The following is a 57,131-nucleotide window of genomic DNA, read 5'->3' as shown; positions in this document are numbered from 1 at the left end:
CAATGGGGCTGGACAGCTCCGGAACCTCATCCAGAAAGAACTGCAGGGGCACCTGGAAGATGGTATCGATTTCGCCAGGCTCGGCTTGCAGCTGTGCCTCCGGGCGAACGATGCCCACAAAAGGCGTTACCTTCATACCATACCGGGAAGCCAGCGGAGACAACTGCCCCAATACATCCACGTAATCCGGCGACAATCCCACCTCTTCCTGACTTTCACGCAAGGCTGTCATCAGCAGGTTTTTATCGCCCGGATCCCGCTTTCCACCCGGGAAGGCCACCTCACCGGCATGGGTCGGCATGGAATTGGAACGCACCGTCAGGATGACCCGGGGCTCCGGCACATCGACCAACGGCATCAGAACGGCGGCCTCGGGCAACGCCAGGGGCAATTCTGTGCGTCTGTAATCAGGCAAACGCTGCCTGAGCTGCTCAAGCACACCCTTCTCCAATTCTGAAATTCAAACGGTAGTTTGAACAGCCCGGCCCCCCTGGGCAAGCCTTGTTATCGCTCACACCCGCCGGCCATTCACCCAACCTCATACTGAGACCCGACACACCAACCACGCTGACCGCTTGAGCCATCACATAAACGCTCGACACAACGCCCTGTCAGCTCCCGGGCTCGCTAGCTTCTGGCAGCCGAGATAGTTAGTCTATTGACCATTATCGACTGTCCCCCTGCTCTCCCAAAAACCGGCACCTGACGGAATGAGAGTAAGGCACACCAAATCATTTGCGGATATGACTGATATCCGCCGCAGCGAGTTTTCCATGAAATTCTGCAGCCATTGCGGCAATCCCAACCTGCAATTCAGTATTCCGGAAGGAGATAATCGCCCCCGTTACTGGTGCCAGGATTGCGAGACGATCCATTACCAGAATCCCAAGATCGTGGTGGGCGCCGTGCCAATATGGGAAGGAAAAGTGCTGCTCTGCAAGCGCGCCATCGAACCGCGCAAAGGCTATTGGACGCTACCCGCAGGCTACATGGAAAACGGCGAAACCCTGCAGGAAGGGGCCGCCAGAGAGACATGGGAAGAAGCCTGCGCCACAGTGGCCATCGGCGACCTGTATACGGTTTTCAACCTGCCCCACATTAATCAGGTATACGTCTTCTTTCTGGGGGACGTGGAAGACGGCAAATACGGCGTCGGCGAAGAGAGCAGTGACGCAGGCCTGTTTGCTCTGGATGACATCCCCTGGGATGAGCTGGCCTTCCCCACCATCGGGCGCACGCTGCGATTTTATATTGATGACCTTGCCCGCAACGATTTTCCCGTGCGCACCCAGGACATCCAGCCGCTCAAGCGTCGCCCGAAAGACGAATAAGCGAAGCCCGGCAGCGACTCTCAGTGCGTACCCGGCAGCGGCTCCAGCTTCCACAAATCGATGGCAGGTTCTTCATAGGGGTGCGACAGACGTAACGCACTGATCACCGCTTGCAGGCACGCGCCCAGGCAAAGCGTCTCCACCCGGTACTCTTCCACCACTTCCACCTGGTCATGCTGACCGAGAAAGGGCTGGCTCCCTGACAGGGGCCGGAACTGCCCTTGGCCCAGCGTCTGAAAGCTGCAATGATCATAATCGCCCAGTTGCCCGGCGCCGGCCTCGAAAATAGCCGTTTTCACCTGTTCCACATGGCTCACGGGCACGTAAAAGCACAACTTGTAATGTTGATCACTGGCTTCTGTCATTCTTGCCTCCCGGTGCGTTGAACGTTACGACGCTACCCCGGTATCCGACGGTAGCGCAGACGCGAATTCCGGTTTCAACGCATACTCACCATGGGCCGAAATCCAGATCCCTTCTGCCGAAACCGTTTGCTCACCGTTCACCCAGACACTGCCTTCACAGCGTAATTTGCGGCGCTCCAGCGAAACCAGCCGGGCTTCGAAATCCACCGGCGTGTTCAACGGCGTGGCCGCCAGATAGCGGATATTCAAAGTGCCAGTCATACCGATCTGGCGGACATAATCCTGCGTCTTGGCCATCAGCATATCCAATGCCAGGGCCAGCACGCCACCGTGCACCCGCCCGGGCGGCCCCTGAAACACCGAGCCAAACGTGGCCCGGCCACGAATACGGTCACCATCGATCCACAATTCCAGTGGCGGCGAAAGAGGCGAGGCTTTACCGGTAAGAATTTCAAAGTCCACCAGGTCGGTCACGTCATCACCACTGCCCTGCCCGGCCAGCAGTCGCTGCAAAATCTCGCTGTAATCGCGCTGCCCTTCCTGCTGCAATGCCTGACGCAACTGCTGCACCTGGGCGATATAGTCCTGCAATTTATCCTGCGACGCATCCAGCCTCAGCACCTGTTCGGTAAGGCCAGCCAACTCTTTGCCCAGCTGACGATGCAACTGTGCCCGGGTTGAAGGTTCCGGCGTTTCCGCCACACGAATATCGCGAAAATGGTAGGTGGTTTCCGTCATCGATTACCCCAGACTCTTGGGTGTCAGCCAGACACCTTCTGCGCTGACGGTCTGGGTGTCCCCGTGCCAGATGCCGCCCTCTACAAAAATTTTCCGCCCTTCCTGGCCGGTAATATGCGCCCGACATTCAATCGGCGCTTCTATCGGTGTCGCGGCCAAATAACGAATATTCAGCGTACCGGTGACGCCCAAACGAAACGCGGCATGCAGCGCACGGGAGAGCCCCGCATCCAGCAGCCAGGCGATCACCCCGCCGTGCACCCGTCCCGGCGGCCCCTGATACTGAAGCCCCAGGCTGACTTCTCCACGGATACCATCCTGATCTTCATGCAGCCACTGCACCTGAGGAGCGATCGGGTTGGACGGGCCGCCCACCGGGTCGTAGTCCATCATGTGATAGATATCGTCCGCGGTGGCCTTGCCGGTAAACAGTTTTCGATTCGCTTCACGGGTATCACGACGTTCCGGTATGCCCACTGTCTCCACCATGGCTTCCAGTTGCGCTGCCCAACCGGCGAGGGTTGCTTCATCCGCTTCTGCACGAATCAACCGCTCGGCCAGTAATTGCATGGCCGCACTGATACGGCGGCGCTGTGCAAAATCACTGGGCACAGGCTCGGTTTTATAGGCCTTTTGCAACTCAAAAGGCCCGAAGGTTTTTTCAGACACAGATCACCAATGAATAATTAATAACGAAAGGATTCAAACAATCGTTTGATTTTGAGGGGAGAGACTCTGTAGCTCAAGCTCATAAAAGGACATAAAAAAGGCGGAAATGGCCACCCCATTTCCGCCTTTATGTTTCGTTATTAATTATGAGTTATTCATTATTAATTGCTGTTCACCCCACCCACTTGCGGGCGTTGGCAAACATCCGCAACCAGGGGCCATTCTCGTGGCCACGCCAGTCGTCCGGAATCCAGCTGTTCTGCAACACCCGGAACACCCGCTCCGGGTGCGGCATCATGATGGTGACACGCCCGTCAGTGGTGGTGAACCCGGTGACGCCCTGTGGAGAACCATTGGGGTTGGCCGGGTATTGTTCGGCCGGGTTACCCAGGCCGTCCACATAACGCAGGCTTACCAGGCGCTGCTCGATATTGCGGTTCAGGGCGTCATCCGCCAGCTCCACTCGGCCTTCCCCGTGAGCCACGGCAATCGGGATGCGCGTGCCAGCCATGTCTTTCAACAAGATGGACGGGGAATCCTGCACTTCCACCAGGGAAGTACGCGCCTCAAACTGCTCAGACAGGTTACGCACAAAACGCGGCCAGTGTTCCGCACCGGGAATCAGGTCTTTCAAATGCGACAGCATCTGGCAGCCGTTACAGACCCCCAGCGCAAAGGTGTCTTCACGGAAGAAGAAACGGTTAAACGCTTCGCGCATTGCGTCGTTATAGAGCACGGTCTTGGCCCAGCCACCGCCGGCACCCAGCACGTCCCCGTAGGAGAAACCGCCACAGGCAACCAGCCCCTTGAAGTCATCCAGCTTCACACGGCCTTCGAGCAAATCACTCATGTGCACATCAACGGCGGAGAAGCCGACGCGATCAAACGCCGCCGCCATTTCTGTCTGACCATTAACGCCCTGCTCGCGCAGGATGGCCATTTGCGGTTTGCTGCCAGTATTGATGAACGGCGCTGCCGGATTTTCCGTCATATCAAAGGTCAAACGCACATTCAGGCCCGGGCCATTGCTGTGCGGAATCGCATCGAATTCCTGACGGGCACAATCCGGGTTATCCCGCAGGGACTGCACCTGATAACTGGTTTCCGCCCAGATACGCTGCAATTCACGGCGCGGGGTTTCCAGCAGAATACCGCCCCCCAAACGCAGGCGAATCACATCGTCACCATCCGGTTGCCCCAAACGGTGAACGCACTGCCCGAGACCCGCTTCGGCATAACGAGCAACCACTTCTTCCGCCTGGGATTTTTCCACCTGCAACACCGCGCCCAGCTCTTCGGTAAACAACGCCGCGATGGCTTCCGGGGTATCGCCGGCCAAGTGATCCAGGGAAATATCCAGCCCCGTACGGGCAGCAAAGGCCATTTCCACCAGGCTGGTGAACAGACCGCCGTCGGAGCGGTCGTGGTACGCCAACAGTTTGCGTTCGGCCAGCAACTGCTGGGTCACCTCGAAGAAAGCGATCAGGTCTTTGGCATCGTCCAGGTCCGGTGCGATATCACCGACCTTGCCGTACACCTGCGCCAGGGCGGAGCCGGCCATGCGGTTCTGACCACGGCCCAGGTCCAGCAGCAGCAGTTCGCTGTCCACACCGGTTTTCAGCTCCGGGGTCACCGTCAGGTCGATGTCGGTCACCGTAGAGAAGGCAGAAATCACCAGCGACATGGGGGCGGTGACGCTTTTATCGATACCCTTGTCGTTCCAGACCGTACGCATGGACAACGAATCCTTGCCCACCGGAATGGCGATACCCAGCTTCGGACACAGGTCCATGCCCACCGCTTTCACCGCATCGAACAGAGCCTGGTCTTCACCCGGGTGACCCGCCGCAGCCATCCAGTTGGCCGACATGCTGATCTGGCCCAGATCACCCAGATGGGCGCCGGCAATATTGGTGATTGATTCAGCCACCGCCATCCGCCCGGACGCCGCTGCGTCCACCAGTGCCACCGGGGTACGCTCCCCCATGGCCATGGCTTCGCCGGTGGTTTTGTTTTCTGCGTTGGGGTTAAAGCCGGTAGCGGTCACCGCGCAATCGGCCACCGGCACCTGCCAGGGGCCAACCATCTGGTCCCGGTGCACCAGCCCGGTAATGGAGCGGTCACCAATGGTAATCAGGAAGCTCTTGGAGGCCACGGACGGCAGGCGCATCACCCGCTCACCGGCTTCTTTCAGGTCGATACCCTCGGTGGTGAACGCCTGACGCACAAAATCTTCGCGCTCGAAGCTGCGCAGCATTTTCGGCGGTTTGCCGAACAGCAGATCCATGGGCAGATCCACCGGCGCCTTGCCGAAATGCTCATCGCTCACGGTCAGGTGCTCGGCATCGGTGGCTTCGCCCAGTACGGCGTAGGGGGTGCGCTCACGCTGACAAATGGCGTCGAAGTCCGGCACATCGTCTGGCATCACGGCCAGCACATAACGTTCCTGGGCTTCATTACACCAGATTTCCACCGGGCTCATGCCGGGCTCGGAACTGGGCACTTTGCGCAGCTCCAGCTGGGCGCCCATATCATGATCGTGGACCAGCTCCGGCAAGGCGTTGGACAAACCGCCGGCGCCCACATCGTGAATCGATACGATCGGGTTATCGTCCCCGCGGGCCCAGCAGCGATCGATCACTTCCTGCACCCGACGTTCAATCTCCGGGTTCTCACGCTGCACTGAAGCAAAATCCAGCGCTTCCGCAGACTGGCCGGAGGCCATGGAACTGGCCGCCCCGCCGCCCAGCCCGATCAGCATGGCCGGGCCACCCAGCACAATAATCTTGGCGCCGGCGGGAATCGGGTTCTTCTCCACATGGCCATCACGGATGTTGCCCAGACCACCGGCAATCATGATCGGCTTGTGGTAACCGCGCATCTCGTCACCGTTCACACCCGGTGCGTTAATTTCCAGGGTACGGAAGTAACCGCACAGGTTGGGGCGACCAAATTCGTTATTGAAGGCGGCAGCGCCAATCGGCCCTTCGATCATGATATCCAGCGCGGAGGCGATACGCCCGGGTTTACCATAGGGCTGCTCCCAAGGCTGGCCAAAACCAGGGATGTTCAGATTGGATACGGAAAAACCGTTCAGCCCGGCCTTGGGCTTGGAACCACGCCCGGTGGCACCTTCGTCACGGATTTCACCACCGGAACCGGTGGCGGCCCCCGGATGCGGTGCAATCGCCGTGGGGTGGTTATGGGTTTCCACCTTCATCAGCATATGCACCGGTTCGTTCACGAACTGATACTGCTGACTGCCCGGCGCGGGGAAAAAGCGATCGGCCACCGGACCCGCCACTACCGACGAGTTATCGCTGTAAGCGCTTAGCACCCCTTCCGGCGCATGCTTGTAGGTATTGCGGATCATCCCGAACAGGCTCAGATCCTGCGCTTCGCCATCGATGGTCCAGTCCGCGTTGAAAATCTTGTGGCGGCAGTGCTCGGAGTTGGCCTGGGCAAACATCATCAGTTCCGCATCGGACGGGTTACGCCCCAACGCAATGAACTGTTCCACCAGGTATTCAATTTCATCCGCCGCCAACGCCAGGCCCAGCTCACCATTGGCCGCTTCCAGCGCCCCACGGCCACCGCCGAGAATATCCACGGTGGTCAGTTCACGGGGCTGGTGATGGGTAAACAAGGCCTCGGCATCATCCAGCTCCGGCAGCACCACCTCGACCATCCGGTCGTGCAGGGCGCTGGCCAGAGCGTCGCGATCACCGCCTCCGTCCAGGCGATATTCAATCCCGCGCTCAATCCGCTCCACCTGGGTGAGGCCGGCGTTATGACAAATATCCGTCGCCTTGGATGACCAAGGCGAAATGGTGCCCGGGCGCGGCACCACTACGAAACGCTGCCCCTCAACCCGGGCTTCTTCAACACTGGGGCCATACTCGAGCAGGCCTTCCAGCACCTGTTGCTGCGAGGCGTTCAGCGGCGCAGACAGCTCCACAAAATGCACATAGCGCGCCGACAGGGCCGATACGCCGTTCAGGGACTCAAGCAGTTTTTCCTTACGAAATGCGGACAGGGCCGGGCTTCCGGAGAGGATCAGCATAGTGCGCCTTATATGATTACCAATGGGGATTGAGGGGTGCCAGATGTTCAGGGCATTTATTCAGGTTGGCAATGATACGGGATTTGCTCGCCGCTCGCAGCCTCTCAAGCCGCCCAATTACACCGCAATCTACCCGCCTGCCCGCCCTCTCTCACCCTGGCATCAGGCCGTAGCAAATCACCTACGACTGACGCCTGATACGCAAATTAATGCTCTTTTCCTGACTTTTAAAAATTGTGCAAAAAAGGAGCAATTGTTCGACAAAGCTTTACAGAACAGCCATTTGCCGATGATAGAGTTGCGCCGCAATTACGTGATATAGATCACAAGTAAGGCATCATCGTGAAGGCATAGGGCCTTCCACCGGTCGGCGGTAAGCAGTATCGACCTGTCTGGACAACCTGACAGAGGTACCACCAAGGATGACGGTTTTCTTTCGACACAGTAAGCATTTGCTCGCCTCACTGGCGCTGTTCAGCGTATTGGGGCTAATGCTCGCTATGCGTCCCACCCCCTCCGCCATGGAGCGTGTTATCGCCCGTGGAGAGCTGGTGGTGCTAACCCGTCCATCCAACACCACCTACTATGAAGACCAGCATGGCTTCACCGGCATGGAGTACGAGCTGGCCAAGGGCTTTGCCGACAGCCTGGGCGTGGAACTGCGTATCCTGGAATCTGACGACCTGTCCTACATTCGCTACGCAATCCGCAAGGGCACCGCAGACATTGCCGCCGCCGGCCTGGTCGCCACTGCAGAGCGCAGCGAAAGCCTGCGCTTCAGCACTCGCTACCAGAATATCGATACCCTGCTGGTACGCCGCCTGAGCAGCCCGCGAATTACCGACCTGAGCGAGCTGGACGACCAGAAAGTAGCCGTAAGCGCCGGCTCCAGTCACGCCGAGCTGCTGGTCAAGGCACAACTGGACAACCCCGAACTGACCTTCCAGGAAGTGGAAAACGCCACGCCGGAGCAGCTGCTGGCGCTGGTGGAAGACGGCCAGGTCGACTACACCCTGATCAACTCCAACAGCTACGCCCTGCAACGTGCGCTCTGGCCTGACCTGATTGCCGATTACACCGTCGCCACCGACATGCCGCTGGCCTGGGCCTTTAATCCGAAAGATGACAAAAGCCTGTATATGGAAGCGCAGCGCTACCTGACCCAGGCCAAGGCGGACGGCACCACGGCCAAGCTGGAAGACCGTTTCTACGGGCATGTGGAACAGTTCAACCTGTACGCGGCACGCAGCTTCATGCGCCACCTGGACGACCGCCTGCCGCTGTATGAAGGGCTGTTCAAGGAAGCCGAAGACAACAGCGGCTTTGACTGGCGCCTGCTGGCTGCCCTGGCCTACCAGGAGTCCCTGTGGGATCCCCAGGCCATCTCCCCCACCGGGGTCAAGGGCCTGATGATGCTCACCAACGATACCGCACGCCAGATGGGCATCAGTGACCGCACCGATCCGTCACAGAGCATCAGTGCTGGCGCCGCCTACCTGCGCCGCACCCATGCGCGGATTCCCGACCGCATTCCCGAACCCAGCCGCACCTGGATGGCCCTGGCCGCCTACAACGTGGGCTTTGGTCATCTGGAAGATGCCCGCGTGCTGACCCAGCGTCAGGGCGGCGATCCGGACAGCTGGCAGGACGTGAAACAGCGCCTGCCGCTGCTGGCCAAATCCGCCTACGCGGACCAGCTTCGCTACGGCAATGCCCGGGGCGGCCAGGCGGTGGTGTACGTGCGCCATATCCGTCGCTATTACGACCTGCTGGTGTGGGCGGAAAATTCCCGCCGCCGCGATGGCACGCTCATCGCGCTGAATTAACAGAGCAGCAACGTAGTCCGAGTCACGCAACCCTGCCGCGTGCTGCACTTCGAAACTCGCTGCTCGCCACTCGCCACTTTGTCGTCGCAGAGTGAGCCATCTCAGAGTCATATCAGAACAAACCTGGCTGACTCACCTGCTGCCCCAACGCCAACGATGCAAGCCACGGCAAACGTTCCGCCAGCATCTCGTGCCATAGCGCAGCCAGAGCCAGCGCATCACCATTATCCGGCATGTGAATAAACACATAGGGCTGCTTGCCCGCTTCGATCCAGCACACCACCCGTTCAACCCAGGGCGCGAGAAAGAGCCGGTTGGCCTGCAAATCCGGGTGGCCCACGTACCGAATCACCGGCGCCACTTCACCCGGCAACACATGTACCGGCAGCCGAGGCTTCTTGCGCTGGGCATCCCGTGTTGCCGGGTCCTCAGCAGAGGCAGCAAACAATGCCCGACTGTCAAAACAGACCCGGGCAAGCTGACGCTCCCGCAAACCACCGTTAAGTGCCTTTTCCGCTTCGCCCTTGGCGAAAAAGTCCCGGTGTCGCACCTCCACCGTACAATCCAGCGATGCCGGCAACGCCTCCAGAAATCGCCACAGATCCGCCAGGCTCGATGGACCAAAGGCCGCAGGCAACTGCAGCAGGAATGGGCCCAGCACATCGTTCAGCGGAGCCAGTCTGTCCACAAACGCCCGTACCGGCTCCTTGCCGCCCCGTAACAAATCATCATGGGTAATCTGTCGGGGAAATTTGAACAGGAACCGAAACCCCGCCGGTACCTGGGCGCGCCATTGCTCACACTGACGGGCTGAGGGCGTAGCATAAAAAGACGTATTGCCCTCGACCGCATTGAACACCTGGCTATAACGCTCCAAAGGGCTGTTGCCAGCAGGCAGACGTCCATCCCAGGCAGGATGCTGCCACTGCGGGCACCCCAGAAAATAAGGCCGCTTCATGCCACACCTGGGTAGAAATGGTGCTCCCGGAGAATCCTGCGCACCTGTTCTACACGGGCATTACTGAGCTGGCGATAGTCAGGGTAAGGGGTTAACAGCAAGCGTCTTTGCGGGTCCACAGCAATCTCCGCAGCGCCGTGCAATGGCCGGGCGCAGTGCCGCAAGCCGGTAAAGCGCAACAGGTTTTCCTTGCCGCCGATCCAGTGCCAGCAAGGCCCCTGAGCCAACACCGGCGCAAAACACAGCGCCGTCTCCTGAAACAGCACTTGATCCCGGTAGCGCCGCCAATCCTCCGCCACCGGGCACGCCACCTTGGCCAGCAGATTCAGGATCTTTCGCCAGTGATTGGAGTTGGCCGCCACCAACGCGCCCACATCCGGGACCATCCCCATGGGCTGGTGAGGCAGATACAGCATCAGTCCTGGCCGGGCAGCACCCAGGTAATCCGCTTCAGGCATTACAACGTTCTCCTGCTTGAGGAGCTCGCATTCTACAGGGGCGATCTGGAGGAGCGAAAACGAAAAAGGGCCTGCCGCACCGCTGCGACAAGCCCTTTTCGTTTGTATCTGGTAGGCACGAGTGGATTCGAACCACCGACCCCCACCATGTCAAGGTGGTGCTCTAACCAACTGAGCTACGTGCCTAAAGAGGGTGGCAATTCTATGCAGCTTGATCCGTCAGGGCAAGACCCTCGTTGCAGATTGATGGTCATCCCTCAAATGCCATTACCCCAACGCCGCTTTACTTGCGGCGGCGCGAGCCCCAGGCGGTTTCAATCTGACGTGCGCGGGTGATGGACTCTTCCACCAGATCCGACTGGTGCTCGGCAAACTCGCGGATAATTTCCAGGGCCGAACGCACATCACGGCGGAAAATGGTTTCCACCAGCGCCTTGAAGAACGACAGGCACTCCTTGATTTCATCCGGCTCCAGATGCAGGGCCATAAAGTAAGCCCGCTGCATGGCCGGCTGCATATTGATCAGCACATCTTCCACGAAGACATTGCGGGCGAACGGATAGACATGTTCCAGAAAGCGAAAGCTGAGGGTAAAGAAAGCGTCGTGGTCGCGCTCCTCCGCCGCCACTTGCAACCCGTGAACCAGCTCAATGAACGAATCCAGGTCTTCTTCGCGCACCACCTTAATGGCCTTGCGAATCACCAGCCCCAGCAACACCTGCATGACTTCATACAGGCTGCGCACATGGGCTTCGGACATTTCTTTCACCACCGCACCCCGGCGCGGCAAAATGTCGATCAGCTGGCGGCGCTGTAAAATCAGTAGCGCCTCACGCACAGATCCCCGGCTGACATCCAGTTCCCCTGCAACACGCAGCTCCTGAATGCGATCACCGGCCAACATGTCGCCATGGATGATTTGCTGAGCGAGATGCTGGGCAATTTGCTCAGAGAGGCTTTCCTTCGCTTTGAAGCTCACCGAACCCCCGGTACTTGTTGAACAATCCAATTAGGCTTGTCCGACTATAGTACACAAGAAAGCCACCACCAAGTGCTGGATTTGCCAACCATCCCCCGCCAGTATCAAATGCATCAGTGCCATACTGACCAAGCCACAGCACGGATTCACCCACAATAAGAACTGTGACCACACCCAATACCGGGCGGAGCTGCATGAACAAGGAATTGATCACCCAGTTACCCAGAGTCGAGCAACTGTTCGACCAATACGCAGAGCGTTTTGGCAAACAACAGACGGCATACCGCAACCATGTTTATCGGCTGGTAAACCTGGTCATGGCGCAACGTCCCGTCAATGACGAAGAGCTCGGCAAGCTGCAAGTCGCCGCCTTTTTCCATGATGCCGGCATCTGGCTGGCTGGCACCTTTGACTATTTACAACCCTCCGCCCGGCTCGCTGAACACTACCTTCAGGAAGAAGGCCTGGAAGATTGGAGCCAGGATGTGCGCACCATGATCATGAACCACCACAAAGTCAGCCGCTTCAGCCGCAACCATCTGGACCTCACCGAAGTGTTCCGCCGGGCTGACTGGGTTGATGTGAGCCTGGGGCTACTGCGTTTCGGCATTCCCATGGCGCGGATCCGCTTGATCAAACGGGGCTTCCCCAATGCGGGCTTTCATCCGCTACTGCTGAAGCTCAGCGGCCAGCAACTGCTCAGCCAGCCCTGGCGTCCCTTGCCCATGCTCAAACGATAAAACAGCCCCCGCCGGAACCCTAGGGCGCCGCAAAAAAGTTACTCACAACTTCTGTGGATAACTCTGTGCATAGACTGTCAGGAACTGCCGCCACCGCCTGTCGTGCCTGCCATGTCATTAGAATGATGAAAAAATGGCCACAATATTAAACCGTTTAAAATCAGCAACTTACAAATACGCACTGCAAATCAATAGCTTAGCCTCCAACGTTCACGCATCGGGTGAAATCAGCGTGTTCGCTGTGCAAAACTGTTGCCCGCCAACAGGGCATAAGGGGAAAAAGCAAGAGAAAGGCGTGGCTGATTAACGAAAAATCGGGCTTACAGTTTTACCCGGCGCGGCAGGCAAGCGAAGTGATCAGAACGAGAAAAGCCGCTCAATAAGCGGCTTTTCCATAAAACGGTGATTTCGGGCTCAGCAGCAATCAGCGGCGCAGACTGAAACTCACCCCCAGCACGACCACCGGTTCGATATCCAGATCATGCCGATCCCGCTCTTCCTCGCTATCGCAAGCCCTGACGCCACGGTACTCGCCGCACTCCAGCGCTTCCAGCACGCCCACCGCCGCGCTCACGGTCCAGCGCGAGTACGGTTTCACCCACTGGTGGCCCAGTTCAACGCCAGCGCCCAGCCGCTCATAGTGGCGCTCGCCGCCCAGATCGCCCGCCATCAGGCCCGTGTAGAAGCCCTTCTCTGACATGAGTCCGCGTTCCATCTTGCGGCGCCAGCCCGCTACCCAGCGGAACTCTTCCGTATCCAGGCCACTGGAATCCACATAATAGGCAGGCATGCCGTAGAAACTGTTCTTTTCGGTAGCCCATTCGAGGTTAAGCCCGACCAGACCATTGAGATAGCCGATACCGATCAGGGCATCGTCCGCCGCCGCCGACAGAGGCAGCAACGCAAGGAAGGAAAGCAGCCAGCGACGCATGGCAAACTCCAGTTTATTGTTGTTATATCGGGCAAGCCCCGGCAATAAGAGCCTGTATTTTTCACAACCCCCTGGCCGATTACAAGCGCCAGGGCGTCACCCGTAGCCGGCGCAAACGCCGGCCGGGGAAAATTCAGCGTGGATCAGAGCGGGATTTTATCGATACTGTCCGCGGTCCCATCAATGGCCCCGTCGACCTTTTCCAGCGCTTCATCAGCGGCATTACCCGCCACCGGAATAATCGACAGCACCGCCCCGACCACGGAACCGGCCGCCCCCACTAAGCGCATGGGCGTAGTCGCCAGCTTGGTGAGGAAACAGCCACTGAGAACCGCGGCCAACAGGCCAATAACGGCCAGACGCATTACGGATTTCATACCTTCTCCTTTTTTTCTACTTATTATTGGGAGCCTGCCGGCACCGGTCGGCCCGGCAGGCTCGTGTCGTTGATCAGTACTCGAACGTCATCCCCAGACGCTTGCCCACTTCTTCGTAGGCTTCTACCACGCCGCCCAACCCCTGGCGGAAACGGTCCTTGTCCAGTTTTTCGCGGGTGTTCTTGTCCCACAGGCGACAACCGTCCGGGCTGAATTCATCGCCCAGCAGCACTTCACCATTAAACACGCCAAATTCCAGCTTGTAATCCACCAGCAGCATTTCACCGTCCAGAAACAGCTGCTTGAGCACATCGTTCACCTGGAAGGTAAGCACTTTCATCTGCGCCACCTGTTCATCGGTGGCCCAGCCAAAGCTCTGAATATGGAAATCATTGACCATGGGATCCCCCAGGTCATCATCCTTGAGGAAGAATTCAAAGGTAGGCGGGTTCAGCTCCAGCCCTTCTTCCACCCCCAGACGACGACAAATGGAGCCGGCGGCGATGTTACGCACCACACACTCTACCGGGATCATGTCCATCTTCTTGACCAGGGATTCCGTGGCGGACAGGGTTTTCTCGAAGTGGCAGGGAATGCCCGCCGCCTTCAGCTTTTCCATGATGGCTGCGTTGAACTGATTGTTCACCGCTCCCTTGCGTGCCAACGCCTCCTTTTTCTTGCCGTCGAAGGCGGAGGTGTCGTCACGAAACAGCATGATCAGCTTGTCCGCGTCATCGGTGGTGTACACAGACTTGGCTTTGCCGGCATACAACTCGTCGCGTTTTTCCATGGAAAGGCCTATTACTCAGGTCAGTATTAATGTACTTGCAGCCAGTCAAACCCTTCCGTCTGGCTGGCAACGCCAATTCGCTCACGCCCCTGGGTAATCACCCGTTCGACCGCATCCAGTGCGTGCCGGGACGTGTTGTTCTGTTCGCTCAGGTGCGAAAGCACCAGATGTTGCAGGCGGTCCACATTGGCCTGGCGCAGCAACGCCGCCGCCTGATCATTGCTCAGATGCCCCAACATACCACCCACGCGCCGTTTCAACGATGATGGATACGGCCCCGACGCCAGCAACTGCGGGTCGTGATTGCATTCCAGTACCAGCGCATCACATTCCCGGTAAGCATCCACCACGTGGGGAGTAATTGCCCCCAGGTCCGTCAGCACCCCCACGGTGCGCTGCTGCCAGGAAAAACGGTACTGACAAGGTTCGCGGGCATCGTGGGGCACCAGCACCGGCAGAATTTCCATGGCGCCCAGGCTAAACGCCCGGCCGGGGCGAACTTCCTGCCAGTCGGCACCTTTCAGCGTCGCGCGCTTGTCGTGCACGGCACTGGCGGTGCCAAAGGAGCTATACACCGGACAGCCCACCTTGCGGGCCAGCGCCCCGGCGCTGCGAATATGATCACCATGTTCATGGGTAACCAGAATCGCACTGAGCTGATCCGTTGCCAGCCCCAGCCTCCCCAGCCGCGCCTCGGTTTCTTTCACCGTGAAGCCGCAATCAATCAGGACCAGGGTATCGTCAGCCAACACCAGCGTGGCATTACCTTTACTGCCACTGCCCAGTGACGCCAGCTGCATTAATCGAGCTCGTCGTAAATTCGCTCGAGAATGGCCAGCCCCGGGGTTTTCTCCACCAGCGCGGTGCCTTTCTCGTTAAGCACTGCCACCTGGATACCGTTGGTGGTGTGGCTCAGTTTCAGCTGTGCTTCACGGGCCCCGAGTTCATAACGGTTGGGCACCTTGAGATAGAAGATACCCACTTCGCGATCGCGGTCACTCACCTTCAAGTCGGTCTGCTTCAGGGCATCCCCCACGTATTCCCACGCCCAGGCATAGCGGGTGGACATCATGATAATCGGGTAGCCGTTACCATCACGGCCCAGCAACGCCTTGGCGGACTCCCCCTCCGGCGCAGGTTCGTCGTTCTCTTTGTCCGGGGCATTACCCAACACCACCAGTTGCGGCGGGCGAGGTGGCTGAAAACGGTCTTCATCCTCACGGGGGGCGGTCAGCCGTTCATCCTGGCGAGGCACCGCATACAGCGGCTGCTCACCAATAAAAACGCCACCTTCCGGCACCTTGATCGGATCGGTCACCGCTGCTTTGCGATATTCCAGACTGCTATCCGGCAACCAGCTACAGCTGGCAACCATCAGGGCGAGCATAAGTGGTGCAAGCAACGCCGCTTTCTTCATTTAACCTCCAGCAGGCCGCACTGGCGCATGGTTTCACGCAACCGCGGCTGGGCCGCTTCTGACAGCGATACCAGCGGCAGCCGGATACCTGCGTCAATCAGCCCCATTTCAAACAGTGCCCATTTTACCGGGATCGGATTCGCTTCAATAAACAGATCACGGTGCAGGGGTTCAAGTTCCGCATTCAGCGCACGGGCTTTATCTGCATCCCCGGCCAGGGCCGCCTCACACATGGCAGCCATTTTCGCCGGAGCCACGTTGGCAGTCACAGAAATATCGCCATGGCCGCCAGCCAGGATAAAGTCCAGGGCAGTGGCGTCGTCACCGGAGTAAAGCATGAAGTCATCACCGCAACGCTCACGGATTTCGCGGGCACGCTCCAGATTCCCGGTGGCTTCCTTGATGCCCACAATGTTAGGCACCTTGCTCAAGCGCTCCACGGTCTCCGGCAACAGGTCGCAGGACGTCCGGCCGGGCACGTTATACAGGATTTGTGGGATATCCACGGCACGGGCTACCGCCAGAAAATGCTGATACAGGCCTTCCTGGGGGGGCTTGTTGTAGTAAGGGGTCACCAGCAGACAAGCATCCGCACCATCCCGTTTCGCGTCGCGGGTCAGGCGAATGGCCTCTTCGGTATTGTTGGCGCCGGTACCGGCAATCACCGGAATGCGCCCCTTGGCCAGTGCCACCACTTCACGGATCACACTGTCATGCTCTTCAAAGCCCAGCGTGGCGGATTCACCCGTGGTGCCCACAGCCACGATGGCGTGGGTGCCCTGCTCTACATGCCAGTTAACCAGCGAGCGCAAACGCTCCCAGTCCACGGACCCATCTGCACGCATGGGGGTCACCAAGGCCACTATGCTGCCGCGAATCATGCCTGTCTCCTGTTGTGCGCAAACGCTGTGCGCCAATTAACCGCGACGCTTCCTGCCAGCAGGCGCTATCGTCGACTGAAGGGCGCTATGGTAAACCTCGCCCCCAAGGCGGACAAGACGCGAGTCCCCCGTTTCCCCCTGCAAAAGCAAGAGGAAGCGAAAAACGGCAACGCCTTGAGGGCCCAGGGTTAAGACCACCCACACCGGCAAGTGTTCAGTACTGGATGAACTGGGTAGACTGATTGGCCACACACGCCCCTGCAGAGGGCGAATGCAGCCCGGCATGCCGATGTCTATTCCCCGGTATTGCAGGGCCATAAACAAATGGCCACCACTGATGGAGAGCAGCCATGGACCAGTTGATTGTCATTTCTGCCCTGGGCACGGACCGGCCCGGCATAGTGCAGGCCCTGTCCAAGGCCGTGCTGGAATACGATGGCAGCATCATGGATTCGCGCATGACGGTGCTGGGCGGCGAATTTGCCGTGCTGATGCTGGTCGCCGGCAGCGCAACCACCCTGGACAACCTGGAAGCCGGGCAGCAGCAACTATCCGAACAACTGGACCTGCTGATCACGCTCAAGCGCACCCGCGCCCCGGATGCTCGCCCTGCCGCCCTGCCCTATGAGGTAGAGGTCGTCGCCATGGACAACCCCGGCATCGTCCATGAAATCGCCAATTTCTTTTCCGCGCGCAATATCAATATTGATGATTTACATACCGGCACCTACGCTGCGCCCCACACCGGTACCCGCATGTTCAGCCTGCAGCTGGTCCTGAGCATGAGCGCGGAGCACTCCGTGGCCCAGTTACGCGATGCGTTCCTGGATTTCTGTGAAGCGCGCAACCTGGACGCCACCATGACACCGAAGCGTTAAAATCCGCAGCACGCTTCACGCAGCAAGCAAAAGACATCAACCAAAACAAGGGAAACAGACGCAGACATGGCACACCCCAAGATTGGCAATCTGGCCCCCAACTTCAAACTGCCGGATCAGGACGGCAACCTGATTGAATTGCGATCCTTCAGGGACAAGAACCCGGTGGTGATTTTTTTCTACCCCAAGGCCCTCACCCCAGGCTGTACCACCCAGGCCTGCGGCATTCGCGATACCAAGGCCGAGCTGGAAACGCGCGGCGTGGTTGTGTTCGGCATCAGCCCGGATGCGGTTGCTCGCCTGCCCAAGTTTATCGACAAGCATGACCTGAACTTCACCTTGCTATCCGACGAAGATCACGCCACCGCCGAGAAATACGGATGCTGGGGCATGAAAAAGTTCATGGGCAAGGAATTCATGGGGCTCATCCGCACCACGTTTATCGTCGGCAAGGATGGCAAGTTGCTGAAGGTGATGGACAAATTCAAGACCAAGTCCCATCACGAGGATCTGCTGGCAGAACTGGATGCGCTGGGGATTACACCTAACGCCTGATGCCCAACGCCTGGCGCCATGCAGTGACGCAAGCGTGGTGTTTTTCGTCTTCCGGCGTCAGGCGTCAGGCGTTTATCAGGCCTCTGGCTGCGCCTCCAGCTTCCCGGGAGAATAATCCGCCTGCCGGGGCCAGGCGTTGATCACCGCCTTGATCAGCGTGGCCAGCGGGATGGCGAAGAACACTCCCCACAGCCCCCACAGCCCACCGAACAGCAGAATCGCGGTAATAATCGCCACCGGGTGCAGGTTCACCGCCTCGGAAAACAGCAGCGGCACCAGAATATTGCCGTCAATGAACTGGATAATGCCGTACACGATCATCACCAGGGCGAAATCGCCGCCCCAGCCAAACTGCACATAGGCCACCGCGGCCACCGGCAAGGTCACCACAGTGGCACCAATATACGGCACCACCACCGACAACCCCACCAGCACCGCCAACAGCACCGCGTAATTCATGTCCAGCAGCACAAAGGCAATAAAGGTCGCCCCGCCCACCAACAGAATCTCAATGGCTTTGCCCCGCACATAGTTGGCAATCTGGCCATCCATTTCCTGCCATACATGGGAGAGGATCCGCCGCTTGCGGGGCAGAAAACCCAGCATCCAGTTCACCAGGGTTTCCCGGTCCTTCAGGAAGAAGAACACCAGCAACGGCACCAGCACCAGGAACACCATGATTTCCACCAGGTTCGGGATCGACGCCAGCGACAGGGTCAGCACCCCTTGCCCGGCTTCCGCCACTTCCCGCTGAATCACCGCAACAATGGAATTCACCTGTTCCATGGAAATGATTTCCGGGTAATGCGCCGGCAACCCCCGCAACCAGATTTCCCCGTTCTTGAGCACATGGGGCAACTGGTCCTGAACCAGCAGCACCAGCTGCCGCCAGACCATGGGCAACAACACGACCAACGTGGCAATCAACAGCCCCATAAACAGCGTGAACACCAGCCCCACCGCCAGCATGCGTTTCACACCCCGGCGCTCCAGCGCCCCCACCAGCCCCTGCATCAGGTAAGCGACCACCATGGCCGTGAACACCGGAGCCAGCATGCCGCCGAAGAACGCGATGGTCAGACCAATGACCAATAGCAGGACAACCAGATACACCGCTTCTTCATCCGAGAAGTAGTTATCGGCCCAGTTTCTCAATATGCGTAGCATCAAGGCTCCTGTGTGCCGCAGCGGATAACAAAACAGTAGCGGCCTTTGCTTTCCTGCATGCGAACTAGCTCATGACAGGATTGTCTCAGATAGGCAGGGATATCACTGGCTGAGCCGGTGTCCGTGGCGATCACTTCCAGTACTTGCCCGGCGCGGAGTTGCCGTAACGCCTGCCGGGTTTTCAATAACGGCAGTGGGCATTGTAACGTGGAGGCATCCACATGGAGATCAACCATTTGTTCGGATACAGGGTTTTCAGTCATTGTAATCGCTTCATTCATCGCCGCCCTGACGGCATTATAGTCACAAGCCGGGCATTGAATCAGTGCCCGCATAGTGATACCCGGAATTTCATGACCCGTTACTCGTCGCTGGACGGAGCCACAACTTGTTGACGCTGTTTTTACGTACTTTTTTGCTGTTCGGCTGCTGCTGGCTGGCCAGCCCGTCCGCCGCCGATGACAACCTGCCGGTACTCGGGGACCCCACTGCCGCACTGATGTCTGCCGATCAGGAATACCGCCTGGGTCGGGCCTGGCTGCGCGGCCTGCGCGGACAGACCTCCATCATGTCCGATCCCATGGTGCAGGAGTACGTGGAAAGCCTGGTCTATCGCCTGGCGTCCTACAGCGACCTGAAAGAGCCGAACCTGGATATCGTGGTCATCAACAGCCGCCAGATTAACGCCTTCGCGGTGCCCGGCGGCGTCATCGGGCTCAACGCCGGCCTATTTCTGAATGCGGACAGCGAAGACGAAGTGGCCGGGGTGGTTGCCCACGAAATTGCCCACGTGAGCCAGCGGCACTTTGCCCGCCGCTATCTGGATTCGAAAAAAATGAACACCGCCGTGCTGGCCGCCATGCTGGCCAGCCTGGCCGTGGCCATTGCCGGTGACGGGGAAGCGGGCATGGCCGGCATTGCCGCCACCCAGGCTGGTGCCATTCAGGCCCAACTGGCCTACTCGCGCCAGAATGAACGGGAAGCCGACCGCGTGGGCATGCAGACCCTGGCGGCCTCCGGCATGGACCCGGGCGCCATGCCACGTTTTTTCGAACGCATGCACGATAGCCAGCGTTTCTCCGGCGATCCACCGGAGTTCCTGCTCACTCACCCGGTGACCGAAAGCCGTATTGCCGACAGCCGGGCACGGGCTCGCACCCTGCCCCCGGCACGGCTGTCGGTATCCACCGGCTTTCTGCTGGCCCAGGCGCGGCTCAAGGCAGGCTTCATCACCTCTGATGATCAGGCCATTGAATACTTCAAACGCTACAGCAACGAGCGCAGTGCCCTGGGTCTGAAAGCGGCGCGCTATGGCCTGGCCCTGAGCTACCTGCGAGCCAACCATTACGATCAGGCCCGGGAGTTGATGCAGGGACTGGCCGACCAGTATCCCGACGAACTCTGGTTCCGTCTGGGACTGGCAGAGGTGGCGCTGGATGAAGGTAACTACCCACTCACCATTCAGGAAACCGAGTGGGTACAACGCATTTCTCCGGACAACTACGCGGCGTCCATCCTGCAGAGCAAGGCTTATCTGCGCAGCAAGCAGCCGGAAAAGGCCCTGCCGCTACTCAAACCGCTTGTCCATGAGCACGCCAATGATCCGCACATCTGGGACCTGGCCGCGGATGCCTACGGCAACAGTGGCGATACCGTGCGCGCCCTGCATGCCCGCGCCGAAAGCCAGTTTCTGCGCGGCAACGACCCCAAGGCCCAGCAACAAATGCGTTATGCCCTGCGCGATGCAGAAAATGACTTTGCCCTGTACAGCAAACTAAACGGGCGTTTACGGGAAATGAAGCGGTTATCCGAAGAGGAATTTTGATTAAGAGCGGGAATGAAGCGCTGGAATGAAGAACAAGGCACGAGAATCCGCCGGGCTTTCGCCTGTCGCCACTCGCACCCCGTAACCGCCTGACCCAGCAACCTGTTACGCAGATCACCTGGTCAGGCCCGGGTTATTCTACCCTTTCAGGGATTGACCGAAATCAAGCATGCGGTTTAGCGGCACCATGGCTTTCTCTGCCAGGTCCTCGTCCACAAAAATCTCTTGGCCCATGCCGTTTTCATCTTCCAGCACCGCCAGCATGTTCTGCAGGCCATTCATGGCCATCCACGGGCAGTGGGCGCAACTGCGGCAGGTGGCGCCAGACCCTGCAGTCGGCGCTTCAAGGAAGGTTTTTCCCGGCGCCAATTGCTGCATCTTGTAGAAAATGCCTTTGTCTGTAGCAACAATAAAGGCGTCGTTATCCATTTCGCAGGCGGCCTTGATCAGCTGCGACGTGGAACCCACCACATCCGCCATGGCCACCACTGACGCGGGAGATTCCGGGTGCACCAGAATGGCCGCATCCGGGTACGCCGCTTTCAAGTCGTGCAAGCCTTTGGCCTTGAACTCTTCGTGCACGATGCACGCGCCGTCCCAGCACAGCACGTCGGCGCCAGACTTGTCGCGCACATAGCCACCCAGGTGCTTGTCCGGCGCCCACAGGATTTTTTCACCGTTGCTGTCCAGGTGTTCGATCAGCTCCACAGCAATGGAGGAGGTGACAACCCAGTCAGCGCGGGCTTTCACTGCAGCAGACGTATTGGCGTAAACCACCACCGTACGGTCCGGGTGCTGGTCACAGAAGGCGGAGAATTCGTCTTCCGGGCAACCGATATCCAGCGAACAGGTGGCTTCCAGTGTCGGCATGAAAACACGCTTTTCCGGGCTGAGGATCTTGGCGGTCTCTCCCATGAACTTGACCCCGGCCACAATCAGCGTGGACGCGGGATGGTCTTTACCGAAACGGGCCATTTCCAGGGAGTCGGAAACACAGCCACCGGTCTCTTCCGCCAGCGACTGGATCTCGGGATCTGTGTAGTAGTGCGCCACCAGCACCGCATCGCGCTGACGCAACAGCGCCTTGATCCGGTCACGATAGGATGCACGCTGCTCATCGCTGAGCGTGTCGTCCGGCTCCACCTTGGCCAAGTGTGCCTGGACCCGTGCCTGTGCCTCTGCAGTCATTGCCTTACCGCCCGGGGTTTCCCCCTGATATCAACAACTTGGAAAGTTAATACGAAAAATAAGGCGGGCATAATACCACAACATCAAAGAACCGCTGAATCGCGGTCAATGACTCGCCCTGCAATGACTAAAATGGGCGCGTAGACGGTGCTTTTCAAGCCTTCCTTCAAGCCTGCGGGGAAGGCTTGCAGGAAGGCCGGTAGGCGGGACCGGCGGCCACCAGGTGTACCGTACTGATCGCCCGCTCCAGGAACGCCCCCTCGCAATAGCACAAATAGTACTCCCACATACGCACGAACCGCTCATCAAACCCCAGTTCCCGAATGCGGGACAGCGCACCATGAAAACGTTGCCGCCAGTGATTCAGGGTCAGGGCGTAATCGTGACCGATGTCATGCAACTCGGTGGCCACCAGGCGGGTATGGCGGGTCAGGTTATCGCACATCACCGACACGCTGGGCAGAAAGCCGCCTGGGAAGATATAACGCTTGATGAAATCCACCTGCTTGAGCGCGTAGTCAAAACGCTGATCCGGCACGGTGATCGCCTGAATCAGCAACAGCCCTTCCGGCTTCAAACGTTTGCCGAGCACATCAAAGTATCCCGGCAGAAATTCTGCCCCCACCGCTTCAATCATTTCCACCGACACCACACGATCGTATTGGCCGGTGAGTTCACGGTAATCCTTTTCCAGAATGGTGATGCAGTCATCCAACCCGGCATCGGCCACCTGTTGGCGGGCATAGCGGGCCTGCTCACGGGAGATGGTTGTGGTGGTAACGGTGACGCCATAATGCTGTGCCGCATGCAGGGCCAACCCACCCCAGCCGGTGCCAATTTCCAGCAGGGTCATTCCCGGCTGCAATTGCAGGCGCTGACAGATCAGCTCCAGCTTGTGCACAGACGCTTCTTCCAGAGACGCATCCGGGCGGGGAAACACCGCACTGGAATACATCATGGTGCGATCAAGAAACAGGCTGAAAAAGTCGTTACCCAGATCATAGTGGGCAGAAATATTCCGGCGGGAACCTTGCAGCGAATTACGGTTGTAGCGATGCAGCATTTTCAGCGCCGGCTTGGACAGGGCGGCAAAGCCGCCTTCCAGGGCTTGCATTGCATCCACATTGGCCGCGAAATAGCGAATCACCTTGATCAGGTCCGGGCTGGACCAGCCTTGCTCCATAAACGCTTCCGCCGCCCCCAGCGCTCCACCGCTCATCATCATGCTGTAGGTGCGCCAGTCGGCCAGCACGATGTGCCCCAGGTCGTTAGCCTCATTAGCCTGAGCATTATTGCCCCGCACCGCGGAGCCAAGCATGACCGTATTGCCATCCGGCTCATCGATACGCAGGCCACCCTGGGGCAGTTTCTCAAGCTGATTCAACACCAGCGCGCGCGCCACCGATTGCGGCCAACTCAGTGTGCCGGCCTGGTCACCTTTATTGTCAGAGGCTTTATCGCCAGACAGCATGTGTCTCACTCCCTGTTTCCTTGATCTCAGTCATCGCGCTTGCCAGCGGGGTGGCCATGGAAGACCGCCCCCTTGCGCCACAGTTTGAAGGCCTGCCAGTAAATGCGTTTCAGCGTGGCCAACCCCTGTGCACCAAACCGGAAAATGCCCTTGCCCATCATCGCCGGTTCTGACGCAAATAATTGCAATTTCACCCCGGCCTTGAAGACGGGAACCTGGTTATCCCGGTCCTCTAACCCTATTCGCAGATCGGGTAAGGCAACGTGAAGATCCCAGTGGTATTGCAGCAACATGGGCAGGAACGGCGAGACATGAAAGGCTTTGGGGTGATCGACCACCAGGGCGTCGTTATCACCACGAGAAAAGGTGAGCGGGTAAAAGTGGCGTTCCCGCCAGGGCGTATTCTGCACCTCGGCAATCATGCTGTCGGGCTGGCTTTGCCCTTCAGGAAAATGCAGGTACAGCACCAGAGGATTGAACAGGGAACCAAACGTACGCCACTGCCCCAGCATAAAGGTGCGCCCCCGGGACCAGTCCAACCCCAGAGCGACGGCTTTTTCCCGCACTTTTTCCGCCAGCGGAATGCAACGGCCATCCAGGTAATCCCGGTCACGAAACGTCACCGGGCGCCATGCCCGGCCCCAGGCCCAGTGTCGCCCCAGCAGCTCATCAATTTTTTCCAGATCGCACCAGACCATCCACAGCGGGTAGTCAAAGCGATGCGTAAAGGGTTGCAAGCGCTGATGCCAGACCCGCCCCTGGGCAATGGCACTGGACATTACCGCCTGCTCTGCCGAGGCACGCATTACGCAGCGCTCCCCGGCTGCGCTGCGCCAGCAATGCCTTCCACCACGTTCAACGCAGACACCACGCCATCTTCATGAAAGCCATTGCGGCACCAGGCACCGGCAAACCAGGTACCCTGTTTGCCGTTTTCTTTCAGCAATTGCTCCCGGGCCGCCACGGTGTGCGGAGTGAACAGCGGGTGCGCAAAACGGTAGCGTGCCAGGATCTTTTCTTCATCAATAAGATCGGTGGCATTGAGCGTCACACAGAACGTTTCCGGGGCACTGATGCCCTGCAGGATATTCATGTTGTAGGTCACCTGGACCCGCTCCTGATCCTGTTCAAACAGCAGAGCATTCCAGCTGGACCAGACCCGCTCGCGACGGGGCAAAAGCCGGGTGTCGGTGTGCAAGACCACCTCGTTATCCTGATAACCCAATTGCGACAAGGCATCTTTTTCTCGCGCATCCGGATCATCCAGCAATGCCAAAGCCTGGTTGCTGTGACAAGCCAGCACCACCTGGTCAAAGTGCTGCTCTTTGCCCTGTGCGGTGACGTGCACCCCGTGATGATCTCGACGTATCCCCTGCACCGGTGTGGCGACATGGAACGCGGCATCACAACCGTCCACCAGCGGCTGCACATATTGATTGGAGCCGCCCGGCACCACAAACCACTGCGGGCGATCATTCAGCGACAGCAGGCCATGGTTCTGGAAAAACTGAATAAAGAACCGGGCAGGAAACACCTCCATCTGCTCCAGCGAGCAGGACCAGATAGCGCCGCCCATGGCCAGAATATAATCCCGGGAAAAGCGCTCACCGTAACCGCGCTCGCGCAAATATTTCCCCAGCGGGATGTCTCCCTCTGCGCTATTGAGCAAGGCCGGCGCCTGCTTGTTGAATCGCAAGATGTCACCAATAAAGCGCCAGTGTGATGGACTGAAAAGATTGCGTTTCTGGGCAAACATCCCCCCCAGCCCATCGCCACAATATTCCAGCCCGTTCTTCTGGTCACTCACCGCAAAACCCATGGGCGTCGGCTGCCCCTGTATGCCCAGCTCATCCAGCAGGCGCAGATAGTTCGGGTAGGTGCGGTCATTGAAGACGATAAATCCCACATCAATCGCGTACTCCCCGTGGGGCCGGGAAACCGGCACCGTACAGGTATGGCCGCCCAGATAGTCATTGGCTTCAAACACCTCAACCTGATGGCCCGCTTTGGACAGGTACCAGGCGGCGGTCAGCCCACTGATCCCGGCTCCGACGATGGCGATACGCTGACTCATGCTTTTCCCTTTCCGGTGTTATCCATGTTGTCATCCATAGCCGAGCCCATGGATTGCTCCTGATCAAACTGTGTCTTTGCTGCCTTGAACGCGGTGGTCACCCGCTCACGCACCCCCGCATGGGGCACGATGGGCGGCGGATAATCCGGCGCCAGTAACGGTTGCTTCCAGGGCTCATGGATTTGCTTGCTATCCAAGCCTCGCAATTCAGGTACCCAGCGGGCAATGAAACGGCCCTCGCTATCAAAGCGCTGCCCCTGACGCACCGGGTTGAAGACCCGAAAATAGGGCACCGCATCCGTGCCCGCCGATGCGCTCCACTGCCAGCCACCATTGTTGGCGGCAAAATCCCCATCCATCAGGTGGGCCATAAAGAAGGCTTCTCCACGACGCCAGTCCAGCCAAAGATGCTTGCTGAGAAACATGGCTGTCACCATACGCAGCCGGTTATGCATCCAGCCGGTGGCAACCAGCTGACGCATGGCCGCATCCACCAGCGGGTAACCGGTACGCCCTTCGCACCAGGCGGCGAAGCGTTCGTCATCCTGGTCCCATTGCAACAGATCGGTCTCAGGACGAAATGCCTGCCCGCGGCTGACACGGGGAAACTGGGCCATGATCTGCCGATAGAAATCCCGCCAGGCCAATTCGCCGATCCAGCACGTGGCGCCGTCACGGCTCCCCGCATCCGCCATGGCCTGGCTTGCCGCACGGTAGCAGCTGGCCACGGACAAGGCCCCTGCGGATAACGCTGCCGACAAACCACTGGTGCCTGCAATATCGGGAAAATCCCGCTGGCGGCGATAACCCGCCAATGCCTGTTCCACAAACTGGTCGAGCTGTTGCCAGGCGGCTTCTTCGCCGGGCAACCACTGCTGCGTTAAGGCCTCAGGGACGCTCAAGGCTTTCAGGGCCTTGTCCACCACCGCAGCCCCGACAAAGTTACCGCGGTGATCAGATTCTGGCGGAGCCGGCGTCACCGCCGGGTGATGGTCCGCCATCCAGACATCCCAGCGTTTCTTGTAGGCACCAAACACCGTATAGGGCGTGCCTTTTCCGGTACGCAATGCAGCCGGCGGCACCAATACCCCGTCGTCGAATCCCTGCAGGGAAACGCCTTGCCCGCGCAACCGTTCCGCCACCGCCTTGTCGCGCTGTTTTTCGTTCAGGGGATACTCACGGTTGCAGTACAGGTGTGTCACGCCGTGCTCTTGGGCAAACTGCGCCAGCACCTCCGGCACGGCGGCAAAGGTATCCGCCTCCAGCACATGCAGATCAATCCCCCGGCGAGCCAGCGCCTCCCCCAGCTCACGGACACTTTCCAGCACATACCAGCGCCGTAACGGCGCCACTTGATGGCGGTCCCATTGCCCCTGGCACAGACAGTACACCGCCAGAGCACGTGGCCCGGACACGGCTTCCCCTGAGGATTCCGACAGGGCAGCCTGCAAGGGCGAATGCGCGGCCACACGCAGGTCATTGCGATACCAGACCAGGTTCATGTCGTGCTCCAGGAGTGTTGTAGCCGATCCAGTTCGCTCAGCAGCGCCTGCCGGCGGCCGGTGAGCAGTGATACCTCTGCCGGCAATGGCAGCTGAGAAACATCCATTCCCCAGCACGCTTCGGCAAGGCCGCGGGCGGACGCGACGCCCATTTGCTGGTGCTCTGCCGCCGTCGGCCAACGATCCAGCACCCACAGCACGCCTCCACCCCGCTCGGCCAGCCCTTCGAACACGCTGCGCAGCTCGCCGGCAGACAGGTTTGACCCCAAACACCAGAGCGGACGGTTCAATACCATCGCCAACTCCAGAGCCGGCAAGGCGCCGCCCACCGGCACCAGCAGCCAGCCCGCTTGCCGGCGGCGTGGCGCCAGCGACAACGCCCGCGACGACCACTTGGCCACCAGCACGCTATCCAGCACGGTCAACAGCCCGCCCAGCGACGGGGTGGCCGCCAGTTGCGCCCGCAACGGATCACAAAACTGCTCCAGCACCAGTGCATGGCTGTAATCGTTCAACAACCCGTTGAGCAATTGCTCCAGACGGCGGGTATTAAGCGATTCCAGCGCTGCCATGGCCGCAGTGGCAGCCTCCTGCCAGGGGCCATCGCTCGACTCATAGCGAGCACTGGCCGCCGTGTCCGGCTGGGCCAGCAAGCCGCTCACCTGACTAATCGGCACGCCCCGCTCCAGCCACTGCTGAATCTGCTGGATACGGGCCATATCAGCCTCGCTGTAACGCCGGTGCCCCTTCTCGGTCCGGCCAGGGGACAGCAAGCCATAGCGGCGCTCCCAGGCCCGCAGGGTGACCGCTGGAATACCACAGCGCGTGCTGACCTGCTGAATACTGACGCCATCGGCTTGCGGAACAAACAGCGGGGAAACCTCCACCGAGTCACTCATACCCGGTTTCTCAGGCCCAGCGGATCGGGGTACGGCGACAGATAACGCTGCTGGGCCAGGTACGGCTGGTCCGTTTTGCGCAGCGCCCCGCGCAGCAACGTCATCGGCACCACCAAGGGCACCTCTTCACGCAGGTAAGCATCAATCTGCTCGTTGATCAGTGCCCGGTCCGCATCTCCCAGGTCCTGGCGCAGAAACCCGGCCAGGTGCTGCAAGGTATTCACATGCGCCCCGCGGGAGACCCGCTTCTTCATGGCGGTCATAACCGCCTGGATATAATCCCGGGCAATGTCCTCCAGGGGGCGCGCCTTCATATCCGCCAGCATGGGGCCCAATTCACGGTAGGTTTTCTGACAATGGGCCAGTAACTGGAATTTGTGCCGGCTGTGGAAGGCAATCAGCTGCTGGGCGGTAAGCCCCCGCTCCATCATCTGGCACCAGTCGTCATACAGAAAAACGCGCTCAATGAAATTCTCCCGCAGGGTCGCATCATTCAATCGCCCTTCTTCTTCCAGCGGCATCAGCGGGTAGCGCTCTGCCAGCGCCGCCGCGAACAACCCGCTGGCATCACGGCGCTGCACATTGCCGGCAGCGTTATAAACACGAATTCGCTCCATGCCACAGCTGGGGGATTTGGCCATCAGGATATAACCGCGCAGGGGAGCCAGAGACGGCAACGTACGGTCAATGAAATCCTGCATCAGCGCGGTGCAGTCACGCTCGCCATCCGTGGTCAGCAGGCGCAGGGCCTCGCTGCCCGGCTCCTGTTCTGCCTGGGCAGGCTCGACAAGATGCATGGCCTTGCGCGGCGCCGGCATCCCCGCCCCCATTTCGGGGCACAGCGAGCGGAATTCAAAGTACGACGACAGCACCTCGGTACAGTAGCGGGAATGCTTATGCCCCTTGTCATGGCGCACCTCCAGGCCCATCAGACAGGCACTGATCCCCACCGGAATACGCATCCCGGGCAACGTCGACAACGATGATGATGATTGAGCACTGTCCATGGAGCGACCTCACTGGTTGCAGGAAAGAGCATCACGGTGCATGGGGCCCTTTCAGGTTGTACACGAAGTAAATCTTGTACAACTTTAACCTGTCACTCTGTCAACGACCTGTGAATGCGGCTATCCATCTATCCATCACGTGCCTGCAAGACAACAATCACAAAGGTGCAATCGCCGGGCCCTATGCTTATACTTCCCGCAACACTGACATTATGGACAGTATAATGCGTATTCTTGTCTGCGGTGGCCGCGATTTTGACAACCATGCCCTGCTGGAGCAGACCCTCTGCCGCCTGCACCGGGATGACACCCTGAGCCTGTTGATTCACGGCAACGCCAGCGGCGCCGACCGCCTGGCAGGCCAGTGGGCCCACAACCACGGCATCGACCAGGTGAGCTACCCCGCCAACTGGAAAGCCCACGGGCGGGCCGCCGGCCCCATGCGTAACCGCCGCATGCTGCATCATGGTCGCCCACAGGGCGTCATCGCCTTCCCTGGCGGGCGCGGCACTGCACACATGGTGGAGCTGGCTGAATTGGCCGGCCTGCCTGTGTGGAAGCCCGCCGAGGAACACGACAACCGCTTGTTTCAACGCACTGGCGAACTGCAGCGCTGATCGATCGCTGCCCGCACGGAACATCGGAGGGAGAGAGAAGCTGGGAGGCTGAAACGAAAAAGGGCCCGCCGTAGGCGAGCCCTTTTAAATATGGTGGGTCGTGCTGGATTCGAACCAGCGACCAATTGGTTAAAAGCCAACTGCTCTACCAACTGAGCTAACGACCCGCTCCCGAAGGAGGCGCAAATAATACGGATTTATTTCTGGGTGACAAGGGGTTAACCGAAATTTTTTCCGCTTTATTGATAGTTTGTTGGATCTTTAACCAATGCATCCTCGAACCCCTGGCTGCGCAAGCGGCAACTGTCGCATTTGCCACAGGCATTGCCATTCTCGTCAGCCTGATAGCAGGACACCGTGAGCCCGTAATCCAGCCCCAGCGCTACCCCCTGCTGAATAATCTGCGCCTTGCTCAGGTGCATCAACGGGGTCTCGATCTGCATCGGCCGGCCTTCCACCCCGGCCTTGGTGGCCAGATTGGCCATGGACTGGAACGCCTCGATAAACGCCGGGCGACAATCCGGGTAACCGGAATAGTCCACCGCATTCACGCCAATAAAAATGGCTTGTGCATCAACCACTTCCGCCAGGCCCAACGCCAATGACAGGAACACGGTATTGCGCGCCGGCACATAGGTCACCGGAATGCCCTCACCGCCATCTTCCGGTACATCGATGGAATGATCCGTCAGCGCAGAGCCGCCAATATTGCCCATGCCCAGCTCGATAACACGGTGGCTCAATGCCCCCAGCGCCCCGGACACCTGCACCGCCGCATCCAGCTCCGAACGGGTACGCTGGCCATAATCGAACGCGATGGTATGGCATTCATAGCCCTGGTCCCTGGCAATGGCCAGGCAGGTGGCTGAATCCAGGCCACCGGATAGCAGCACCACGGCTTTCTTCATGGCAGGCTCCTTGTTTACTCTTCGTTTTCGGTTGTTGCGGTTGATATCAGGGGTTTTGCGTCTCGCGCCTATCAACGCCCCCGGGCATCATTCCAAAGGTATTTATGCAGCTGTAACTGAAAACGGACCGGTAAGCGGTCAGCCACAATCCAGTCCGCCAATTCTCCCGGCGCCAGACCGTCCTGCACCGGCGAAAACAGCACATCGCTGACCCGTTTATGCAGCTGGTGCTGGTCCAGCATGAAACGCGCCCAGTCATAGTCCTTGCGGTCCGCCAGCACGAACTTCACCTGATGGTGCGCCTTGAGCAGGGGGATATTCTCCAGACGATTGTTGTGCTGTTCCCCAGAGCCCGGCGCTTTCAGGTCCATGACCACAGAAACGCGCTCATCCACTCCGGCAATATCCATGGCGCCACCGGTTTCCAGGCTCACCTGGTAACCGTCATCACACAGCGCCGTGAGCAACGGCAGGCAGTTCGGCTGGGCCAGCGGTTCGCCACCGGTCACCGTCACGTATTGCGCCCCATGGGCGGCTACCTGCTCGCGAATCGCCGCCAAGGTCCATTTCTCCCCCCCGGAAAAGGCATATTCCGTATCACACCAGACACAGCGTTGCGGGCAGCCGGTCAGGCGCACGAAGACCGTCGGGCGGCCCACGGTACGGGATTCACCCTGTAGGGAATGGAAAATTTCGGTAAGACGGAGTTCCACAACATCTCCTGAGGGCCCCTTAATCGTCGGTTGGGGCGGAAATGCGCGGATTCTATCACCTTTACCGGCCTCTGTGCCGCCGGTAAAGGGACAGGAAGGTGCTACGGGTTGAGCTGGTCCAGCAGGCTCTTGGCCTGGCCGGCTTCGCTGCTATCCGGGTATTGCTTGATCAGCTTGTGCAGATTGACCTTGGCGGGCGAAACCTCACCGGCCTTGGCCTGCATGACGGCCAGAATATAGAGGCTTTTCGGGGCCTTGCTATGGTCCGGGTAATCGTCGGCCACCGCCTGAAAATGGCCTTCCGCCTTCTTCAAGTCCGGCTCTTTCTGGTCACTGTATAGCTTGCCCGCCCAGAAATGGGCGTTGGCCCGGGACATTCCCTGCGGGAATTCACCCAGATACGCCTCGAAACCGGCAATGGCACCCTTGAAGTCACCACTGACCAATTTGTCCTTGGCAGCATTGTAGGCGGCACGGTCCGCTTCCGGGTCATTATCCCCTTCAGCGCCGTCCTCTGGCTGCTCGGTCTGTCCCCGTTCAGCCAGCGTATTAATTCGGGTATCCAGATCCAGATAACGCTCACGCTCGGCTTCCTTGAGAGTGGAAAGCTCGTGGCGCAACTCTTCCAGCTGACCCTGCAGCTGCTGAATCTGTTCTTCAAACTGTTGCTGCTGTTGCATCAACACCATCAACCCATCCTCGTTCACCGCAGCAGACGGTGTGGAGGTATTGCGCATTTGGGATTGCGCCTGGGCGAGGCTACGCTCTTCAACGGCCAGCGGCCCAGTGCTCTGTGCATGCGCACAGAACACCAGGGAGCTGAGCATCGCGCCTGCGAGCAGGCGCGCTGTCATCACTACCTTCATGCCTTACGGACGGCCGGACAGGTAGTTGATTTCTACGCGGCGGTTTTTGGCCCAGTCCATTTCACCGTGGCCAAAGGCTGCCGGCTTCTCTTCACCGTAGGAAACGATTTCCAGCTGTGAGGAAGCAACACCTTGTACGCGCAGGAACTTCTCTACCGCTTTGGAACGACGCTCGGACAGAGCAACGTTGTATTCACGGGTACCGCGCTCATCAGCGTGACCTTCCAGACGAATTTTCGCGTTAGCGTTGTTCTTCAGGTAGGTCGCGTGGGCACGCAGGGTTTCGAAAGCCGCAGCCGGAACGGTGTTGCTGTCGAACGCGAAGTAGATAACGCGAGAATCGGTAGTACCGTCGTAGTTGGACGGATGGTTGTAGAAGTTGTCAGCAGTCAGCGGGATGCTGCTGGTGTCCGGCTTAACCGGCTCTGACGGCTCAACCGGAGTGACCGGAGAAGTGTCAGTCTGCTGAGACATGTTGTCAGTCGCAGAAGTATCGTCTTCAGTCGGGGTGCTGGAACAGGCTGCCAGGGCAGCTGCCAGCACAATGGCAAACAGCGGGTTAAGTAATGAACGCATGCGAAAAGCTCCTATAATTTCCTAGTATTGGACTCCGAGAACCACTCAGAGGAACGGCGACCATGCCGGTTCTCTGACTTCCCCTTCCTTCGACGGCAGCTCAACTTTCACTCTGCCATCGATGGATACGGCTTCCAGAACCCCCGTTCCCCCGTGTTGCGTCCCGTAAATTACCATACTTCCATTGGGTGCAACACTGGGCGATTCATCCATATCGGTGCGGGTCACAATATTGAATGTGCCGCGCTGGAGGTCCTGCACACCGACATTGAAATTTCCATTTCGTCGATGCACATAAACGAGATAGCGGCCATCGGGGGTCACATCCGAGCGCGCATTATAGGCGCCCTGGAACGAAACCCGCCGGACCGACTTATCATTTATGTTCAGTTTATAAATCTGTGGGCCACCGGAACGGCTGGAGGTGAACACCAGATGTTCGCCATCGGGCAACCAGCGCGGCTCGGTATCAATGCCGTAATTGTTGGTTAGCCGGGTCAGCCCCTTGGTGGACAGATTTAGCATATAAATTTCGGGGTTACCGTCACGCGACAGCGTCAGAGCCAGCTTCTGGCCATCCGGCGACCAGTCCGGGGCGCCGTTGATGCCACTGAAACTGGACACTTTTTCGCGCTCGGTGGTGGCCAGGCTGTGAATATAAATGGCCGGGCGTCCCTGATCTTCAAACGATACGTAAGCAATTTTCCTGCCATCCGGCGACCAGGTGGGGCTCATGATCGGCTCTTTACTACGCAGGATCGTGGTGACCCGGTGCCCATCTGCATCCGCATACTGCAGCTGGTAGGGATTGGCGTCATGGCGATTGTGCGTCACATAAAGAATCTTGGTGGAGAAGGCGCCGGGAATACCGGTGAGCTGCTCATAAATACGGTCACTGATGGCATGGGCCACATCACGCAGCTGCGACTCGGGCGGGCGATAGGTTTCCGACATCAGCTTTTTCTGCCGGGCCACATCGAACAGCGCATAGCTGACTTCATAGCCACCGGTTTCCTGAGCCTTCATGCTGCCCGTAATCACGTATTCCGTGCCCAGCACCTTGAAGTCCCGGTAGATCATTTCCTGTTCATTACGGGGCCGGCTGAGCATATCTTCCGGGGGCAGCGGCTTGAACTGACCGCTGCGATGCAGGTCGGCCTGCACAATCTGGGAGACATCTTCGGGGGCATTTTGTGCGCCATCAAAAGGCACGACCGCGATCGGCACCGCGTCCACGCGCCCTTCTGTTACCTTGATCAGCAACTCTGCCTGGGCATTTACCATCCACAGGGCTGCCATCAGGGCGATACTGATTTGTGTCCACACTTTGCGTTTACAGGCTTGCTGCATCCTTAACACACCTATCATTGTGCAACTCCAGGATCAAATTCGATCACCAGTGAGCGAAACTGTTCGTTAAACAACTGGCCATCCGGTACCGGTAACGGACTGGCCAGCTTGACGGCATTCATGACCGATTCGTCGAAATCCGGGTAACCACTACTTTGTGCCACCGATACATTGATCACTTCACCGCCCGGGATCATCTGTATTTTTACCCGCGTGGTGATGTCATCCCGGTTACGGTAATTGCCGGGAATCCGCCAACGCTGCCCCACATGGGCGGCGATGGCATCGGTAAAACTGGCCACTTCGGCATCAGCCTGGTCCGCATTGCTGGCCGCTTCCTGATCAGGCTGATCGGACGCCTTGCTCTGCCTGTCCATTTCCAGCTCTTCCTCGGCCAGCATTTCTTCCACGCTGGGAGTGTCAATGTCGGGCACTACCGGTTTTGGATCCGGTTTGGGCGCTGGCTTCGGGTCCGGCTTCTTCACCGGATCCGGTTTTTTGTCCGGCGCAGGCTTGGGTTTTGGCTCAGGCTTGGGCGTCGGTTTCGGCGCGGGTTTGGGCTTCGGCTTTGGCTTGGGCTCCGTTTTCGGTTCAGGCTTTGGCTTGGGCTTGGGTTTCGCAGCAGGCTTGGGCGTTGGCTTCACTTCCGTTTTCGGCTTCGCCACCGGCGCTTTCTGCTGCTTCGACCGTTCCACCATGGTGGCCTTTACATGGGGCGGCACCACCGGGGCCTTGTGCAGGGACGGGTCCGTGCTCCAGCTGAACACCAACAACCCGAACACCAGCAGGTGGATAAACAGCGTGAAAAGCACCCCAACGCGGCGATCACTCATTGCGTCCCTGCGGTTCCGTCACCAACCCAAGCTGGGAAATACCCGCTTCCTGTAACGCGCCCATCAGCGACACCACCCGGGCATAGGCCACGTTGCCATCGCCTTCCACCAGAAACAGGGTGGACGGCTTGTGCTTGTGGATACGCAGCACATGGCCTTTCACGGTTTCCAGGCTGGAGGACTTCTGGCTGTCGCCACCCACATCAATGAAATAGCTGCCATCGGCGGTAACGGAAATGATCACCGGTTCGTTCTTGGTGGTATCAATGGGATCGCTGTTACTGTCCGGCAGGTCCACATTGATGCCCTGGGTCATCATCGGCGCCGTGGCCATGAAGATCACCAGCAACACCAGCATCACATCGATGTAGGGCACCACGTTCATCTCGGCAACGAGCTTGCGCGGCACCCGTATCTTTACGCCGCTCATGCTCATGCCTCGCGCCCGTGGGCCTGACGGTGCAGTACGGAAGAGAACTCTTCCGCGAACATTTCATTTTCCGTCAGCAAGGCATCACTCTGGGCGGAGAAGCGGTTATAGGCCATCACCGCTGGAATCGCCGCGAACAGGCCAATGGCCGTGGCAATCAGCGCTTCTGCGATACCCGGAGCCACCACACTGAGGGTCGCCTGTTTCACGTTGGCCAGCGCCATAAAGGAATTCATGATGCCCCAGACCGTACCGAACAGGCCCACATAAGGGCTGGTGGAGCCGACCGTGGCCAGAAACGGCAAGTGTTTGGTCAGGCGAGTCTGCTCACGTTGCAGGGCAACGCGCATGGCCCGTTGAGCACCATCCATGACGGCTTCGGCACCGCGGGTACTCTTGGAAAGTCGAACAAATTCCTGAAAACCGGCCCGGAAAATGGCTTCAGTACCGGAATCCACGTCCGGGTCCTTGCGGCTCTGGTTGTAAAGGGACGCCAGATCATCGCTGGACCAAAACTTTTCCTCGAAAGCACGCCCCGCACGATGGGCACGCCCGAGCACGCGGAAACGGCCAACGATCATGTACCAGGACGTCAATGACGCCAGAATCAACAGCGCCATCACCAGCTGCACCACTATCGTGGCGTGACTGATCAAACTGACGACAGACATGTCGGATGCCTCAACCATGTAGCCCTTCTCCTTTGCTGGCCGCGCTAAATTTCTTATACAGTGCCGACGGAATCGCCGTCGGCTTCAGGGTATCGGCACTCACGCAGGCGACTTTGATCTCCGCCTGGCAAATCAACGTTTCCGCCTTTTTCACCTGCTGATCAAACAGCAGCGTGGCCTTACCCAGTTTTTTCAATGTGGCTGTCACGGTCAGCGCATCATCAATACGTGCCGGTTGGCGATACTGCACATTGGCGGAATGCACCACAAACTGAAAGTTTTCATCCGCCAGCGCATAGTGCTGGTAGCCCAGCCTGCGCAGAAACTCGGTACGCGCCCGCTCCATGAATTTCAGATAATTCACGTAATAGACAATGCCACCGGCATCAGTGTCTTCGATGTAGACGCGCACAGGCAGGGTAAATTCCCCGTTTTCCTGATCTTTTTCAATCATTAAACAAATCACCGTCCTGCCGCGGGCGCTGCAGGCCAAAATGTCGCCAGGCGTGGTTGGTCACCGCACGCCCGCGCGGGGTGCGCTGAATGAAGCCCTGCTGAATCAGGTAGGGCTCCACCACCTCTTCCAGGGTGCCAGAGTCTTCATTGAGCGCCGCCGCCAGGGATTCCAGCCCCACCGGCCCACCATCAAACTTGTGCATGATCATGTCCAGCAAGCGGCGATCGGTGCCATCCAGGCCACAACTGTCCACTTCCAGCATATCCAGTGCCCGCTGAGCGATGTCTTCGGTAATACGCCCATCTCCCTTCACTTCGGCGTAATCGCGCACCCGCCGCAACAGGCGATTGGCAATACGCGGGGTGCCGCGGGCGCGGCGTGCCACTTCCATGGCTCCCGCCGTTTCAATGGGGATGGCAAGGATGTCGCAGGCGCGGCTCACAATGCCGGACAGGTCATCCACGGAATAGAATTCGAGGCGTTGCACAATGCCGAAGCGATCGCGCAATGGAGCGGTGAGCAAACCGGCACGGGTGGTCGCGCCCACCAGGGTAAACGGCGGCAGGTCCAGCTTGATCGAGCGAGCGGCCGGGCCTTCACCGATCATGATATCCAGCTGATAGTCTTCCATGGCCGGGTAGAGAATTTCCTCTACCACCGGGGAGAGGCGGTGGATTTCATCCACGAAGAGCACGTCGCCCTCTTCCAGATTGGTCAGGATGGCGGCCAGATCCCCGGCTTTTTCCAGCACCGGACCAGAGGTGGACTTGAGTTCGCAACCCATCTCACGGGCAATAATGTGCGCAAGGGTCGTCTTGCCGAGACCCGGCGGGCCAAAAATCAGGGTGTGATCGAGAGCTTCACGGCGACCACGCGCGGCATCAATAAAGATTTCCATGCGCTCGCTGACTTTCGCCTGCCCGTGATAATCCGCCAGGCTGGCCGGGCGAATGGCCCTGTCCTGTTGCTCTTCGTGGCTGCCAACCGCAGCCGCGGTAATGACTCGTTCGTTATCCATGCCTGCGGCGGGCTTGCCTCTATATCGTGGGAGTCGCTAGCGTATCGCACCCTGATGCCGTACTGCTATTACTGTTATCACAAAGTGAGGGGCAGCATCAGGGTGCAGCGCTAGCGGGCCAGGCTTTTGAGTGCCTTGCGGATCAATTGTTCACTACTGAGGCCATCCTCATCCGCCGCTTTGGCCACCGCCGCGGCAGCGTCCTTGTTGCGATAGCCCAGCGCTTCCAGGGCGGCAATGGCATCGCTGCGGGCGTCATCCGGCTGTCGGGTATCGACCCGGCCGGGCAAGCTCACCGGACCACCGTCAATCTTGTCGAGTCGATCGCTCATTTCGATCACCAGCCGCTCGGCGGTTTTCTTGCCAATGCCTGGCACCTTTACCAACGAGGTAGTGTCCTGATCCTGGATACAGCGCGCCAGGCGATCCGCTTCGATGCCGGACAGAATCGCCAGGGCCATTTTCGGCCCCACGCCGTTCACCTTGATCAAGGCACGAAACAGCTCTCGCTCATAGCGGTCGGCAAAGCCATACAACAGCTGGGCGTCTTCGCGGACCACAAAATGGGTATGCAGGGTCAGTTCTGCGCCCGCGTCGGGCAGATCGTAGAACACGGTCATGGGGGCTTCCACTTCGTAGCCAACGCCGCCCACATCCAGCAGCAATACCGGGGGGCGTTTTTCCAGCAGGGTTCCGCGAAGTTGTCCGATCATGGGTTTATCCGTGTTATTTGCGTGTAATTAACTGAAGAGCGCTTAACGAAGCCGCCCTCGCCTGACAGCCGTGGCGCCGCCCATCCTGGCCAGAGAAACACGCATATGGGCGTGACAAAGGGCGATAGCCAGCGCATCGGCAGCATCTTCCTGGGGGCGCTGTTCCAGCTTTAACAGGTACTTCACCATTTCCCCCACCTGATTCTTTTCCGCCCCACCTTTGCCAACCACCGCCTGCTTCACCTGGCGAGCGGAATATTCAAACACCGGAACATGGGCCTGCATGACCGCAGCAATGGCCGCTCCCCGGGCCTGCCCCAGTTTCAGGGCGGAATCCGCATTGCGCGCCATAAAGACTTTTTCGATACTGACTTCCGCCGGGCCAAACTCTTTCACCACCTGATCAATGCCCGCGAATATTTCCCCCAGGCGCGGCGGAATCTCCTTGTGGGTAGTGGCGATAGTACCGAAAGCCACCGCGCGGGAACGGTTTCCCACCACATCCACCACGCCGTAACCGGTGCGTCGCGAGCCGGGATCAATACCCAGAATAAGCGCCATATTCCACAGACCCGTAATAGAAAGACAGGCACCACAATCCAGCACCTGATAATTGCCTCCGTTCTACCTGACCACTGTCCGGATGTCCAGCTTGATAAGGAGACGCTTCACGCGACACGCCTGATGCGGCACGCCAAAAACCCGGGGTGGATTACGACCACGCCCACGAAACCGCCCGCAAACGCCAGATAACAAAAAGCCCCGAGCTATCCGGGGCTTTTGTTTGTTTCGCAGCGAGACGCTGGACGCTTATTGCGACTCGTCTTCCGGCGCCGGCCAGCTGGCGTTGGTATAGACGTTCTGCACGTCATCCAGATCTTCCAGCATGTCGATCATCTTCTGCACGGTTTCCGCGGTATCGGCATCCATTTCCGCTTCCGTGGACGGGTGCATGGTGACTTCCGCTTCGGCGAATTCCAGCCCCGCTTCACGCAGGGCATCAACCACTTCACCGAAACTCTTGTCCGGTGTGGTGGTGACCACAAAGCCGTCGTCTCCGACTTCTTCCACATCTTCTGCGCCGGCTTCCAGGGCCACTTCCATCAACTTTTCTTCGTCTACACCGGACTCAAAGAAAATTTCGCCACGCTTGGTGAACAGGAAGGCCACAGAACCGCTGGTACCCAGATTACCGGCAAACTTGGAAAAGGCATGGCGCACTTCGGCCACGGTGCGGTTCACGTTATCGGTCATGGTTTCTACCAGGACCGCCACGCCACCCTTGCCGTAGCCTTCATAGGTGATTTCATCCATGTTGCCGTCGTCATCACCGCCGGCACCACGCTTCACGGCCCGATCGATGGTGTCGCGGGTCATGTTCTGGCCCAGCGCCTTGTCGATAGCCGCCCGCAGACGCGGATTATCGTTGGGTTCGCCGCCACCCATCTTCGCGGCCACGGTAAGCTCGCGAATCAACTTGGTAAAAATCTTGCCGCGTTTGGCATCCTGGGCCGCCTTGCGGTGCTTGATGTTGGCCCACTTACTATGTCCTGCCATGTTACCTCCGCCAGCACGCAGCACGCGTCACGCAACACATTTGCGGCACGCTTTTGCGTGAAGCGTGCTGCGTGGTGCATGCCTGCGTCTCTGTATATCAACCTTCTTCTTTTCGTACCTGTACGCCCACTTCACGCAGCTGCTTGTTGTCCACCGGTGACGGCGCGTTGGTCATGGTGCACGCTGCGGTCTGGGTCTTCGGGAAAGCAATCACGTCACGGATCGACTCACAGCCGGTCATCAGCATGACCATGCGATCCAGGCCGAACGCCAGACCACCGTGGGGCGGTGCACCGTACTTCAGACCATCGAGCAGGAAGCCGAACTTTTCATCGGCTTCTTCATCGGAAATACCCAGGGCTTCAAACACGGTGCGCTGCATGGCCGGGTTGTGGATACGGATGGAACCGCCACCCAGCTCGGTGCCGTTAAGCACCATGTCATAGGCCCGCGACAGCGCTTCTGCCGGGTTGCTCTTGAGCTCTTCCGCGCTACAGCTGGGCATGGTGAAGGGGTGATGCAGGGCGTGGTACTGCCCTTCGTCTTCCTCGAACATGGGGAAGTCCACTACCCACAACGGTGCCCACTCGCCTTCGACCAGGTTCAGGTCGTGGCCGACTTTAACGCGCAGGGCGCCCAAAGCCTCGTTGACGATCTTGGCCTTGTCGGCACCGAAGAAGATCAGGTCGCCGGTCTCGGCGCCGGTGCGCTCAAGGATGCCTTTGATCGCATCCTCAGTGAGGAATTTCAGGATCGGTGACTGCAGGCCTTCTGCGCCAGCGGCCAGGTCGTTGACCTTGATATAGGCCAGACCCTTGGCGCCATAGATGCTGACGAACTTGGTGTAGCCGTCGATATCCTTGCGCGACAAGGAGCAACCGCCCGGTACACGCATGGCCGCCACACGGCCTTTCGGATCGTTGGCCGGGCCGGAGAAAACCTTGAAGTCCACTCCAGCCAGCAGATCGGCGATGTCGATCAGCTCCAGCGGAATACGCAGGTCCGGCTTGTCGGAACCAAAACGCTGCATGGCTTCGGAGAACGGCATGCGCGGGAAATCCGGCAGCTCCACATCGAGCAATTCTTTAAACACCGAACGCACCATCCGCTCGGTAATCCCCATGATGTCTTCTTCCTCTACAAAGGAAGCTTCCAAGTCAATCTGGGTAAATTCGGGCTGACGGTCCGCACGAAGATCTTCGTCACGGAAACACTTGGCAATCTGGTAGTAACGATCGAAGCCCGCCACCATCAGCAGCTGCTTGAACAGCTGCGGAGACTGCGGCAGCGCAAAGAAGCTGCCCGGATGGGTCCGGCTGGGCACCAGATAGTCACGGGCACCTTCCGGGGTCGCCCGGGTCAGGATCGGGGTTTCCACGTCCATGAAACCCTCGCCTTCCAGGAAGGCACGGACCACGTGGGTCAGGCGCGAACGAAACTGGAAGTTGCGCAGCACTTCCGGGCGGCGCAGGTCCATGTAGCGGTACTTGAGGCGCACCTCTTCACCGGCAGCAGAGTGGGCATCCAGCTCAAACGGCGGCGTCTCGGCCTCATTGAGGATGGTCAGTTCCTTGCCCAGCACTTCGATGTCGCCGGTGGACATCTTGCTGTTACGCACCGCTTCGTCACGCATGCGTACCCGGCCGCTCAGGCGGACCACGTACTCGCTGCGTACTTTATCGGCCAAGGCAAAGGCTTCAACGGTATCCGGGTCGAACACCACCTGCACCAGACCATTACGATCGCGCAGGTCGAGGAAGATCACCCCACCGTGGTCACGGCGGCGACTGACCCAACCGCAAAGCTCTACTGTTTCTCCGTCGTGGGAGGCTCGCAAATCACCGCAATAATGGCTTCGCATGCTTAACGTCCGCTTGTGTTCTGATTACGCCGTCCGGCTTATTGAAGGCGACCCCAGGCTGACTGAAGCCTGCCCCGACGCCGGACCACTGAAAAAGGCGCCACAGTATAGCGATTCAACCGTCCACGAGCCATGCCAGACGGCGATTCACTGCCAAACGGGCCACATGCCTACCTAATTTCACAAAATACCTTGAAAAATAGTGTCTCTACGCCTTGTGCCCTGAAAATCCATGGCATATAAAAGATGCGAACCCTATCAGGCGCCCTCTGTGTTGTGCAGTCCAGGGGCAGACCTGACAAGGAAGCACCGCCGGTTATCCGTACCATTGCGGAACCAATACAACATCAGGAAGACACCAAAAAGGGGTAAGCAATCCATGGCTGCAAAGAAAAAGACAGCTGCTAAAGCTTCCAGCGCTACAGCGGCTCGCAAGGTGAAAACCATCACCGAACCGATGAACAAAACCCAGATCATTAACCAGATCAGCGAAACCACCGGCCTGACCAAGAAAGACGTCAACGCGGTTTTCGACGAGCTTGGCGATATCATGGAAGGTCACCTGAAAAAGCGTGGCGCCGGCCAATTCACCCTGCCGGGCCTGCTGAAAATCGTGACCCAGAAGAAGCCCGCCACCAAAGCGCGCAAGGGCATCAACCCGTTCACCGGGGAAGCCACCACCTTCGCTGCCAAGCCTGCCCGCACCATGGTCAAGGTTCGTCCGCTGAAGAAACTGAAAGATATGACCGCCTGATTCATGCTCCACCACCGGGTGCCTGGCGCCCGGTGGGCTCTCCCCCTCTCCCCGCCCATTTCATCGCGCCACCCCGACTTGTTTGCCCTGCACTGGCCCCCAAAGGCCGCAAGCCTCTATAATGCCGCCGCATACGGAGGAGACCCCCATGGCTGAACGTAAAGACAAGCAGAAGGTGATCGGCGAGCCGATGACCGATGAACAGATCGCAGTATTTCTCGACTTCCCTCCCGAGGAGGGCGTAAACGGGGACTTCCACCTGCTGGAAAAAGCGTATCGCGCCCTGCGCGCCGAGGATTTCGCCCGCTTTCTGACGTTCTTCAAGGACCAGAACCGGGATCTGAATGCCCGTGACCCACAAGGCCGCACCCTGCTGGACCTGATTGCCCAGCACCCGAAAGGCAAGGATTACGCGCAAGCCCTGCGCGACGCTGGCGCCAACGCCTGATCCGCTCCCCTGCTCCCTCGCCTGCCCGCCAAACCGGGCAGGCACATTAACGATACACTCCTGCTGACAAACTCATACTGAGCAGAACTTGTTCACTTCCCGCCTGCGTGGCATTGTTAGGCCACAACCAAGGGCTATCGGGGCCCGGCGAACCTGTTCGCCTACAACACACAACAACAACAAGAGCTGTAAACATCATGGCAGCATATTCTGTACCGTTCTGGCGCTCTCTGTGCCTGATCGCGCTTTGCGCTATCAGCTTGCAAGTCCATGCGGCCCGCGATGACGAGGCCGACGACGAGATGGATGAAGTCACCCCGGAAGAACTGCAAATGCAGGAAATCCCGGTGGATGAACGCATCTTTGTCGAAAAATGGAATGAAGTGCCCTACAAGAAAAGCTACTTCACCTATACCGACAAACAGATCCGCGACAAATGGGAATACCTGATGCGCGGCCTGAAGGTGCCCTACCCGTCCGCCGCCTACATGAAGGAACAGTTCGAAAAGTACCCCTTCATGAAAGAAGACATCGAGGGCTGGAACGGCGATTATCAGGTGCTGGAGGCCCGCAGCCTGCAGGTATGGCGCAAGTTCTTTGCCGGTGACTTCCAGGAAGCCCGCGAAGAAGGCCTCAAGCTTGGTCCCATCGGCAAGATCCCTGCCCTGTTTTCCCAGCTGATGTACGCCATCTACCTGGCCGATCGCCAGAGCACCAAATACATGATGCTCCAGGACGTAGCCAACCAGGCGCAAGAGTACTTTGATGACATGGAAGAAGCGGCCGACGATCCTGCCGTGGCCCCCATTGTTGCCTCGGTGAAACTCGGTTACGCCTACGCCATTGCCCGCATCGCGGAAGAATCCCCGGTGCCCGTGGTGGTCGCCCGGCGCTATATCGGCAAGATCAAGAACAGCGCTGAGGAAGTGGTTGAGATCATGCCCGACCAACCGCTGGCACATGCTTTCCGCGCCGGCGTGGACGCCGGCATCATGCGCCGGGTGGGCAAGTTCACCGGCCGCATGACCTATGGCGCGCGCACCACCACGGTGGAAGAATCCTTTGCCGACGCCCTGACGCTGGCTCCGGATATTCCCATCGTCAATTACGAATACGCCAACGCACTGATCTACATGAACCGCAAGCGTGACCTGAACGAAGCGATCAGCTACCTGGAAAAAGCCATGAAAATTCGTCCGGAATATTCCATGGATGCGCTGGACGTCATGTACTCCTACAAGCGCCTGCAGGAAGTGCGCCTGTATGCGCTCAACTTCCGCAGCTTCCGCAAGTTCGAGAAACTGCGTCGCAAGTACAGCAAAAAGACCGACCGGAACCTGACCAGCATTATCAGCGACCCGCTGAGCATGGATATGCTGAACAACCCGGACAAATACATCCTGCCCGAGCGTAACTAACAGGCAACGCATGTCCTTTTACGAAGACAAGCTGTTCCCGGTATTACTGGATTGGGCCACCCGCCCGGTCTACCGGGACCGGCAACGTCTGCTGGCCCAGGCCAGCGGCCGGGTATTGGAGCTGGGCGTCGGCACCGGCGCCAACTTCCCTTTCTACAGCCATACCGCCACCGAAATTCATGGCATTGAGCCAGCCGGCGGCCTGCTCTCATTGGCCCGTGACAGTGCCCAACAGTGCGATTCGCCCGAACGATTTCATCTGCAAGAAGGCGATGCCCAACAGCTCCCCTATCCCGATCAGCATTTTGACACGGTGATTGCCTGCCTGGTGTTCTGCACCATTCCGGACCCGGATCAAGCGGCGAAAGAGGCCTTTCGCGTCCTCAAGCCCGGCGGCACACTGCTGTCACTGGAGCATGTATTGAGCGAACGCCCCTGGATTCAACGCCTGCAAAAAACCCTGAATCCCGCGTGGAAACCGCTGGCTTGCGGTTGTCAGCTCACCCGCGATACCGCTCGTATTTTCCAGCGTGCGGGTTTTCAGGCCGAGACCGCCCGCCAGCACCGCCATCCCAAACTGCCCGCCTTTGCCGGCGAGCTATACGAAGGGCGACTGCTGCGGCCTTGAAGAGCAGTAGAAAGTTCAAAGTGTAAAGTTCAAACGCGATGATAACTTCGTGCCGACGCTGAAAAGCGTTCCTTCGCGCTGCGGTACTGTGTGCGGGTGCTGAGCCATGGAATGGCACGGCGCTATGACGCGCTTTTCAACTTTACACTTTGAACTTTCAACTCGCCCCCACCCGGGCAAACTGCCACACCTCCCCGCGCCGATTTACCGTTACAATAGCCGCCATGGATAACCGCCCTCCCTTATTGAACTGGCGCCTGCGACTGATCTGGTTGCGCAGCCTGCTGGTACTCGCCATCACCCTGGCCCTGATCGTGCTGCAACGGCTCGGCCATACCGGCTATCAGTTGGCCGAACTGGGCTGGCTGGGCGCGTTGTTGCTGCCCAACCTGGTCACCCTGGTCACCCGCAAGGTACACGGTCGCCGCCACAGCCAATTATTGACGCTGGAACTGGCCATGGACGTGGTGCTGTTTGCCGGCCTGATCCAGGGCTTTGGTGGTGCCGGCAATCCGCTTTCATTCTATTTACTGGTCCCCGCCCTGATGGCCTCGCTGACTCTGCCCATGACAGGGGGACTGTTGGTCGCCCTGCTGGCACTGGGCGGCTACATGGTGTCGCTGAGCTGGTATCAGATGCCCGCCATGAACAGCCCGCTACACGCCCTCAGCCACCAGCTCAGTGGCCTGCACAGTGCCGGCATGGCCGCTGTCTTCATTGCTCTTCTGGTCATGCTCAGCCTGCTCGGACAGGTCATCCAGCGACTGATGCGACAACAACAACGACAACAGGAACAGGCACTGGATCTGGCCGGGCGCCGTGAGCACATGTATCAGGTAGCCGCGACCCTGGCGGACCAGGCCCATGAACTGAATACCCCGCTGGGCACCCTGGTGATGCTGGCAGACAATCTTCTCCACGCCCCTGAAATGCCCGATTCCCTGCGTCCGGAAGTCGAGCAAATGGACCACCTGGCCCGCAACGTGGCCAGCCGCCTGAAACAAGGCACAGCCACCCAGCTGGAATCCGGTCTGCCTCTCAGCGTCCTGATCCAGCAGTTACAACAGCATCTGCGTCATCTGGCACCCACCCTCAGCGTGACACACACGCTGGAAGCGGACCCTCAAGTGGCCGACAGTCAGGGCTGGTTCCGGGTACTGTGCAATCTGGGCTACAACGCCATGGACGCCGGCGCCACGCGACTGGCCATCACCGTCAGCGACCATGCACCCCTCTATCGGCTCCAGCTCAGTGATGATGGCCCGGCCCACCCGGATTCAGAGCGCGAAGGGCTGGGCATGGGGCTCACGCTGGTGCACTCCAGCCTGGCGCAAATCGGTGCCGAGCTGGAAATGGACTTTGGCCACAGCTGGACCCAGGCGCGGATTCACTGGCCGCAAACAGACAGCCCGGGAGCCGCATCATGAACAACGCCTCTCTCAGCCGTCAGCTGTTGCTGGTAGAAGACGACGACTTGCTCGCTGAACAAACCGCCCGGGCGCTGAGCCGCCATGGCGCCCAAGTCCATGTGGCCCATGATCGCGAGCAGGCATTGCAGCTGATCGCGCAACTCACCGCCCAAGACACCCCGCTGGACGGCGCGATTCTGGACCAGAACCTGGGCAACGATAATGGCCTCGACCTGATTGAGCCGATCCGCCAGCACTTCCCCCTTTGCCGGGTGATCCTGTTGACCGGCTACGGCAGCATTGCGGCTGCCGTCGCCGCCACCCACCGTGGCGCCCACAATTATCTGACCAAGCCCGCTGGCGCCAACGACATCCTGCAGGCACTGGATGCCGACCCGGCCAGCCAGGCGCTGCCCCTGCCAGACAGCCCACCCTCACTGCAGCGGCTGGAATGGGAACACATCCAGCGCACCCTCGACGCCCACGGCGGCAATATCTCACGGGCTGCAGACGCCCTCGGCATTCACCGCCGCACCCTGCAACGCCGGCTGAAAAAACGGCCCAGTGCCAGCGACTATTCACGTGACAACCAGCGAGAAAACCCGCACCACAAGGCTGACCCGCCAGGCAGTTAAGGTTCTCGTTCCCCCCGCCCTTGGCTTACACTGTGGGCTGACGTAAACAGGGATGCAGAGCTTGGCGCACCATCGATACCACAATCGGCAGAGCAAGACGTTCATCCTGATGCTGCTGATGCTGTTTCCCGCCCTTGCGTTCGCCAAAGACACGCCAAACCTGCACATCACCGGCAACGCCAGCGAGGCGGTGGCCAACAACATTCGGGCGCTGGTAGACCTGTCTCGCTATCCCTGCCGGCCCCCCAGGGCCCAGTACGGCCTGATCCGCCGGCAAATCATTGCCAACAGTACCGATGCCCTGCAGGCCATGGGCTACTACGACAGCCAGCTTTCCCTGTCCGCCGATGAAAACAGCGACTGCGTCAGCGTGACCCTGGACGTGAACACCGGCCCACCAGTGATACTCAAACACGTGCAAGTGGAAATCACCGGCGATGCGGCCCAGGACCCGGCGTTCACCAGATTGGTGGAGCAGGCGCAGCTGGCCACCGGTCAGCGGCTGCAACATGACCGCTACAGCAACCTGAAAAAGAGCTTGCAACAGCACCTCATCAGTCGCGGTTACGTCCACGGCGAGCTGACCACCCACACCCTCAAGGTGGACACAAAAGCCCACCGGGCCAGCATTACGCTGCATGTGGACAGCGGCCCGCGCTATCACTTCGGTGAAGTCACCGTTAGCGGCAGCGTACTCAATTCTTCATTGATTAACGCCTATGTCAGCTTCCAGGAAGGCGAGCCCTACGACAGCGGCCGCATGCTGGAAACCCAGCAATCATTTCTTGGTGCCGGCTACTTCAGCGCCGTGCGGGTACAAAAAGGCGAACCTAACGACACCACCCGCCGGATTCCCGTTAGCATCGCACTGACGGACAACAACCGCTGGTCGCTGCTCACCGGTGTCGGCATCAGCACCGATACCGGGCCACGGGTCCGGCTGGGGGTAGAGAATCGCCGGGTCAACAAGGCCGGCCACCGCTTCCGGGCGGAGACCGAGTTGTCCGAAGTGCAGCAAGGGGCCGGGGCCAGTTACCAGATCCCGCTGAAGGACCCACTCCATGAACGGCTCGATCTGCACACCAGCTTCGTCAACGAAAACACCGACAGTAATGAAAACGAGCGCTGGAGCACCGGGGCGGATTATATCGTCGAACTGGAAAATCGCTGGGTGGCCACCACCTCCCTGGAATTCCTGCGTGAGACCTACCAGATCGCCGACCAGGTGGATCAGGCCGAACTGCTGATTCCCGGTTTCCAGTTAAGTCGCGTCAAGGCCGACGACCCGGTCTACCCCACCTTCGGGTGGCGCCTGAACACCGCCGTACGGTTCGCGGATCAGAACCTGTCATCCACGGCCTCCTTCTTGCAACTCACCAGCGGTGGCAAGATTCTCTTTCCCTTGCTGGGCGGGCGCGTTTTGATGCGCACCGATCTGGGTTACACCGAGGTCAATGATGTGACCGAACTGCCAGCCTCCATCCGCTTCTTCGCCGGTGGCGATTCCAGCGTGCGCGGTTTCGCCTATGAATCCCTGGGCCCGGAAGACAGCAACGGCGAAGTCATCGGCGGGCGTCACCTGGCCACCGGCAGTCTGGAATACGATCACCCGCTCACCGAGAAATGGCACTTGGCAGCTTTCACCGATGCCGGCAACGCCTTCAACGATTTCGATGCCTTCGAGCCGCGCCACAGTGCCGGCATCGGCATCCGCTGGCGCTCGCCACTGGGGCCGATTCGCCTGGACATTGCCCGGGCGGTGGACGAGCACCGCGACTGGCGCCTGCACCTGAGCATGGGGCCGGACCTGTGATCGGGCGCGAACCTCAAAACGGCTTTGCCCTGCGCTCCGTCCTGGCCCGCAGCTTGCTGGTATTACTCAGCCTGTTGCTGGCCTGTCTGCTGGGCCTGACGCTGCTGCTGGGCACCGCCACCGGCAACCGCTGGCTACTGGAAAAAGCCTCCCCCTTTATCCCCGGCGAACTCAGCCTGGGCGAGTGGCACGGCAGCCTGCTCAGCGGCATCACCCTCAATGACATCGACTATCGCTATCAGGGGCTCACCGTGACCCTGGACCAGGTCAGCGCCGACATGGTGCCACGAGCCCTGCTCAGTGGCTGGCTGGAACTGGAGCGCCTGTCCCTTGGCACCCTGCACATTACGCTTGCGCCCGGAGACAACACCGAGCCGCAACCGGCGGCCCTGCCAGAGAGCCTGGCACTGCCCTTCGGGATACGTATCGACCGGTTAACTATGGATGCCTTTCAGCTGAACGACACGGTACTGGTCAGCAAGCTGGAAGCAGACAGCCTCGCGGCCTGGCGACGCTTCCAGATCGCCCGCCTGCACACTCACACCCTGGCCGATGCCAGGGTGCAGGCCACCGCCCAGGGCAAATTGACCGCCCCCTTCGATGTGCAAGGCACCGCTAGCTGGCAGCTGCCACTGCCCGACACCGATACCCTGCAGGCACAACAGGCCAGCGGCCAACTCACCCTGGCGGGCCCACTGAGCCAGCTCCAGCTGCACCATCAGCTTACCGGCCCGGTGGAAATGCAAAGTCAGGGGCAGTGGCTGCTCAAGGATGAACAATGGCAAATCGCCCTACACCACCGCTGGCCAGCCCAGGCCTTGCCGCTTGCCTTGCCGCAGCCTTTGTCGCTAGGCAAAGGCGAACTGGACACAAGCGGCCCGCTCGACGCACTGCGCCTGAGCGGCCACACCGGCTTGTCCAGCGGTGAGCGCAATGTAGCCATCACCGTGGACAGCGCGCTCATTCCCGGCGGTATTACCCTGCATGAATTCACCGTACAGGACGGCGACCAGACACTGGCCAGCAACGGCCAAGTGATGTTCAGCCCATTAAGCTGGGATCTGGACCTCAGTGGCGATCTCAACACCGCCCTGCTACACCCGCTCTTCCCCGGCCAACTGGCGATCGACGGCCACAGTAAGGGGCAATGGCAAGGCGATCGCTGGACCCTGTCACCCAGCGAACTCACACTGCGCGGCAAGGTACGCCAGCAGGCACTGTCATTCACCAGCACCCTGCAAAGCCAGACGCCCGATGGCAAACAACAATTGCAGCTGAACACCCAGGGCAGCTGGGGAGACAACCAGCTTCAGGCCAGCGGCCAAGTGTGGCCACAGTGGCAACTACGCAGCAACCTGACACTGGCACGCCTGCAGCAATTATACCCGGGGCTGAGCGGGAATCTGGCTGGCCAGATTCAGCTGCAGGGCACCTATAGCGACCCGGCACTCAGCGGCCAACTCACCGGCAATACCCTGGGCTGGCAGGACTGGCAGATCGCGCAGGCGCAAAGCCGGTTCTCACAACTGCGCCTGCCACAAACCTCGCACCGGGGTGACATGGCGCTAAGCCTGACCGGTAGTCAGCTCAAACAAGGCAACACCGAACAGGTCAGCACCCTCGCCGTCACCGTCAACGGCAGCTGGGACCAGCATCAGCTCAAGGCTGAAGCGAGCCGCGCTGAGGTGAGCCTGGAAACCCGCTTGCATGGCGGCATCGACCCGGCGGCCACCGCATGGCAAGGCACCCTCTCCGGCACCCGGCTGCAACACACTCGCCTGGGGCAGTGGCAACAGGACACGGACAGCAGCTTGCGTGTCTCTGCCCAATCGCAATCACTTGCTCCATTTTGTCTGGTACAGGCTCCCAGCCAACTGTGCCTGCAGGGCAGCCATACCTCCAACGGCCAGGACAACGTGAACGCAGAGGTACATCTGGCCGACCTGCCGCTGGCCCTGGCCAATAGCCTGCTCGGCCCCACCCTCAGCCTGGAGGGCGCCGTGAATGCCGACATCACCCTGCGCGGCCCGCTGGGCAAGCCCGATGGCCAGTTCTCCCTGCAAACCCGGGACGCCAAGATCACCGTTAACACGGCAGATGCCCCTCCCCCGGTGGAGATCGAAGCGCTCACCGTGCAAGGCACGCTCGCCGATCAACGACTCAGCAGCAACCTGACCCTGACCACCGCGCTGGGCAATGCTCACGCGCAACTCGAACATGGCCTGGCACTGGACTCGTCGCTGCAAGGTGACGTGGATTTCACTCTGAGCAGCCTGGCCTTTGTGGAACTATTCACCGCCGACCTGCGCGAAGTCCAGGGCCGTATTCACGGCGACTTTTCCCTGGCCGGCACGGTCCGTCAGCCCATCATGAGCGGCGCCATCAAGCTGCAGAACGGGCAAGCGCTGATTCCTTTTCTCGGGATCGATATTGCCGACTTGCAGGTGGCCATTCAGGGCAACCCCCAAGGCAAACTGGACATCACCGGCTCCGCTCAGATGGGCACGGGCACTCTGAATCTGAACGGCACAGTGGATCCCAGCGAGAAAAACATCCCCCTGCAGCTGGCACTTGGCGGCGAACGCCTGCTTGTCGCTGACCGGCCCGATGCCCGCATCCTGCTAACGCCGGATCTGACCCTGGCGGGCAACCTGGAAGGACTGAACCTGACCGGCTCCCTGGCCATCCCGGAAGCCGAAATCCGGCCTGTGGAAATTCCGGAAGGCGCCATCACCGTCAGCAACGATCAGGTGATGGTGCATCAGGAAGGAGACAGCCCCAGTCAGCTGCCACTGGGCATGGATGTCACCCTGACACTAGGCGACAAGGTTCACTTCAAGGGTTTCGGGCTTGACGCCATGCTCGGCGGCACCCTGCAGATTGAGCAGAAACCCCAGCGGCCACCGCAACTCAATGGCGAGCTGGTGATTCGCGAAGGCCGCTACCGGGCCTACGGCCAGAACCTGGCCATCAGCGACGGCCAGCTGATTTTCCAGGGGCCACCGGACAACCCCGGCCTGGATATTCGCGCCATCCGAAAAATCCCCAGCGAAGGCGTAGTGGTGGGTGTGCAGTTGAGTGGCACCCTGCAAGAACCCAGTGCATCTCTGTTTTCCGACCCCAGCATGGAACAAAGCCAGGCCATGTCCTACCTGCTCACCGGCCGCCCACTGGAAAGTGGCTCCAAGAGCGAGGGCAACCAGATTGCCCAGGCACTGGCGCTATACGGGCTGGAAAGAGGCAGCGGCGTCACCGAAAAGATCGGCGACAAACTCGGCGTGGATGACATCAGCGTGGGTAGCGACTGGGAAAGCGACGACGCGGCACTGATGCTCGGCAAACAACTCTCCGAACGGCTGTATCTGACCTACGCGGTGGGCCTGTTCGACGCCATTTCCACCGTCATCCTGCGCTACACCCTGACCCGCAGCCTGCACCTTGAGGCCCGCTCCAGCAGTGAGTCGAACAGCATCGATCTGATCTGGGAAAAAGAGTTGAGGTGAAGGAAAGCGGCAAGCTACAAGCATCAAGCTGCAACGCGGATTGGGGCAGTGCCACACAGTGACCGCCCTGCCCGCGAAACTCAGTTGAAAGTTCAAAGTTGAAAAGGGAAACTGGGTAAGACTTCCCCGTTACCCTATCCCGTTTTTGCAGCTTGCAGTTCAACGGGGCAGCGCATAGGTCCCGGTGACATGGGCAACCATTTCATCGTTGCCCTCACTGAACAGCTGCACCTCCAGCACCGCGGCGCGACGGCCCAACCGCAGAATCACCGCCTCGGCAATCAGGTCCGCCGGGGCCGGGCGTGACAGGAAATTGATATTCAGGTTCTGTGTCACCGCCATTTCCACGCGCCCCAGTTCCCCCAGGATCGCCGCGTACATGGCTGCATCCGCCAGCCCCATCATGGTCGGCCCGGAGATACTGCCACCTGGGCGCAAGGTCGACGGCCGGAACGGCGAACGCACCCGCGCCCGCCGCGCCCCCACTTCCTCAATCCGCAACCCTTCTTCCGAGGCCGCAGGCAATCCTTCGTAGATTACCGCCTGGACCTCATCGGCATTCAACATGCTGCCTCCTGACAAAAAAGGGCCCCGTCCGGGGCCCTGTATAGCTGACTGTTAATTCCGTCGCTTCCGTGAGCGGAAGTAGAGCACGCCGAGCAGCCCGGATAACAAGCCAAGACTACCGCCGCCTCCGCTACTGAAACCACTTCCTGAAACAGGGCCGCTGGTTCCACCATCCCCGCCAGAAGAGTCCCCTCCACCAGCGGAAGGATCTGAAGAACCTTCAAAATTGGGTGCATCCGACAAATCACTGCTTACCGGAGTAAAGCGGTACTGCCCCTGGTATACCGTGGTTAACAGCAAATCATCGCTTGCCGTATCAACAATGTCAGAACGCACCGGCAGTCCCGCCAGGCCACCTTGACCAGCAGGTGAAAACGTAGCGTGGCCATCACTACCCAACGTCAGCAACCAACGCTGCAGAACAGAGGCTGTGGTGCCCTCATTATCTCCGCCACTGAGGTTGTAGAGGGCATAGTAACCCGCCGAGCCCTGTGTCGTTTCAGACCAGGTCACCGCCCCCAGCAAAGCTGGCAGGAAATCCTGCGGCTTGCCCTCATCATAAGCTGGGCCATTCTTATCGAACAGGACAGCACTCTCTTCCGGCAAGTTAAGAGCAAACAGGGTCTGGTCTTTTGAAGCGATCAGCGGCGCTTCAATCGAATCTACCGTCTCGTCCAGCACCCCGTTGTCGTAGACCGCACCGAAAGTGAAGGATGTGCCATCTTCGGTAAAGTTGAGCAGACTCAGATCATCCCCTGCCTTCAAAGCCAGCCCTGCAGCTTCTCCCAATACCGCCCGGGAATCCCAGCCGTCGATCTCACTCCATTGGCCTGATTGACTGTCTGTGTGAATATAGGTGTCTAAACCGCCGCCTGGACCGTATCCAGTAATTACACTGTAATCTGACTGCGACGCTACCTCCAACTGAAACAACACGGCATGACGACTGGCTTCCACCGTACTCAACGCGTGGTGGGACGAACCGTAATCGGCAAAATCCAGACTGGCATCTTCTTCCTGCACACCGGCATTGAGATCAATGAAGGTGGCCAGCGGATCACTGCGTCCGTATCTGTCATAGGCCACTTCATACACCACCGCCAACTGATCGTCGCTGGTATCCGGGTTGGCACCACCGACCACCGCCAACGCATCCGCCCGCCAACGAAGCGGGATCGTGCTCTGCCAGGTGTTCGTTTCCAGGTTGTAGACCCTGACCATGGACTGGCAGGTTGCATTACCCTGATGCAGCACATAAGCAAGGGTATGGTCGTCATTCAGGGCAACATGGCGACTCTTCACTCCCTGCTGCAATTGATATCCCGACAACCCGGCGCCAGCAGACACAGAAAAGGGCACCTTGCCATCGTCGTAGTCCTGGCCATCAGCCCGCGCAGAGACGCTTGCCTGCAAGGTCCCGGGCGCACTTTCCCGGAACAGGTGACTGCCCGGATTCGCGCCCGCCCCCCACACATGCACCACGTCAAAAAGAACCTCGGGGGTACCGGCCTTTTCTCGGCTGTCAAACCGCAGAGAATGATCGTAATGAATCAGATCAGACCCCCAAGTACGCAATTCCTCAGGCTCACAGGCGATCACCTTGTCACGAACCAGCGACCAGTTGTCATCCTCTGCCTGATCCAGGAAGTGAAATTCCCGCCCGGCAATCCAGCCATGGTAAGTACCACCCAGGGACCACAGCGAACCATTGTCCATCAGGATGGCGTCTCCGGTAGCGCCTTCCAGGAAGAAAATATTTTCCGGCACTTCCAGCTGCTGGCCAGGTGGAATGGCGAAACGCGCAGACTGAGCAATGTCTTCGGCATCAAAAACAACCGGGAAGCTCAATCGCGTAAGATCACTGCCGGCAGGGCTGTAAAGCGCCTCCAGCGGGCCTGTACCATTTGCAGGGTAGGCCACCAGCCGCTTCAATGGCTCCTGGAGAGTCAAGTATGCCTCAGCACCTACAGCACCAAGATCGCTGGTGCTGAGCTGGTAGATAGAGTCACCATCGTTAAAGGCGGCATAAAGGGTGGTGTCATGAACCAGGATATCCGTAGTCTGGACAAGGGTCCGCTGAATCAGACCACTGGCATCACTCAAGAGACTGCCATCAAAGCCACGCTTTTCCACCTTGGACGGATACGCCACAAATACACCATCTGCGGCAGCATCCACGGCAACAGGGGCCATCTCCAGCGCCAGGGAATCCGTCGTTTCGGAGACCGAGTCATAAACATAGAGATGGGTCTCAGAGATGAGGTAGGCATTGTCCCCAGCCCGGACAGAATCGATAAGCTCTGCTTGGGCTCCGGCGCACAATGCCATACCCAGGGCGCATCCTGACGCCCACTTGAAAAGATGGTCCATTACTTCCCCCGTTCCCCGGAATTCTTGTGATTAACTCTGATACTTTATTCTGAAGCTGATTCTAGACAACAGAGGCCGAAAAAGCCAAGGCTGGAGTCACACCCCCTTTATCCCTAGAATCAGCCCTTTCCTGTCACATCAGCCGAAGAGCCCCTATGCGCACCTCCCAGTATTTGCTTGCTACCGTTAAAGAAACCCCGGCGGACGCCGTTGTGACCAGCCACCAGCTGATGCTGCGTGCCGGCATGGTCCGCAAACTGGCCTCCGGCCTTTATACCTGGCTGCCATCCGGGTTGCGGGTGCTGCGCAAGGTGGAGCAGGTAATCCGTGAGGAAATGGACCGGGCCGGCGCGCAGGAAGTGTTGATGCCGGTGGTGCAGCCCATGGAACTGTGGGAAGAATCCGGCCGGGCGCCGGCCTATGGCCCGGAGCTGCTGCGCATTACCGACCGCCACAACAACCCTTTCTGCCTGGGACCGACCCACGAAGAAGTGATCACCGACATGGTCCGTAACGAGCTGCACAGCTACAAACAGTTGCCGGCCAACTTCTACCAGATTCAGACCAAGTTCCGTGACGAAATTCGCCCACGTTTCGGCATCATGCGCTCGCGGGAATTCATCATGAAGGATGCCTATTCCTTCCATACCAACATGGATTCCCTGGCAGACACCTACCAGATCATGCACCGGGCCTACTGCGCCATCTTTGATCGGCTGGGCCTGGATTATCGCCCGGTGGAAGCCGATACCGGCGCCATCGGCGGCGCCGCCAGCCATGAATTCCATGTGCTGGCCGAGTCCGGTGAGGATGATATCGCCTTTTCCGATGGCTCCGACTACGCCGCCAATGTGGAACTGGCAGAGGCGCTGGCCCCTGCCATCGAGCGCCCGGCGCCCGGCGCCGCCATGGAAACGGTGGATACCCCCAATGCCAGAACCATTGAGGAACTGGTGGCCCAGTTCGATCTGCCCATCGAGAAGACCATCAAGACACTGGTCGTGAAAGGTGCCGAAGAGGGCCAACTGGTAGCCCTGCTGGTACGCGGCGACCACGAGCTGAACGACATCAAGGCCGAGAAGCTGGAGGCCGTAGCCACGCCACTGGAGTTCGCCAGCGAAGACGCCATTCGCAACGCCGTGGGCGCAGGCCCCGGTTCACTGGGCCCGGTGGGCCTGCCGATCACCGTGATTGCGGATCGCAGCGTGGCTGTGATGAGCGACTTCGGTGCCGGCGCCAATGAAGATGGCAAACACCACTTCAACATCAACTGGGAACGGGACGTGGCCCTGCCACAAATCGCCGACCTGCGTAATGTGGTCAACGGTGATCCCAGCCCCGATGGCACCGGCACCCTGAGCATCAAACGCGGCATCGAGGTGGGGCATATCTTCCAGCTCGGCACCAAGTACTCCGAAGCACTGGGCGCCACCGTGCTGGATGAAAATGGCAAGTCCGTGGTGATGCCCATGGGCTGTTACGGCATCGGCGTGACCCGCGTGGTGGCCGCCGCCATTGAACAGAACAACGACGACCGGGGCATCATCTGGCCGGAAGCGATTGCCCCGTTCCAGGTGGCCCTGATTCCGGTGAACATCAAGAAAAGCCCCCGGGAGCGTGAGCTGGCAGAAACGCTCTACGCCGAGCTCACCGCTGCCGGAATTGAGGTGATCTTCGATGACCGCGAGAAGGAGCGCCTGGGCGTAAAACTGGCTGACAGCGAACTGATCGGCATCCCCCATCGCATCGTCATCGCCGAGCGTGGCATGGACAACGGCGTGCTGGAATACAAGGGACGTGGGGACGCAGACAAGACTGAAGTGCCGGTGGATGTGGTGGTGGCGTTCATCAAGGGAAAGTTGGGGACGAATTAATAGTTAATAATGAATAATTAATAACTGGCGCGAACCAGTTATTAGCAGTTTAA

56 protein-coding genes and 2 tRNA genes (1 of these 58 only partly in view) are annotated in these 57,131 nt (G+C 59.3%); 17 read left to right on the top strand and 41 right to left on the bottom strand.

Annotated features, from left to right (window positions below):
* On the bottom strand, positions 1-439 hold the 5' portion of the coding sequence (locus ADG881_RS15910) for a CoA pyrophosphatase (RefSeq protein WP_039926967.1). It extends 137 nt beyond the left edge of the window; the window shows 439 of its 576 coding nt (coding positions 1-439); the start codon lies at positions 437-439; the stop codon falls past the left edge of the window.
* A gap of 334 nt (positions 440-773) precedes the next feature.
* Between ADG881_RS15910 and ADG881_RS15905 the strand changes: the two genes are divergently transcribed.
* Positions 774-1,331, top strand: coding sequence for an NUDIX hydrolase (locus ADG881_RS15905; RefSeq protein WP_039927549.1), 558 nt, complete (start codon positions 774-776; stop codon positions 1,329-1,331).
* A gap of 20 nt (positions 1,332-1,351) precedes the next feature.
* Here the strand turns inward: ADG881_RS15905 and ADG881_RS15900 are convergent, their stop codons facing one another.
* The 4 genes from ADG881_RS15900 to purL all read right to left on the bottom strand — a co-directional run bounded on the left by ADG881_RS15900 (position 1,352) and on the right by purL (position 7,166).
* Positions 1,352-1,696 carry a hypothetical protein gene (locus tag ADG881_RS15900; RefSeq protein WP_007150677.1) on the bottom strand — a complete coding sequence of 115 codons (345 nt, stop codon included), beginning with the start codon at positions 1,694-1,696 and terminating at the stop codon, positions 1,352-1,354.
* A 24-nt stretch (positions 1,697-1,720) separates the two neighbouring features.
* Positions 1,721-2,434, bottom strand: a complete 714-nt coding sequence (locus tag ADG881_RS15895; RefSeq protein WP_007150171.1) for a PaaI family thioesterase — start codon at positions 2,432-2,434, stop codon at positions 1,721-1,723.
* Positions 2,435-2,437: 3 nt separating this feature from the next.
* Complete coding sequence (locus ADG881_RS15890) at positions 2,438-3,103, bottom strand: PaaI family thioesterase (protein ID WP_007149182.1); 666 nt, start codon at positions 3,101-3,103, stop codon at positions 2,438-2,440.
* Positions 3,104-3,275: 172 nt separating this feature from the next.
* Positions 3,276-7,166, bottom strand: a complete 3,891-nt coding sequence (gene purL, locus ADG881_RS15885; protein ID WP_007149020.1) for a phosphoribosylformylglycinamidine synthase — start codon at positions 7,164-7,166, stop codon at positions 3,276-3,278.
* 43 nt (positions 7,167-7,209) lie between these two features.
* Here purL and ADG881_RS17700 point away from each other — a divergent pair, with 43 nt between their 5' ends.
* Both ADG881_RS17700 and mltF read left to right on the top strand, forming a co-directional pair.
* Positions 7,210-7,488: a hypothetical protein gene (locus ADG881_RS17700; RefSeq protein ID WP_198005017.1), complete on the top strand. Its 279-nt coding sequence runs from the start codon at positions 7,210-7,212 to the stop codon at positions 7,486-7,488.
* A 100-nt stretch (positions 7,489-7,588) separates the two neighbouring features.
* The gene (mltF, locus tag ADG881_RS15875; protein ID WP_007148778.1) at positions 7,589-8,992 is read left to right on the top strand and encodes a membrane-bound lytic murein transglycosylase MltF; all 1,404 of its coding nucleotides are present in this window, start codon (positions 7,589-7,591) and stop codon (positions 8,990-8,992) included.
* Between the two features lie 112 nt (positions 8,993-9,104).
* Here the strand turns inward: mltF and ADG881_RS15870 are convergent, their stop codons facing one another.
* From ADG881_RS15870 to ADG881_RS15855, 4 genes are all read right to left on the bottom strand, one after another.
* Positions 9,105-9,950, bottom strand: a complete 846-nt coding sequence (locus ADG881_RS15870; RefSeq protein WP_007149604.1) for a DUF72 domain-containing protein — start codon at positions 9,948-9,950, stop codon at positions 9,105-9,107.
* Entirely contained in the window at positions 9,947-10,408 is a 462-nt protein-coding gene (locus ADG881_RS15865; RefSeq protein WP_007151455.1) for a hypothetical protein, read from the bottom strand. Before ADG881_RS15865 ends, ADG881_RS15870 begins: the two co-directional genes overlap by 4 nt.
* 109 nt (positions 10,409-10,517) lie before the next feature.
* A tRNA-Val gene (locus ADG881_RS15860) sits at positions 10,518-10,594 on the bottom strand.
* Positions 10,595-10,691: 97 nt separating this feature from the next.
* Positions 10,692-11,387: a GntR family transcriptional regulator gene (locus ADG881_RS15855; protein WP_007149940.1), complete on the bottom strand. Its 696-nt coding sequence runs from the start codon at positions 11,385-11,387 to the stop codon at positions 10,692-10,694.
* A gap of 194 nt (positions 11,388-11,581) precedes the next feature.
* Between ADG881_RS15855 and ADG881_RS15850 the strand changes: the two genes are divergently transcribed.
* Complete coding sequence (locus ADG881_RS15850; protein ID WP_007151412.1) at positions 11,582-12,127, top strand: hypothetical protein; 546 nt, start codon at positions 11,582-11,584, stop codon at positions 12,125-12,127.
* 424 nt (positions 12,128-12,551) lie between these two features.
* Here the strand turns inward: ADG881_RS15850 and ADG881_RS15845 are convergent, their stop codons facing one another.
* From ADG881_RS15845 to dapA, 6 genes are all read right to left on the bottom strand, one after another.
* The gene (locus ADG881_RS15845; protein WP_050760178.1) at positions 12,552-13,058 is read right to left on the bottom strand and encodes a hypothetical protein; all 507 of its coding nucleotides are present in this window, start codon (positions 13,056-13,058) and stop codon (positions 12,552-12,554) included.
* A gap of 143 nt (positions 13,059-13,201) precedes the next feature.
* Entirely contained in the window at positions 13,202-13,435 is a 234-nt protein-coding gene (locus ADG881_RS15840) for a DUF6726 family protein (protein ID WP_007149847.1), read from the bottom strand.
* Between the two features lie 73 nt (positions 13,436-13,508).
* Positions 13,509-14,225: a phosphoribosylaminoimidazolesuccinocarboxamide synthase gene (gene purC / locus ADG881_RS15835; protein WP_007149062.1), complete on the bottom strand. Its 717-nt coding sequence runs from the start codon at positions 14,223-14,225 to the stop codon at positions 13,509-13,511.
* 26 nt (positions 14,226-14,251) lie between these two features.
* Positions 14,252-15,025: an MBL fold metallo-hydrolase gene (locus ADG881_RS15830; protein WP_007149632.1), complete on the bottom strand. Its 774-nt coding sequence runs from the start codon at positions 15,023-15,025 to the stop codon at positions 14,252-14,254.
* The gene (bamC, locus tag ADG881_RS15825; RefSeq protein WP_007149399.1) at positions 15,025-15,642 is read right to left on the bottom strand and encodes an outer membrane protein assembly factor BamC; all 618 of its coding nucleotides are present in this window, start codon (positions 15,640-15,642) and stop codon (positions 15,025-15,027) included. The genes ADG881_RS15830 and bamC overlap by 1 nt, the downstream gene beginning before the upstream one ends.
* Positions 15,639-16,523 (bottom strand): 4-hydroxy-tetrahydrodipicolinate synthase, encoded by an 885-nt coding sequence (gene dapA / locus ADG881_RS15820; protein WP_039926965.1) that lies wholly within the window; start codon positions 16,521-16,523, stop codon positions 15,639-15,641. Before dapA ends, bamC begins: the two co-directional genes overlap by 4 nt.
* 350 nt (positions 16,524-16,873) lie before the next feature.
* Here dapA and ADG881_RS15815 point away from each other — a divergent pair, with 350 nt between their 5' ends.
* A complete protein-coding gene (locus ADG881_RS15815) occupies positions 16,874-17,401 on the top strand; it encodes a glycine cleavage system protein R (protein WP_007150867.1) in 528 nt (175 codons plus the stop codon).
* A 66-nt stretch (positions 17,402-17,467) separates the two neighbouring features.
* Positions 17,468-17,956: a thioredoxin-dependent thiol peroxidase gene (gene bcp / locus ADG881_RS15810; RefSeq protein ID WP_007148353.1), complete on the top strand. Its 489-nt coding sequence runs from the start codon at positions 17,468-17,470 to the stop codon at positions 17,954-17,956.
* Between the two features lie 75 nt (positions 17,957-18,031).
* Here the strand turns inward: bcp and ADG881_RS15805 are convergent, their stop codons facing one another.
* Together ADG881_RS15805 and ADG881_RS15800 are read right to left on the bottom strand one after the other, a co-directional pair.
* On the bottom strand, positions 18,032-19,123 hold the full coding sequence (locus ADG881_RS15805) for an AI-2E family transporter (RefSeq protein ID WP_007148403.1): 1,092 nt from the start codon (positions 19,121-19,123) through the stop codon (positions 18,032-18,034).
* Positions 19,123-19,404, bottom strand: a complete 282-nt coding sequence (locus ADG881_RS15800; protein WP_007150804.1) for a sulfurtransferase TusA family protein — start codon at positions 19,402-19,404, stop codon at positions 19,123-19,125. Before ADG881_RS15800 ends, ADG881_RS15805 begins: the two co-directional genes overlap by 1 nt.
* Positions 19,405-19,511: 107 nt before the next feature.
* Between ADG881_RS15800 and ADG881_RS15795 the strand changes: the two genes are divergently transcribed.
* Positions 19,512-20,948, top strand: coding sequence for a M48 family metalloprotease (locus ADG881_RS15795; protein ID WP_230457748.1), 1,437 nt, complete (start codon positions 19,512-19,514; stop codon positions 20,946-20,948).
* A 138-nt stretch (positions 20,949-21,086) separates the two neighbouring features.
* On the opposite strand, the gene nadA is transcribed toward ADG881_RS15795, so the two are convergent.
* The 7 genes from nadA to ADG881_RS15760 form a co-directional block, all read right to left on the bottom strand.
* Entirely contained in the window at positions 21,087-22,136 is a 1,050-nt protein-coding gene (gene nadA / locus ADG881_RS15790; RefSeq protein ID WP_007149878.1) for a quinolinate synthase NadA, read from the bottom strand.
* A 166-nt stretch (positions 22,137-22,302) separates the two neighbouring features.
* Complete coding sequence (locus ADG881_RS15785; protein ID WP_007151075.1) at positions 22,303-23,607, bottom strand: cyclopropane-fatty-acyl-phospholipid synthase family protein; 1,305 nt, start codon at positions 23,605-23,607, stop codon at positions 22,303-22,305.
* A 26-nt stretch (positions 23,608-23,633) separates the two neighbouring features.
* The gene (locus tag ADG881_RS15780; protein WP_007148437.1) at positions 23,634-24,413 is read right to left on the bottom strand and encodes a DUF1365 domain-containing protein; all 780 of its coding nucleotides are present in this window, start codon (positions 24,411-24,413) and stop codon (positions 23,634-23,636) included.
* Complete coding sequence (locus tag ADG881_RS15775; RefSeq protein WP_007149524.1) at positions 24,413-25,681, bottom strand: NAD(P)/FAD-dependent oxidoreductase; 1,269 nt, start codon at positions 25,679-25,681, stop codon at positions 24,413-24,415. The genes ADG881_RS15780 and ADG881_RS15775 overlap by 1 nt, the downstream gene beginning before the upstream one ends.
* The gene (locus tag ADG881_RS15770; RefSeq protein WP_007150446.1) at positions 25,678-27,183 is read right to left on the bottom strand and encodes a deoxyribodipyrimidine photo-lyase; all 1,506 of its coding nucleotides are present in this window, start codon (positions 27,181-27,183) and stop codon (positions 25,678-25,680) included. The genes ADG881_RS15775 and ADG881_RS15770 overlap by 4 nt, the downstream gene beginning before the upstream one ends.
* Positions 27,180-28,082 carry a MerR family transcriptional regulator gene (locus ADG881_RS15765; protein ID WP_007148678.1) on the bottom strand — a complete coding sequence of 301 codons (903 nt, stop codon included), beginning with the start codon at positions 28,080-28,082 and terminating at the stop codon, positions 27,180-27,182. Before ADG881_RS15765 ends, ADG881_RS15770 begins: the two co-directional genes overlap by 4 nt.
* Positions 28,079-29,089 (bottom strand): DUF523 and DUF1722 domain-containing protein, encoded by a 1,011-nt coding sequence (locus tag ADG881_RS15760; RefSeq protein WP_230457747.1) that lies wholly within the window; start codon positions 29,087-29,089, stop codon positions 28,079-28,081. The genes ADG881_RS15765 and ADG881_RS15760 overlap by 4 nt, the downstream gene beginning before the upstream one ends.
* A 224-nt stretch (positions 29,090-29,313) precedes the next feature.
* On the opposite strand from ADG881_RS15760, the gene ADG881_RS15755 reads away from it, so the two are divergent.
* A complete protein-coding gene (locus tag ADG881_RS15755; RefSeq protein ID WP_007148944.1) occupies positions 29,314-29,706 on the top strand; it encodes a DUF2493 domain-containing protein in 393 nt (130 codons plus the stop codon).
* Positions 29,707-29,797: 91 nt separating this feature from the next.
* Here ADG881_RS15755 and ADG881_RS15750 read toward each other — a convergent pair.
* From ADG881_RS15750 to aspS, 15 genes are all read right to left on the bottom strand, one after another.
* Positions 29,798-29,873: transfer RNA gene (locus ADG881_RS15750), tRNA-Lys, on the bottom strand.
* A 72-nt stretch (positions 29,874-29,945) separates the two neighbouring features.
* Entirely contained in the window at positions 29,946-30,614 is a 669-nt protein-coding gene (gene queC / locus ADG881_RS15745) for a 7-cyano-7-deazaguanine synthase QueC (RefSeq protein ID WP_007150225.1), read from the bottom strand.
* Between the two features lie 71 nt (positions 30,615-30,685).
* Complete coding sequence (gene queE, locus ADG881_RS15740; protein ID WP_007148848.1) at positions 30,686-31,327, bottom strand: 7-carboxy-7-deazaguanine synthase QueE; 642 nt, start codon at positions 31,325-31,327, stop codon at positions 30,686-30,688.
* Between the two features lie 101 nt (positions 31,328-31,428).
* On the bottom strand, positions 31,429-32,181 hold the full coding sequence (gene ybgF, locus ADG881_RS15735; protein WP_232211737.1) for a tol-pal system protein YbgF: 753 nt from the start codon (positions 32,179-32,181) through the stop codon (positions 31,429-31,431).
* Positions 32,182-32,196: 15 nt separating this feature from the next.
* Positions 32,197-32,769, bottom strand: coding sequence for a peptidoglycan-associated lipoprotein Pal (pal, locus tag ADG881_RS15730; RefSeq protein WP_007150084.1), 573 nt, complete (start codon positions 32,767-32,769; stop codon positions 32,197-32,199).
* Between the two features lie 45 nt (positions 32,770-32,814).
* On the bottom strand, positions 32,815-34,119 hold the full coding sequence (gene tolB, locus ADG881_RS15725; RefSeq protein WP_007151225.1) for a Tol-Pal system beta propeller repeat protein TolB: 1,305 nt from the start codon (positions 34,117-34,119) through the stop codon (positions 32,815-32,817).
* A gap of 14 nt (positions 34,120-34,133) precedes the next feature.
* Positions 34,134-34,952: a cell envelope integrity protein TolA gene (gene tolA, locus ADG881_RS15720; RefSeq protein WP_007148516.1), complete on the bottom strand. Its 819-nt coding sequence runs from the start codon at positions 34,950-34,952 to the stop codon at positions 34,134-34,136.
* The gene (gene tolR, locus ADG881_RS15715; protein WP_039927546.1) at positions 34,945-35,382 is read right to left on the bottom strand and encodes a protein TolR; all 438 of its coding nucleotides are present in this window, start codon (positions 35,380-35,382) and stop codon (positions 34,945-34,947) included. The genes tolA and tolR overlap by 8 nt, the downstream gene beginning before the upstream one ends.
* 2 nt (positions 35,383-35,384) lie before the next feature.
* Positions 35,385-36,071, bottom strand: coding sequence for a protein TolQ (tolQ, locus tag ADG881_RS15710; RefSeq protein ID WP_007149201.1), 687 nt, complete (start codon positions 36,069-36,071; stop codon positions 35,385-35,387).
* Positions 36,064-36,507, bottom strand: coding sequence for a tol-pal system-associated acyl-CoA thioesterase (gene ybgC / locus ADG881_RS15705; protein WP_007151208.1), 444 nt, complete (start codon positions 36,505-36,507; stop codon positions 36,064-36,066). Before ybgC ends, tolQ begins: the two co-directional genes overlap by 8 nt.
* Positions 36,500-37,528 (bottom strand): Holliday junction branch migration DNA helicase RuvB, encoded by a 1,029-nt coding sequence (ruvB, locus tag ADG881_RS15700; RefSeq protein ID WP_007149719.1) that lies wholly within the window; start codon positions 37,526-37,528, stop codon positions 36,500-36,502. The genes ybgC and ruvB overlap by 8 nt, the downstream gene beginning before the upstream one ends.
* A gap of 110 nt (positions 37,529-37,638) precedes the next feature.
* Entirely contained in the window at positions 37,639-38,241 is a 603-nt protein-coding gene (gene ruvA / locus ADG881_RS15695) for a Holliday junction branch migration protein RuvA (RefSeq protein WP_007150963.1), read from the bottom strand.
* 42 nt (positions 38,242-38,283) lie between these two features.
* On the bottom strand, positions 38,284-38,802 hold the full coding sequence (gene ruvC, locus ADG881_RS15690) for a crossover junction endodeoxyribonuclease RuvC (RefSeq protein WP_039926962.1): 519 nt from the start codon (positions 38,800-38,802) through the stop codon (positions 38,284-38,286).
* 249 nt (positions 38,803-39,051) lie between these two features.
* Positions 39,052-39,798, bottom strand: coding sequence for a YebC/PmpR family DNA-binding transcriptional regulator (locus ADG881_RS15685; RefSeq protein ID WP_007149807.1), 747 nt, complete (start codon positions 39,796-39,798; stop codon positions 39,052-39,054).
* 97 nt (positions 39,799-39,895) lie between these two features.
* Positions 39,896-41,659: an aspartate--tRNA ligase gene (gene aspS / locus ADG881_RS15680; RefSeq protein WP_007150352.1), complete on the bottom strand. Its 1,764-nt coding sequence runs from the start codon at positions 41,657-41,659 to the stop codon at positions 39,896-39,898.
* Positions 41,660-42,038: 379 nt separating this feature from the next.
* On the opposite strand from aspS, the gene ADG881_RS15675 reads away from it, so the two are divergent.
* From ADG881_RS15675 to ADG881_RS15640, 8 genes are all read left to right on the top strand, one after another.
* On the top strand, positions 42,039-42,413 hold the full coding sequence (locus tag ADG881_RS15675) for an HU family DNA-binding protein (protein ID WP_007150746.1): 375 nt from the start codon (positions 42,039-42,041) through the stop codon (positions 42,411-42,413).
* Positions 42,414-42,561: 148 nt separating this feature from the next.
* Positions 42,562-42,861 (top strand): PA4642 family protein, encoded by a 300-nt coding sequence (locus ADG881_RS15670; RefSeq protein ID WP_007151203.1) that lies wholly within the window; start codon positions 42,562-42,564, stop codon positions 42,859-42,861.
* Between the two features lie 197 nt (positions 42,862-43,058).
* The gene (locus ADG881_RS15665) at positions 43,059-44,279 is read left to right on the top strand and encodes a hypothetical protein (protein WP_007149385.1); all 1,221 of its coding nucleotides are present in this window, start codon (positions 43,059-43,061) and stop codon (positions 44,277-44,279) included.
* A 10-nt stretch (positions 44,280-44,289) separates the two neighbouring features.
* Positions 44,290-44,907: a class I SAM-dependent methyltransferase gene (locus ADG881_RS15660; RefSeq protein ID WP_007150953.1), complete on the top strand. Its 618-nt coding sequence runs from the start codon at positions 44,290-44,292 to the stop codon at positions 44,905-44,907.
* A gap of 224 nt (positions 44,908-45,131) precedes the next feature.
* On the top strand, positions 45,132-46,334 hold the full coding sequence (locus ADG881_RS15655) for a HAMP domain-containing sensor histidine kinase (RefSeq protein ID WP_007151359.1): 1,203 nt from the start codon (positions 45,132-45,134) through the stop codon (positions 46,332-46,334).
* Complete coding sequence (locus ADG881_RS15650; RefSeq protein ID WP_007148649.1) at positions 46,331-46,951, top strand: response regulator transcription factor; 621 nt, start codon at positions 46,331-46,333, stop codon at positions 46,949-46,951. The genes ADG881_RS15655 and ADG881_RS15650 overlap by 4 nt, the downstream gene beginning before the upstream one ends.
* Positions 46,952-47,003: 52 nt before the next feature.
* Complete coding sequence (locus ADG881_RS15645; RefSeq protein WP_156790437.1) at positions 47,004-48,764, top strand: autotransporter assembly complex family protein; 1,761 nt, start codon at positions 47,004-47,006, stop codon at positions 48,762-48,764.
* Positions 48,761-52,267, top strand: a complete 3,507-nt coding sequence (locus tag ADG881_RS15640; RefSeq protein ID WP_007151312.1) for a translocation/assembly module TamB domain-containing protein — start codon at positions 48,761-48,763, stop codon at positions 52,265-52,267. Before ADG881_RS15645 ends, ADG881_RS15640 begins: the two co-directional genes overlap by 4 nt.
* Before the next feature lie 159 nt (positions 52,268-52,426).
* Here ADG881_RS15640 and ADG881_RS15635 read toward each other — a convergent pair whose 3' ends face one another.
* Together ADG881_RS15635 and ADG881_RS15630 are read right to left on the bottom strand one after the other, a co-directional pair.
* Positions 52,427-52,834 (bottom strand): PaaI family thioesterase, encoded by a 408-nt coding sequence (locus ADG881_RS15635; protein ID WP_007149834.1) that lies wholly within the window; start codon positions 52,832-52,834, stop codon positions 52,427-52,429.
* A 51-nt stretch (positions 52,835-52,885) separates the two neighbouring features.
* Positions 52,886-55,204, bottom strand: coding sequence for a hypothetical protein (locus ADG881_RS15630; protein ID WP_007150899.1), 2,319 nt, complete (start codon positions 55,202-55,204; stop codon positions 52,886-52,888).
* A gap of 155 nt (positions 55,205-55,359) precedes the next feature.
* Between ADG881_RS15630 and ADG881_RS15625 the strand changes: the two genes are divergently transcribed.
* Positions 55,360-57,078 (top strand): proline--tRNA ligase, encoded by a 1,719-nt coding sequence (locus ADG881_RS15625; RefSeq protein ID WP_007149306.1) that lies wholly within the window; start codon positions 55,360-55,362, stop codon positions 57,076-57,078.
* Positions 57,079-57,131 lie beyond the last annotated feature (53 nt).

Source organism: Alcanivorax sp. DG881, from assembly GCF_000155615.1.
Taxonomy (GTDB): Bacteria; Pseudomonadota; Gammaproteobacteria; order Pseudomonadales; family Alcanivoracaceae; genus Alcanivorax.
Note: the sequence above shows the minus strand (reverse complement) of the source record. Positions and strands in the feature narration are given on the sequence as shown.

Bases quoted from the DNA above. Each gene is read 5' to 3' on its own strand.
- ADG881_RS15780 (WP_007148437.1), bottom strand. From the start codon at position 24,413: ATGCGTGCCTCGGCAGAGCAGGCGGTAATGTCCAGTGCCATTGCCCAG.
- ADG881_RS15840 (WP_007149847.1), bottom strand. From the start codon at position 13,435: ATGAAATCCGTAATGCGTCTGGCCGTTATTGGCCTGTTGGCCGCGGTT.
- ADG881_RS15905 (WP_039927549.1), top strand. From the start codon at position 774: ATGAAATTCTGCAGCCATTGCGGCAATCCCAACCTGCAATTCAGTATT.
- purL (WP_007149020.1), bottom strand. From the start codon at position 7,166: ATGCTGATCCTCTCCGGAAGCCCGGCCCTGTCCGCATTTCGTAAGGAA.
- ADG881_RS15685 (WP_007149807.1), bottom strand. From the start codon at position 39,798: ATGGCAGGACATAGTAAGTGGGCCAACATCAAGCACCGCAAGGCGGCC.
- ADG881_RS15900 (WP_007150677.1), bottom strand. From the start codon at position 1,696: ATGACAGAAGCCAGTGATCAACATTACAAGTTGTGCTTTTACGTGCCC.
- pal (WP_007150084.1), bottom strand. From the start codon at position 32,769: ATGCGTTCATTACTTAACCCGCTGTTTGCCATTGTGCTGGCAGCTGCC.
- ADG881_RS15765 (WP_007148678.1), bottom strand. From the start codon at position 28,082: ATGAGTGACTCGGTGGAGGTTTCCCCGCTGTTTGTTCCGCAAGCCGAT.
- ADG881_RS15655 (WP_007151359.1), top strand. From the start codon at position 45,132: ATGGATAACCGCCCTCCCTTATTGAACTGGCGCCTGCGACTGATCTGG.
- ADG881_RS15845 (WP_050760178.1), bottom strand. From the start codon at position 13,058: ATGCGTCGCTGGCTGCTTTCCTTCCTTGCGTTGCTGCCTCTGTCGGCG.
- ybgC (WP_007151208.1), bottom strand. From the start codon at position 36,507: ATGATTGAAAAAGATCAGGAAAACGGGGAATTTACCCTGCCTGTGCGC.
- ADG881_RS15870 (WP_007149604.1), bottom strand. From the start codon at position 9,950: ATGAAGCGGCCTTATTTTCTGGGGTGCCCGCAGTGGCAGCATCCTGCC.
- ADG881_RS15770 (WP_007150446.1), bottom strand. From the start codon at position 27,183: ATGAACCTGGTCTGGTATCGCAATGACCTGCGTGTGGCCGCGCATTCG.
- ruvA (WP_007150963.1), bottom strand. From the start codon at position 38,241: ATGATCGGACAACTTCGCGGAACCCTGCTGGAAAAACGCCCCCCGGTA.
- ADG881_RS15630 (WP_007150899.1), bottom strand. From the start codon at position 55,204: ATGGACCATCTTTTCAAGTGGGCGTCAGGATGCGCCCTGGGTATGGCA.
- ADG881_RS15625 (WP_007149306.1), top strand. From the start codon at position 55,360: ATGCGCACCTCCCAGTATTTGCTTGCTACCGTTAAAGAAACCCCGGCG.
- ADG881_RS15665 (WP_007149385.1), top strand. From the start codon at position 43,059: ATGGCAGCATATTCTGTACCGTTCTGGCGCTCTCTGTGCCTGATCGCG.
- ADG881_RS15850 (WP_007151412.1), top strand. From the start codon at position 11,582: ATGAACAAGGAATTGATCACCCAGTTACCCAGAGTCGAGCAACTGTTC.
- bamC (WP_007149399.1), bottom strand. From the start codon at position 15,642: ATGAAGAAAGCGGCGTTGCTTGCACCACTTATGCTCGCCCTGATGGTT.
- ADG881_RS17700 (WP_198005017.1), top strand. From the start codon at position 7,210: ATGTTCAGGGCATTTATTCAGGTTGGCAATGATACGGGATTTGCTCGC.
- ADG881_RS15660 (WP_007150953.1), top strand. From the start codon at position 44,290: ATGTCCTTTTACGAAGACAAGCTGTTCCCGGTATTACTGGATTGGGCC.
- ADG881_RS15800 (WP_007150804.1), bottom strand. From the start codon at position 19,404: ATGAATGAAGCGATTACAATGACTGAAAACCCTGTATCCGAACAAATG.
- ADG881_RS15760 (WP_230457747.1), bottom strand. From the start codon at position 29,089: ATGGACAGTGCTCAATCATCATCATCGTTGTCGACGTTGCCCGGGATG.
- ADG881_RS15650 (WP_007148649.1), top strand. From the start codon at position 46,331: ATGAACAACGCCTCTCTCAGCCGTCAGCTGTTGCTGGTAGAAGACGAC.
- ADG881_RS15785 (WP_007151075.1), bottom strand. From the start codon at position 23,607: ATGCTGTCTGGCGATAAAGCCTCTGACAATAAAGGTGACCAGGCCGGC.
- ADG881_RS15830 (WP_007149632.1), bottom strand. From the start codon at position 15,025: ATGCAGCTGGCGTCACTGGGCAGTGGCAGTAAAGGTAATGCCACGCTG.
- ybgF (WP_232211737.1), bottom strand. From the start codon at position 32,181: ATGACAGCGCGCCTGCTCGCAGGCGCGATGCTCAGCTCCCTGGTGTTC.
- aspS (WP_007150352.1), bottom strand. From the start codon at position 41,659: ATGCGAAGCCATTATTGCGGTGATTTGCGAGCCTCCCACGACGGAGAA.
- ADG881_RS15775 (WP_007149524.1), bottom strand. From the start codon at position 25,681: ATGAGTCAGCGTATCGCCATCGTCGGAGCCGGGATCAGTGGGCTGACC.
- queC (WP_007150225.1), bottom strand. From the start codon at position 30,614: ATGAAGAAAGCCGTGGTGCTGCTATCCGGTGGCCTGGATTCAGCCACC.
- ADG881_RS15805 (WP_007148403.1), bottom strand. From the start codon at position 19,123: ATGCTACGCATATTGAGAAACTGGGCCGATAACTACTTCTCGGATGAA.
- ruvC (WP_039926962.1), bottom strand. From the start codon at position 38,802: ATGGCGCTTATTCTGGGTATTGATCCCGGCTCGCGACGCACCGGTTAC.
- ADG881_RS15865 (WP_007151455.1), bottom strand. From the start codon at position 10,408: ATGCCTGAAGCGGATTACCTGGGTGCTGCCCGGCCAGGACTGATGCTG.
- tolA (WP_007148516.1), bottom strand. From the start codon at position 34,952: ATGAGTGATCGCCGCGTTGGGGTGCTTTTCACGCTGTTTATCCACCTG.
- ADG881_RS15895 (WP_007150171.1), bottom strand. From the start codon at position 2,434: ATGACGGAAACCACCTACCATTTTCGCGATATTCGTGTGGCGGAAACG.
- ADG881_RS15815 (WP_007150867.1), top strand. From the start codon at position 16,874: ATGGACCAGTTGATTGTCATTTCTGCCCTGGGCACGGACCGGCCCGGC.
- tolQ (WP_007149201.1), bottom strand. From the start codon at position 36,071: ATGGTTGAGGCATCCGACATGTCTGTCGTCAGTTTGATCAGTCACGCC.
- ruvB (WP_007149719.1), bottom strand. From the start codon at position 37,528: ATGGATAACGAACGAGTCATTACCGCGGCTGCGGTTGGCAGCCACGAA.
- bcp (WP_007148353.1), top strand. From the start codon at position 17,468: ATGGCACACCCCAAGATTGGCAATCTGGCCCCCAACTTCAAACTGCCG.
- tolR (WP_039927546.1), bottom strand. From the start codon at position 35,382: ATGAGCGGCGTAAAGATACGGGTGCCGCGCAAGCTCGTTGCCGAGATG.
- nadA (WP_007149878.1), bottom strand. From the start codon at position 22,136: ATGACTGCAGAGGCACAGGCACGGGTCCAGGCACACTTGGCCAAGGTG.
- purC (WP_007149062.1), bottom strand. From the start codon at position 14,225: ATGGAAAAACGCGACGAGTTGTATGCCGGCAAAGCCAAGTCTGTGTAC.
- tolB (WP_007151225.1), bottom strand. From the start codon at position 34,119: ATGCAGCAAGCCTGTAAACGCAAAGTGTGGACACAAATCAGTATCGCC.
- ADG881_RS15670 (WP_007151203.1), top strand. From the start codon at position 42,562: ATGGCTGAACGTAAAGACAAGCAGAAGGTGATCGGCGAGCCGATGACC.
- mltF (WP_007148778.1), top strand. From the start codon at position 7,589: ATGACGGTTTTCTTTCGACACAGTAAGCATTTGCTCGCCTCACTGGCG.
- ADG881_RS15755 (WP_007148944.1), top strand. From the start codon at position 29,314: ATGCGTATTCTTGTCTGCGGTGGCCGCGATTTTGACAACCATGCCCTG.
- dapA (WP_039926965.1), bottom strand. From the start codon at position 16,523: ATGATTCGCGGCAGCATAGTGGCCTTGGTGACCCCCATGCGTGCAGAT.
- ADG881_RS15675 (WP_007150746.1), top strand. From the start codon at position 42,039: ATGGCTGCAAAGAAAAAGACAGCTGCTAAAGCTTCCAGCGCTACAGCG.
- ADG881_RS15645 (WP_156790437.1), top strand. From the start codon at position 47,004: ATGCAGAGCTTGGCGCACCATCGATACCACAATCGGCAGAGCAAGACG.
- ADG881_RS15635 (WP_007149834.1), bottom strand. From the start codon at position 52,834: ATGTTGAATGCCGATGAGGTCCAGGCGGTAATCTACGAAGGATTGCCT.